Origin of the sequence: Fuerstiella sp., from assembly GCA_022447225.1 — a bacterium.
In the GTDB taxonomy this organism is placed as follows: Bacteria; Planctomycetota; Planctomycetia; order Planctomycetales; family Planctomycetaceae; genus S139-18.
The window spans coordinates 173015-230685 of record JAKVAZ010000011.1 but is presented as its reverse complement, the minus strand read 5'-3'; the positions used below and the strand labels follow the sequence as shown (position 1 = coordinate 230685).

Annotated in this window: 43 protein-coding genes (2 of these 43 running past the window's edge); 24 read left to right on the top strand and 19 right to left on the bottom strand. The window is 53.2% G+C overall.

Annotated features, from left to right (window positions below; all coding sequences use genetic code 11):
• Nucleotides 1-1095, bottom strand: the 5' portion of a protein-coding gene (locus MK110_14060) for a sulfatase-like hydrolase/transferase (protein ID MCH2212425.1). The gene continues 336 nt to the left of window position 1, outside the view; only the first 1095 of its 1431 coding nucleotides appear in the window; the start codon lies at nucleotides 1093-1095; the stop codon falls past the left edge of the window.
• 219 nt (nucleotides 1096-1314) lie between these two features.
• On the opposite strand from MK110_14060, the gene MK110_14055 reads away from it, so the two are divergent.
• From MK110_14055 to MK110_14030, 6 genes are all read left to right on the top strand, one after another.
• Complete coding sequence (locus tag MK110_14055) at nucleotides 1315-2964, top strand: hypothetical protein (protein ID MCH2212424.1); 1650 nt, start codon at nucleotides 1315-1317, stop codon at nucleotides 2962-2964.
• Nucleotides 2965-3511: 547 nt separating this feature from the next.
• Entirely contained in the window at nucleotides 3512-4795 is a 1284-nt protein-coding gene (locus MK110_14050) for a Gfo/Idh/MocA family oxidoreductase (GenBank protein MCH2212423.1), read from the top strand.
• 124 nt (nucleotides 4796-4919) lie between these two features.
• Complete coding sequence (locus tag MK110_14045; protein MCH2212422.1) at nucleotides 4920-6812, top strand: HEAT repeat domain-containing protein; 1893 nt, start codon at nucleotides 4920-4922, stop codon at nucleotides 6810-6812.
• Nucleotides 6813-6978: 166 nt separating this feature from the next.
• Entirely contained in the window at nucleotides 6979-10083 is a 3105-nt protein-coding gene (locus MK110_14040; GenBank protein MCH2212421.1) for a PSD1 and planctomycete cytochrome C domain-containing protein, read from the top strand.
• A 155-nt stretch (nucleotides 10084-10238) separates the two neighbouring features.
• A complete protein-coding gene (locus MK110_14035) occupies nucleotides 10239-11705 on the top strand; it encodes a DUF1501 domain-containing protein (protein ID MCH2212420.1) in 1467 nt (488 codons plus the stop codon).
• Nucleotides 11706-11865: 160 nt separating this feature from the next.
• The gene (locus MK110_14030) at nucleotides 11866-12417 is read left to right on the top strand and encodes a DsbA family protein (GenBank protein ID MCH2212419.1); all 552 of its coding nucleotides are present in this window, start codon (nucleotides 11866-11868) and stop codon (nucleotides 12415-12417) included.
• A gap of 298 nt (nucleotides 12418-12715) precedes the next feature.
• Here MK110_14030 and MK110_14025 read toward each other — a convergent pair whose 3' ends face one another.
• Both MK110_14025 and MK110_14020 read right to left on the bottom strand, forming a co-directional pair.
• Nucleotides 12716-13471 (bottom strand): DUF1805 domain-containing protein, encoded by a 756-nt coding sequence (locus MK110_14025; protein MCH2212418.1) that lies wholly within the window; start codon nucleotides 13469-13471, stop codon nucleotides 12716-12718.
• A 280-nt stretch (nucleotides 13472-13751) separates the two neighbouring features.
• Nucleotides 13752-15005: an FAD-dependent oxidoreductase gene (locus tag MK110_14020; GenBank protein MCH2212417.1), complete on the bottom strand. Its 1254-nt coding sequence runs from the start codon at nucleotides 15003-15005 to the stop codon at nucleotides 13752-13754.
• 327 nt (nucleotides 15006-15332) lie between these two features.
• Here MK110_14020 and MK110_14015 point away from each other — a divergent pair, with 327 nt between their 5' ends.
• The 6 genes from MK110_14015 to msrA all read left to right on the top strand — a co-directional run bounded on the left by MK110_14015 (nucleotide 15333) and on the right by msrA (nucleotide 23628).
• Nucleotides 15333-15605: a WXG100 family type VII secretion target gene (locus MK110_14015; GenBank protein MCH2212416.1), complete on the top strand. Its 273-nt coding sequence runs from the start codon at nucleotides 15333-15335 to the stop codon at nucleotides 15603-15605.
• Nucleotides 15606-15663: 58 nt separating this feature from the next.
• A complete protein-coding gene (locus tag MK110_14010) occupies nucleotides 15664-16314 on the top strand; it encodes a hypothetical protein (protein MCH2212415.1) in 651 nt (216 codons plus the stop codon).
• A complete protein-coding gene (locus tag MK110_14005; protein MCH2212414.1) occupies nucleotides 16314-16562 on the top strand; it encodes a hypothetical protein in 249 nt (82 codons plus the stop codon). The genes MK110_14010 and MK110_14005 overlap by 1 nt, the downstream gene beginning before the upstream one ends.
• 221 nt (nucleotides 16563-16783) lie before the next feature.
• Nucleotides 16784-20773 carry a hypothetical protein gene (locus tag MK110_14000; GenBank protein MCH2212413.1) on the top strand — a complete coding sequence of 1330 codons (3990 nt, stop codon included), beginning with the start codon at nucleotides 16784-16786 and terminating at the stop codon, nucleotides 20771-20773.
• A 361-nt stretch (nucleotides 20774-21134) separates the two neighbouring features.
• Nucleotides 21135-22817, top strand: coding sequence for a Na/Pi cotransporter family protein (locus MK110_13995; protein ID MCH2212412.1), 1683 nt, complete (start codon nucleotides 21135-21137; stop codon nucleotides 22815-22817).
• A gap of 220 nt (nucleotides 22818-23037) precedes the next feature.
• A complete protein-coding gene (gene msrA / locus MK110_13990) occupies nucleotides 23038-23628 on the top strand; it encodes a peptide-methionine (S)-S-oxide reductase MsrA (GenBank protein ID MCH2212411.1) in 591 nt (196 codons plus the stop codon).
• A gap of 245 nt (nucleotides 23629-23873) precedes the next feature.
• Here the strand turns inward: msrA and MK110_13985 are convergent, their stop codons facing one another.
• From MK110_13985 to MK110_13965, 5 genes are all read right to left on the bottom strand, one after another.
• Nucleotides 23874-27254 carry a hypothetical protein gene (locus tag MK110_13985; protein MCH2212410.1) on the bottom strand — a complete coding sequence of 1127 codons (3381 nt, stop codon included), beginning with the start codon at nucleotides 27252-27254 and terminating at the stop codon, nucleotides 23874-23876.
• A gap of 61 nt (nucleotides 27255-27315) precedes the next feature.
• Nucleotides 27316-28608 carry a phospholipid carrier-dependent glycosyltransferase gene (locus tag MK110_13980; protein MCH2212409.1) on the bottom strand — a complete coding sequence of 431 codons (1293 nt, stop codon included), beginning with the start codon at nucleotides 28606-28608 and terminating at the stop codon, nucleotides 27316-27318.
• Between the two features lie 93 nt (nucleotides 28609-28701).
• The gene (gene hpt, locus MK110_13975) at nucleotides 28702-29250 is read right to left on the bottom strand and encodes a hypoxanthine phosphoribosyltransferase (GenBank protein ID MCH2212408.1); all 549 of its coding nucleotides are present in this window, start codon (nucleotides 29248-29250) and stop codon (nucleotides 28702-28704) included.
• A gap of 449 nt (nucleotides 29251-29699) precedes the next feature.
• A complete protein-coding gene (gene thiL, locus MK110_13970; GenBank protein MCH2212407.1) occupies nucleotides 29700-30623 on the bottom strand; it encodes a thiamine-phosphate kinase in 924 nt (307 codons plus the stop codon).
• An 18-nt stretch (nucleotides 30624-30641) separates the two neighbouring features.
• Nucleotides 30642-32702: a PTS sugar transporter subunit IIA gene (locus MK110_13965; protein ID MCH2212406.1), complete on the bottom strand. Its 2061-nt coding sequence runs from the start codon at nucleotides 32700-32702 to the stop codon at nucleotides 30642-30644.
• 392 nt (nucleotides 32703-33094) lie between these two features.
• Between MK110_13965 and MK110_13960 the strand changes: the two genes are divergently transcribed.
• Nucleotides 33095-34384 (top strand): hypothetical protein, encoded by a 1290-nt coding sequence (locus tag MK110_13960; GenBank protein MCH2212405.1) that lies wholly within the window; start codon nucleotides 33095-33097, stop codon nucleotides 34382-34384.
• Here the strand turns inward: MK110_13960 and MK110_13955 are convergent.
• Nucleotides 34366-35601 carry a putative lipid II flippase FtsW gene (locus MK110_13955; protein ID MCH2212404.1) on the bottom strand — a complete coding sequence of 412 codons (1236 nt, stop codon included), beginning with the start codon at nucleotides 35599-35601 and terminating at the stop codon, nucleotides 34366-34368. The two genes, MK110_13960 and MK110_13955, sit on opposite strands and share 19 nt — an antisense overlap.
• 207 nt (nucleotides 35602-35808) lie before the next feature.
• Here MK110_13955 and MK110_13950 point away from each other — a divergent pair, with 207 nt between their 5' ends.
• On the top strand, nucleotides 35809-36594 hold the full coding sequence (locus MK110_13950; GenBank protein MCH2212403.1) for a hypothetical protein: 786 nt from the start codon (nucleotides 35809-35811) through the stop codon (nucleotides 36592-36594).
• Between the two features lie 116 nt (nucleotides 36595-36710).
• Here the strand turns inward: MK110_13950 and MK110_13945 are convergent, their stop codons facing one another.
• Together MK110_13945 and mog are read right to left on the bottom strand one after the other, a co-directional pair.
• Nucleotides 36711-36908, bottom strand: coding sequence for a CPXCG motif-containing cysteine-rich protein (locus tag MK110_13945; GenBank protein ID MCH2212402.1), 198 nt, complete (start codon nucleotides 36906-36908; stop codon nucleotides 36711-36713).
• A gap of 135 nt (nucleotides 36909-37043) precedes the next feature.
• On the bottom strand, nucleotides 37044-37577 hold the full coding sequence (gene mog / locus MK110_13940; GenBank protein ID MCH2212401.1) for a molybdopterin adenylyltransferase: 534 nt from the start codon (nucleotides 37575-37577) through the stop codon (nucleotides 37044-37046).
• Here mog and MK110_13935 point away from each other — a divergent pair.
• Nucleotides 37576-37734 carry a hypothetical protein gene (locus MK110_13935; GenBank protein MCH2212400.1) on the top strand — a complete coding sequence of 53 codons (159 nt, stop codon included), beginning with the start codon at nucleotides 37576-37578 and terminating at the stop codon, nucleotides 37732-37734. The genes mog and MK110_13935 overlap by 2 nt on opposite strands.
• Nucleotides 37735-38083: 349 nt before the next feature.
• On the opposite strand, the gene MK110_13930 is transcribed toward MK110_13935, so the two are convergent.
• From MK110_13930 to MK110_13915, 4 genes are all read right to left on the bottom strand, one after another.
• Nucleotides 38084-38473 carry a cupin domain-containing protein gene (locus tag MK110_13930; GenBank protein ID MCH2212399.1) on the bottom strand — a complete coding sequence of 130 codons (390 nt, stop codon included), beginning with the start codon at nucleotides 38471-38473 and terminating at the stop codon, nucleotides 38084-38086.
• Between the two features lie 32 nt (nucleotides 38474-38505).
• Nucleotides 38506-40197 carry a dihydroxy-acid dehydratase gene (locus MK110_13925; protein ID MCH2212398.1) on the bottom strand — a complete coding sequence of 564 codons (1692 nt, stop codon included), beginning with the start codon at nucleotides 40195-40197 and terminating at the stop codon, nucleotides 38506-38508.
• 2 nt (nucleotides 40198-40199) lie between these two features.
• Nucleotides 40200-40856, bottom strand: coding sequence for a DUF1080 domain-containing protein (locus MK110_13920; protein MCH2212397.1), 657 nt, complete (start codon nucleotides 40854-40856; stop codon nucleotides 40200-40202).
• 143 nt (nucleotides 40857-40999) lie between these two features.
• Nucleotides 41000-41182 (bottom strand): hypothetical protein, encoded by a 183-nt coding sequence (locus MK110_13915; protein MCH2212396.1) that lies wholly within the window; start codon nucleotides 41180-41182, stop codon nucleotides 41000-41002.
• Between the two features lie 418 nt (nucleotides 41183-41600).
• Here MK110_13915 and MK110_13910 point away from each other — a divergent pair, with 418 nt between their 5' ends.
• A complete protein-coding gene (locus MK110_13910; GenBank protein ID MCH2212395.1) occupies nucleotides 41601-43685 on the top strand; it encodes a M3 family metallopeptidase in 2085 nt (694 codons plus the stop codon).
• Nucleotides 43686-43746: 61 nt separating this feature from the next.
• Here MK110_13910 and MK110_13905 read toward each other — a convergent pair whose 3' ends face one another.
• Nucleotides 43747-44790, bottom strand: a complete 1044-nt coding sequence (locus tag MK110_13905) for a hypothetical protein (protein MCH2212394.1) — start codon at nucleotides 44788-44790, stop codon at nucleotides 43747-43749.
• Between the two features lie 331 nt (nucleotides 44791-45121).
• Between MK110_13905 and MK110_13900 the strand changes: the two genes are divergently transcribed.
• The 7 genes from MK110_13900 to MK110_13870 all read left to right on the top strand — a co-directional run bounded on the left by MK110_13900 (nucleotide 45122) and on the right by MK110_13870 (nucleotide 54784).
• Nucleotides 45122-45943, top strand: coding sequence for an ABC transporter permease (locus MK110_13900; GenBank protein ID MCH2212393.1), 822 nt, complete (start codon nucleotides 45122-45124; stop codon nucleotides 45941-45943).
• Nucleotides 45940-46764 carry an ATP-binding cassette domain-containing protein gene (locus MK110_13895; GenBank protein ID MCH2212392.1) on the top strand — a complete coding sequence of 275 codons (825 nt, stop codon included), beginning with the start codon at nucleotides 45940-45942 and terminating at the stop codon, nucleotides 46762-46764. The genes MK110_13900 and MK110_13895 overlap by 4 nt, the downstream gene beginning before the upstream one ends.
• 23 nt (nucleotides 46765-46787) lie before the next feature.
• A complete protein-coding gene (locus tag MK110_13890; GenBank protein MCH2212391.1) occupies nucleotides 46788-47906 on the top strand; it encodes an MlaD family protein in 1119 nt (372 codons plus the stop codon).
• A gap of 98 nt (nucleotides 47907-48004) precedes the next feature.
• The gene (locus tag MK110_13885; GenBank protein MCH2212390.1) at nucleotides 48005-49609 is read left to right on the top strand and encodes a HAMP domain-containing histidine kinase; all 1605 of its coding nucleotides are present in this window, start codon (nucleotides 48005-48007) and stop codon (nucleotides 49607-49609) included.
• Between the two features lie 392 nt (nucleotides 49610-50001).
• Nucleotides 50002-50190, top strand: coding sequence for a hypothetical protein (locus MK110_13880; protein ID MCH2212389.1), 189 nt, complete (start codon nucleotides 50002-50004; stop codon nucleotides 50188-50190).
• Nucleotides 50191-51599: 1409 nt separating this feature from the next.
• The gene (locus MK110_13875; protein MCH2212388.1) at nucleotides 51600-52118 is read left to right on the top strand and encodes a HEAT repeat domain-containing protein; all 519 of its coding nucleotides are present in this window, start codon (nucleotides 51600-51602) and stop codon (nucleotides 52116-52118) included.
• A 422-nt stretch (nucleotides 52119-52540) separates the two neighbouring features.
• Complete coding sequence (locus tag MK110_13870; protein MCH2212387.1) at nucleotides 52541-54784, top strand: glycosyltransferase family 39 protein; 2244 nt, start codon at nucleotides 52541-52543, stop codon at nucleotides 54782-54784.
• Between the two features lie 29 nt (nucleotides 54785-54813).
• On the opposite strand, the gene MK110_13865 is transcribed toward MK110_13870, so the two are convergent.
• On the bottom strand, nucleotides 54814-55830 hold the full coding sequence (locus MK110_13865; protein MCH2212386.1) for a glycosyltransferase family 2 protein: 1017 nt from the start codon (nucleotides 55828-55830) through the stop codon (nucleotides 54814-54816).
• A 218-nt stretch (nucleotides 55831-56048) separates the two neighbouring features.
• A complete protein-coding gene (locus MK110_13860) occupies nucleotides 56049-56852 on the bottom strand; it encodes a fumarylacetoacetate hydrolase family protein (protein ID MCH2212385.1) in 804 nt (267 codons plus the stop codon).
• 355 nt (nucleotides 56853-57207) lie between these two features.
• Between MK110_13860 and MK110_13855 the strand changes: the two genes are divergently transcribed.
• A complete protein-coding gene (locus MK110_13855; protein ID MCH2212384.1) occupies nucleotides 57208-57399 on the top strand; it encodes a hypothetical protein in 192 nt (63 codons plus the stop codon).
• 145 nt (nucleotides 57400-57544) lie between these two features.
• Here the strand turns inward: MK110_13855 and MK110_13850 are convergent, their stop codons facing one another.
• Nucleotides 57545-57671, bottom strand: partial view of a hypothetical protein gene (locus MK110_13850; protein MCH2212383.1) — the end only. Its footprint extends 1808 nt past the window's final position; 127 of the gene's 1935 nt are visible here — the last part of the coding sequence; its start codon lies off the right edge, out of view; it ends in the stop codon at nucleotides 57545-57547.

Genomic DNA, 57671 nt, shown 5'->3' with positions numbered 1-57671 from the left:
GCCCCCCGCAAGTTCCAGAGAGGTCGCCATCACACTTTGCAGATAAATTCGGTGTCCGTTTCTGGCACCCTGTGGTACTCCCGGACCACAGATCACAAACGGAACACGCACGCTGTGATCGTACATATTCTGCTTTCCCAGCAGACCGTGCTGCCCGCAGGCCAGACCGTGATCCGCCGTAAAGAAAATCCAGGTATTATCGGCCTGCCCGGTTTCCTCAAGGGCAGTGAGAATTCGCCCGATCTGATGATCCATGTGTGTGATAATGGCATAGTATTCCTGACGATGGACCTTTACGGCATGTTTCGTTCTGGGAAACGGGGCCAGCTGTTCGTCCCGAATCCGATTGCTGCCAATGTCCCACGGATACTCCGTCAAAAAGTTCGCCGGCAGCTGCAACTGCTCTGCCGGATAGCGGTCAACAAACTCCTGAGGCGACTGACGCGGATCGTGGGGTGCATTGAAGGCCAGATACATAAAAAACGGACGCTCGTCGTCGGCAGCCATCTTCAGATAATCAACGCCGTCGTCGGCCAGCACTTCACTCCAGTGTTTTCCACCATCCCAGTATCCCCCACGGCTGCGATCCCAAGGCAACCAGTTCCTGTCATCCTCAGACGAAGGTCTGTTGTATCCGGATTCGGTTTGTTGAGGCATTCCTTTGCGTACATGCCGGACCACATCAAACAGCTGAGTCACCGGAGCCTTCACGTGCCACTTGCCGGAAAAGAACGTCTGGTATCCCCGACTCGACATCAGCTGAGGCCACAGTCTGTGTTGTGACACCCAGGTCGTGTTCAGATCGGACTCTGCCCGACGGGCATTCCACAGATTAAGGCCCGTGACCATCATGGTGCGGCTGGCCACACAAACCGCTCCATGCCAGCCTCCCTGATTGAAGGCATGAGTGAACGTGGTCCCCTGAGCCACCAGTCGGTCGATATTGGGAGTCTGAATCTCGGAGTTGCCTGTGGCGCGTACCGTGTCAAATGCCTGATCATCCGCAAACAGAAACAGAACATTTGGCCGGTCAGCGGAGGCCTGTCTGCTGAACAGCAAACACACAGAAATCAATCCGATCAGAACACAGCGCATGGTTCAATCCTCAGCAAAACAGGACTTCAGATCACATCAGGCACGATTGTCATACTCATTCTGACTGGTGTGTCATAGGAGGTCGAACCAGAATGCGCTTTACAGAAATCCAGTTACGGAGACTGTTTTTTATTCGATGCCACGGGCATGACTCCGTTCGGCCTGATACTGTGATGAACCTGTCTGCCTATGCAAATGCCCGGAAACGAGGAAACAACAATGCGTCGTCTGACGATTCGACGAGAAAAACTCCATATTCTGAACACTTCGCAAAGCACCCGAACGCTGGTCCTGGTTGCAATATTCATGAGCCTGGGACTGCATGCAGCAGCCGACGATCGCCACGATTCGTCCACCGGCGGTACGGAAGTATTGTTCGCGGACTGGCACCATGTGGAAACCGGTCGTCTCGAACCAACGTACGACCCCGCCCGACTCTCCGACGCCGGAAGAGCCGAGTTACAGAAGATGGAAGACGACTGGAACATCATAGCGGATCTGTCGGGGCATGGTTTGAAGCGTGTCAAATTGCCATACGGAGTGAGCATCACCGTGGAGAAGGCCCGCAAGAGCGCGCCGTGGCTGAACGCCGATCAGCCGTGGGAACGCAGAGTCGGAGGTTATGCCACAGTCATCCATGAGGACGGAAAATATCGGGTTTGGTACAGCGCAACTCTTACCGAAGCAGCAAGACAGCATCTGAAGAGCAGCGGCCAGGAGGACGACCCTCCTGAGTCGTTTTTGGCTTACATCGAAAGCACTGACGGCGTGCAATGGACAAAGCCGGATCTGGATGTCTACCGCATCGATGACAAGCCAACCAATCTGGTGACTCGACATGCCCGTGAGACTTCGGTGTTCCGTGACCCCTCTGCGGGAGAACAGGAACGCTACAAGTGCTTCAAGTTTGGCAAATTACCAAACAGCGAAGATAAACCGGCTCGTTATTCCTACGGCCTCTACGGTTCAGTCTCACCGGATGGCTACCACTGGACACCGCTGCCGGACCCGCTGCTGACGTATTTCCACGACACACAAAACGTTGGCGCCTGGGACCCGGTCCTTAAGAAATACGTCGGTTACTTCCGGGGGCATCTTGCCGGTCGAGCGATTGGGCGCAGCGAAACGGACGATTTTCGTAACTGGCCACCCTCACGTGTGTTTCTGGCTCCGGGACCTGAGGACTCTCCCTTCGACGATTACTACACCAACGGATTCACCTGGCATCCCGATACCCCTTCGCTCCGTTTTCTCTTTCCGGCGATCTATCACCACGACACTGACCAGCTTGACATCCGTCTGGCGGTGAGTCGCGACAATTACTCCTGGAACTGGGTCTCTCATGAACCGATTATCGACATCGGAAAACCGGGCGAATGGGACAGCGGCAGTATTTACGCCGGACCGAACCTTGTCCGACTGCCGGATGGCCAACTCGTATTGCCGATTTCCGGATCAAAGAATACTCACAATGAAGGATTCAGTGTTTACGAAAACCCACCGGAACACGGATTTCAGACCGCGTGGGCCATGTGGGACGACGATCGCCTTGCGGGAATTGAAGCGCCGGAACGGGGGGAATTCTGGTCGTCGCTGGAAAACGATTTCAATGGTCAGCAGATCATCATCAATGCCCGCACCAGTCGGGCGGGCCGCATCGAAGTTGCCCTGCATGAACCATACGGCCGCAGGTCCACACGGGCGGTACCGGGATACTCATTCGACGATTGCATCCCATTCACAGGTGACCAGACTAATGGACGCCTGAAATGGAAAAACAAGGACGACCTGACCGAACTGCGCGGGAAAACAGTGTTCCTCCATTTCCGACTCAGCAGCGCCAAAATCTTTGGTTTTCAAGTTGAATAACAATGGATTTTCGAGAGCCTCTGGACCTCATGACAGTTCGTCGTGCGTCATGGGGTATGCCGCGTAGGATTGACAGGTTTCGCCGACAGCCAGCCGGAAACACTTTATATTGAAAACAAACTCCGGCAGGGTTCTGTGGCGATAGACTTTGCCGGGCACGAACAAAACCCCCGGGACGGCCACCGTGTTCACAGTCGCAACAGGCCACTGCAGCCGCAACCGGCCAGCAGCGGCTGCAGGTCTCAGCAATATCTGAGTTATTTCTGACAGGTTTGGGTTGTCAGCGTACGACAGGGACACAAACAAATATTGGCAAAACCCATCACCGAATGCCGGACAACCACGGGCTGCGGCAACGTCTTTTGTGATCATCGATCCGCAACAGAATTCTGCTGTGCGAAGTGTGCCCGGTCGATTAAAGTGCGTGTACTTGTCGCAGCCCGGTCCCCTCCTTGACAGACATCAATCGAATTCCGGCCGGTGAGTCCGGTACCGAAACACTGAATTCTCAATCATTTGCAGTAATTAATACCGAAGGAAGCCGTCCATGTCGAAACAGACCACACAGGTTCCTCGCCGTCATTTTCTGCAATCCGCAGCAACCGCGACCGGGGCCGCCGTAGCCCCCATGATTATCCCTGGTTCAGCGTTGGGACGAAACGGCGCCGTCGCTCCCAGTGAACGTATCGTGGTCGGCGGCATCGGTATCGGTCGCCGGGGCGGTTATGACCTGGGCTGTTTTCTTCAGGAAAACGATGTCCAGTTTACAGCGGTTGCCGACATCAAGCAGAAACGCCGGGGGGAAGTGAAAAAGATCGTTGATGACCACTACGGGAATCAGAACTGCGATACTTATCGTGACTTTCGTGACATCCTCGACCGCAGTGATATTGACGCAGTGCTGATTGCCACCGGCCCCAACTGGCATGCCACAGCTGCTATGACCGCTGCCAAAGCCGGGAAGGATATGTATTGCGAAAAGCCGGTCACGAAGAACATCAGCCAGAGTTTGATTCTGGCTGATACGATGCGACGCACGGGGCGAGTGTTTCAGGCGGGAACTCAGCGACGAAATCTTCCTCACTTTGCTTTTGCCTGTGAGCTGGCTCGCACAGGAAAACTGGGCAAACTCAAAAAAGTCTACGCCCACCCGGCCGGGATGCAGGCCATGATGAGCGGCTGGCTGGTCCCCGAAACGGAACCGGATAAAGAAGTCGTGGACTGGGACATGTACCTCGGGCCAGCCGCATGGCGACCATTCAACTCCGCGCACCTGGACGGATTCAATTTCGAAAAGGGCGGGGGGCTGGTCGGCGGCGGTGTGCTCGAATGGGGTTCGCACTGTGTGGATCTTTGCCAGTGGGCCGTCGACGACTGCCTGCCACCGGTGGTCTATGATGCACCAAAAAACGGCGAACTGGTCGCTCGATATGAAAACGGCACTGAACTGATTTTTCGGGAGACCGGCTGGATTCCTCTGGGTTCCTGCCCGGTTCGGTTCGAAGGAGAAACCGGCTGGGTCGAAGCGGGTGACAGCGGCAAAATGGTTCTGAGTTCTCCGGAATTGCTGGCAGGTCGACGTGTGGACGAAATCGGTGGTTATCCGGCAACATTCCATGTCCGGGATTTTCTGGACTGTGTGAAAACCCGAGGCCTCACCAAAGGCAATGCCCTGGCGGCGTGCAACGCACATATCGCCTGTCACGCCGCAAATATCGCACTGCATCTGGATCGCCAGGTGAAGTACGACAACGTGGCACACGAGTTCATCGATGACGTGCAGGCCAATCGTCTGAGATCAGAAGCACTTCGGGAACCATGGCGGCTGTAAGATCTGCACAGGACAGGGAGGCATCTGCCGGCTGTGACGTTCGACCACACACGTCGCACAGGCTAGCCGGTCATCGAAAACAACCTGATACATTTTCCAGACGCATACGGATACGGACACCTCAATGAATACAAGTCTCACCTGTACTCACTTCACCGCAGGTATCACGGTTCTGACTTCGATGTACATCGTCACTGTTTTACCGGCACAAGCCGTTGACAGTCCCGAATCATCCCGTGAGTACAAACTGCTGACCGTCCTCAGATCTGATGCTCCCGGTGCAGAAAAGGCGATCGCCTGCAAGAATCTGGCCATCTACGGATCCAGTGAAGCCGTCCCGGAACTGGCCAAACTGCTGGACAGCCCGAAGTTCTCTTCCTGGGCCAGAATTGCTCTGGAAGCGATTCCGGGGCAGGCGGCTGATGAAGCGCTGCGGACTGCAGCGGACTCACTGGAAGGACGGTTGCTGATCGGCACGATTAATTCGATTGGTGTTCGTCGAGATGCAGGCGCTGTTGAATCTCTTACAGTAAAGCTGCAGGATTCAAATGAAGACGTCGCTTCTGCCGCAGCCGTTGCTCTGGGACATATTGGAACTCCGGCAGCCACAGAGTCACTTCGTTCTTCGCTGGCATCAGCATCCGATACCGTCCGATCGGCAATTGCTGAAGGCTGTGTTCTGTGTGCCGAGCGACTTCACGCTGAAGGCAATTCCATCGCGGCCACAGAGATTTACGATGAGGTGCGCAGCGCCGACGTTCCCCTTCAAAGAATCATTGAAGCGACCCGCGGTGCCATTCTGGCTCGTGCTCAGGACGGTATTCCTCTGTTGCTGGAAATCCTGCGATCATCAGACGAGAAGCTGTTCCAGCTGGCTCTCGGTACGGCCCGTGAATTTCCTGGCGACCAGCTCGACAGAACCCTGGCAGCTGAGATCCGGCAGGCAACACCCAAACGAACAGCGCTGATCATTCAGGCGATGGCCGACCGTCCCGACACACTGGTTTTGGATGCAGTTCTGACATCCGCCCAACAGGGCCCAAAACTGGTTCGGCTTTCGGCGCTCGATGCTCTGGAACGAGTTGGAAACGATTCCTGCCTGTCACCCTTACTGGAAATTGCCGTTGAGAATGATGCCGACCTGTCACAGGCCGCCAGGGATACGATTGCAGTTCTTCCAGGTCAAAACATCGACGCACAGATCGTGAAACGTCTGCAACAATCGGGACGCGACAGTGACCCGCTGATGCTGGAGCTGGTCGGACGCAGACGTGTCGATGCAGTCCCGGACGTTTTGACAGCCCTGCAACATACTGATGAAACTGTCCGTCATGCGGCCCTGATCGCTCTGGGTGAAACCGTGACACTCAATCAACTCTCTGTGCTGATCTCTCAGGTTGTCGCACCAACACACCCCGAAGATCTCACCGTGGCTGAGCGGGCGCTCAGAGCAGCCTGCGTCCGCATGCCGGACCGTGACACATGTGCCACTCAACTTAAGAATGCCGTATCCGGATCATCGCCAGGCACAAAAACAACACTTCTTGAAATCGTCAGTGAAGTCGGCGGAAGCAGGGCACTTGAAACACTTGCACAAGCCGCAAAAAGTCGGGATCCGGAACAGCAGGACACCGCAAGTCGTTTGCTTGGTAAGTGGAATAACCTCACCGCAGCACCCATCCTGCTTGATCTGGCACAGACATCCCCGCAAAACAAATACAGAATCCGCGGGTTACGAGGTTATCTGGGACTGGCGAGAAAATTTGCGAGAGGACAAGAGCGTGCTGAAATGTGCCGTCAGGCCATCGATACGGCCATTCGGACCGAGGAACAAACGCTGGCCCTGGATGTTCTCGTACTCCGTCCGGACATCGAGGGACTCAAAGTCACGGTGAACGCACAAAAGCTTCCTGAATTGCAGGAAACGGCTGCGGAAGCGACCCTGGCCATTGCGGAAAGACTTCGAAGTAAAGGAGTCGATATCAGTCAAATCATCACACTTGAAGAAACGAAATAAACCAGGCACATAACCAGGTCAGGAGTCTTTTCCGGCAGTTGATCAGATGGACCGACTGTAGCCAGTCCATCAGGAGTCGGTTTGCACACCTTTTTGCCATGGTCGATAAATGACTCCTTTTTTCCTTCGGATAGCGTGGTCATCACGCGTGTTGAGCACAGTTAAGATGATTCGAAAAAACTTAATTTTAATTTGTCTGCTGATATTATCGCCTGCAGGAACATCGGCTGAAGTCACCCACTCCGGTGTGGACTTCAGTCGCGATATCCTGCCACTGCTGTCCGACAACTGTTTCAAGTGTCATGGTCCGGATGAAGCCAATCGACAGGCCGAATTACGGCTGGACAAACACGAATCGGCAGTGACTGCGTTGGCGTCCGGTTTGACTGCAGTTGTGCCTGGAAACAGCGGGGACAGTGAGTTGTTCGTGCGTGTCTCCTCCGATGACCCTGATCTGAAGATGCCACCTCCGGATTCAGGAAAGAAGCTGAGCGAAACACAGATTGGCCTGATCAAAGAATGGATTGATGGCGGAGCCGAATGGTCGGGGCACTGGGCCTTTCAGACACCAAAGAAACCGAACATCATGCCGGTGACGGAAAACCGGCAAACAAACAACGCCATCGACAACTTTATCCATGCCAAACTGAAGACAATCGGTCTGGCGTCCGAACATCGGGCTTCGAAGGAAACACTGATCCGTCGAGTAACCCTGGACCTGACGGGGCTGCCTGCCACGATTCAGGATGTCGATCAGTTTCTCGCTGATGAATCCGACAAGGCGTTTGAACGTGTTGTGGATCGTTTACTGGATTCCGAACAATACGGGGAACACATGGCGCGTATCTGGCTGGATGCCGCTCGATACGGAGACACTCACGGTCTGCATTTCGACAACGAACGATCGATCTGGCCGTATCGCGACTGGGTGATCCGATCCTTCAACGATAATCAGCCGTTTGATCAGTTTACGATCGAACAAATCGCCGGAGATCTGCTACCCGGCCCCACAGTGAGTCAACGAGTTGCAACAGGATTCAATCGATGTAACGTGACAACCAGCGAAGGTGGTTCCATCGATGATGAATACTACGTGCGCTACGCAGTCGATCGTGTTGAAACCACATCCACGGTCTGGCTGGGTCTGACAGCCGGCTGCGCCGCGTGTCATGATCATAAGTTTGATCCGATCACGCAGAAAGAATTCTATCAGCTGTTCTCCTACTTCTTCAGCCTCACCGAAAGAGCCATGGACGGGAACGCTCTGCTGCCGCCCCCGATTGTCAAAGTTCCAACGGCGAAGCAGCAGAAGCACCAAAAGCAGTACCGTGAAGAACTGGCTGCTGCCGGCAGTCAAATCGACACTCTGTTGGCCAAAATCAACTACGCCGATCCGAAGCCGACGGAACCTTTGGGTGCCCTGACCGAAGAAGAGTTCGTCTGGGTCGATGACGAAATACCAGCCGGGGCAAAACCGGCTGGTGACACTCCGTGGCAGTTCGTGGAAGCTCCTGATCATCCGGTACACAGCGGCAAAAAATCTGCGGTGCGTACCGGTCGAAGCAATGAAATCACCCAGCACCTGTTCACCGACCCGACCGAAAAACTGAAACTTCCGGGGCAGACAAAACTGTTTGCCTGGGCGTACCTGGATCCTGAAAATCCACCGCTGACGCTGCAGTTGCAGTTCAATGACGGCACGTGGGAACATCGTGCCACCTGGGGAGCGGACAAAGCACACGGGGCCGGGAAAAATGATGCCTCAAACCGGCACATGGGCGAACTGCCGGAAACCGGAAAATGGGTACGCCTGGAAGTCTCTGCCGAAGCCGTGGGCCTGGTGTTCGGGTCCGAACTCAATGGCTGGGCCTTTACACAGGTCGGAGGCACCGTTCACTGGGACACCGCCGGAATCGTACACCCGTCGCTTTCTGCGGAACAAAAGCGTTCTCTGTATGCCTGGGAACAGTTTCGCACAAAGACAAATCACACCAGGCTTCCGGATGAAATCCAGCAGGTTCTGGATATTGACAATGCCGAACGAACGCCCGAACAAACCGAACAACTGACTCACTATTATCTCAAATACGTAAATCCGGATTCACGGATACAGCTGGACGCACCACTGAAACGACAGACAAACCTCGAAACCAAACTGGATGACCTGGAAAACGCGATTCCCGCCACACTGGTGATGGAAGACCGTTTGGAACCGCGGCAGGCTCATGTGCTGGAACGAGGACAATACACCGAAAAGCGCCAACCGGTGTCATCGACGGTCCCCGTATGGCTGGCTCCTCCTGTTGAAAATGCCCCCTCCAATCGGCTTGGGCTGGCGCAATGGCTGGTTCAGCCACAGCATCCGCTTACATCGCGTGTGACAGTGAACCGATTCTGGCAGCAGTTCTTTGGTACCGGCCTGGTAAAAACATCTGAAGACTTTGGAGTTCAGGGTGAACATCCGTCTCATCCAAAACTGCTGGACTGGCTGGCCGTGGACTTCATTGAATCCGGCTGGGACGTAAAACGAATGCTGAAGCAGATCGTGATGTCGGCGACCTATCAACAGGCCTCACATGTGTCACCCGAAAAACTGGCGGCAGATCCCAAAAATCGTTTCCTGGCACGCGGCCCCAGATTTCGACTGGATGCCGAAGTGATTCGCGACCAGGCGCTGGCCGTGAGTGGATTGCTGACTGAGACGATTGGTGGGCGAAGTGTTAAGCCGTACCAGCCGGCCGGGCTGTGGAAACCCGTCGGTTTTGGCGGCAGCAACACCGCCACCTTCGTTCAGGACAAAGGTGAAAAGCTCTTCCGTCGCAGCATGTACACCTTCTGGAAACGAACGGTTCCTCCCCCGTCAATGGCCACATTTGACGCTCCCGATCGTGAAACGTGTCAGGTTCGCCGGGCACGCACTAATACTCCACTGCAGGCCCTGGTACTCATGAACGACGTGCAGTACGTCGAGGCGGCTCGTAAATTCGCCGAACGTGTGATGACCGAAAGTGATTCCAGCGTCGACGAGCGTGCGGTATTCGCTTTCCGTTCGGTATTGAACCGACGTCCGAATGTTGCGGAACAGGGATCACTGACACGTCTGTTCCACCAGAGTCTGACTCAGTTCAGAAATGACTCCAAAGCAGCTGAAAAGCTGTTGTCGGCCGGCGAGTCACCTCGCAACGAACAGCTCGATCCTGATGAACTGGCTGCCTGGTCCATGGTGACTCACCTGCTGCTGAATTTGAGTGAAACAGTGACAAAGGAATAGCAGAAGAAATGAATCACTCATGACTGCGAACAAAACCCGATCAGCCTGAATGTCCTGATCGTTGTCCAGTTCCGGTTCCAAATGTTTCAGAAAGACCAAACGTCACCACCAGTCCTGTTGTTTGTGTTTTCGTGTGGTCGGAAAAAGGTTCACCCATGCATCCCATCCGAGAAACAGAGCTCCTCGAAACCCGGCGACACTTCTTTGGCCGAACGTCAACCGGAATCGGTTCCGCAGCTCTGGGTTCGCTGGTCAATCCTCAGCTATTCGCAGACAACACTGCGGCTTCCGCAGATCCAGCCGGTGGACTTCCGGGTCTGCCGCACTCTGCTGCGAGGGCAAAACGTGTGATCTATCTGTTCATGTCCGGTGCGCCGTCTCAGCTGGACATGTGGGACTACAAGCCCATGATGAATGACTGGTTCGACAGAGACTTGCCAGACTCAGTGCGCAACGGCCAGCGTATCACCACAATGACTTCGGGGCAAAAACGTTTTCCGATTGCGCCATCGACCTTTCGTTTTCGACAGCACGGCGACTGTGGAATGCAGGTCAGTGAACTCTTACCGTATACCGGGAAAATGGTGGACGATCTGGCAGTGATTAAGACGATTCACACGGAAGCGATCAATCACGATCCGGCAATCACCTACATTCAAACCGGCAGTCAGTTGCCTGGTCGTCCGAGTACCGGTGCGTGGTTTTCCTATGGTCTGGGCAGCCTGAACCAAAACCTGCCGGCGTTTATGGTACTGCACTCCACAGTCAACGGCAGTTTCGGGGGACAGGCTCTGTATTCGCGGCTGTGGGGATCCGGTTTTCTGTCCACCCGACACCAGGGAGTCAGCCTGCGGTCAACCGGTGATCCGGTCCTGTATCTGTCTAACCCCGATGGTATGTCCGAGTCCATGCGACGGCGTATGCTGGATGAACTCATGCTGCTGAATAGCCAGAGATTCGATGAAGTCGGAGATCCCGAAATTCAGTCTCGTATTACTCAGTATGAAATGGCCTATCGTATGCAGACATCGGTTCCGGAATTGACCGACATTTCCGGTGAATCCAGGCAGACACTGGAACTGTACGGTCCGGACGTCTCCACGCCCGGGACGTTCGCAGCAAATTGCCTGCTGGCACGCCGTATGGCCGAACGTGGCGTTCGGTTCACCCAGATTTTTATCCGCAAGTGGGATCAGCACAGCAATCTTCCCAAAGACATCCGGCGTCAGTGTCGCATCATCGATCAGCCATGTTATGCCCTCGTCCAGGACCTCAAACAGCGCGGCCTGCTGGAAGACACACTGGTGATCTGGGGTGGAGAATTCGGACGTACAATTTATTGCCAGGGTAGTTTGTCCAGGAAAAAATATGGGCGCGACCATCACCCTCGATGCTACACCAAATGGATGGCCGGAGCGGGAATCAAAGGCGGGACCGAATACGGCAAGACGGACGACTTCAGCTACAACATCGTGGAAAACCCCGTACACATCCATGACCTGAATGCGACAATTCTGCAGCAGCTGGGAATCGATCACGAACGTCTGACCTATCGGCACCAGGGACGCGACTTCCGCCTGACCGATGTACACGGAAGTGTCGTCAAAGGGATTTTGGCGTAGTCAGCACCGGTGACGCCGAAAGTGAGGCCGGCCTGTAGTCTGGTCGTCCGTCCACGTAAGACAATCATTCCACATGTCAGATGCAAAGAAACACGGTATGAATCGATTCGTTCTGGAAGTCTTTTCTGACTACATATGACCCTGGTGCTATCTCAGTACCGTGCGTATTGAACGCCTGCGAACGGAGTGGGACATCGATATTCGCTTCGTCCATTTTCCACTGCACCCGAAAACACCAACGGAAGGAATGACACTGGAACAGTTGTTCGCCGGTCGTGGCATCGATATTTCGGCAGCGCAGGTCCGCATGAAACAACTGATGGAAATCGAAGGTCTGCCATACGGGGACCGCAGGATGACTTATAACAGCCGTCTTGCCCAGGAATTCGCCGCATTTATGGTCACACAGCCGGACGGAGAGCAGATCCACAACCGACTTTTCCAAGCGTACTTCGCAGACGGAATCAACATCGCCCTGATTGAAAATCTCATTGAAATCGCAAGCGGCATGGGAGTGCAGGAATCCGTCTGCCGTGACGAATTGAGCACCGGACATTATCGATCAGCCGTTGACCAGGACTGGGAACGGTCACGGAAGCTTGGTGTGACATCGGTCCCCACGTTTGTTGCCGGACAACACGCCGCAGCCGGTGCTCAACCTTATGATGTGCTTGAGCAGTTACTGGAACATTCCGGAGCCGTACGCAGATAAACGAGCCGTGATTCTTCGTCCCCGGTTATTAACGTTTCCCATATAAAACACGAACCGGCTTCAGCGTGAATCATGTCAGAGGCACGAGATCTGTCCTTTTTTGCGTAGCAACGGTGAAGCCGTCCGATTCGAGGTGTCTCCTACACCTAAAATCTCGGACTATGAACGGTCAAAAACACATAGTGACGACTCGGGACGGACAGTCACCGGGCGGCATTTCAACGTGAGGTAAGAGTCAGATCTGTTGATCAACCGAGACCCCTCGCCTGTCGCATCATCTCCGATTCATCTGTGCAGACTACACTTTGTGGAACACTTCGACGATATGTTCGTCCGGATCAAAGAACCAGACCTGAATGCAGCCATCCGGACGGGGCACCGGGCCACCCTGGATTGTGACACCATGTTCTTTAAGACGATCGGCGGCAGCGTGTGCATCATCGACCTCAAAAGCAAAGTGATGAACCCGGCCAGGAAGGGTTTCCCCGTGCATGTTTGGATATCCCGGATCAGCACATTCGGGATGATCGAGGATCAGATGAACCTGAGTTCCCCCGGCGTTCAGCCACATTCCGTCGAATGAAAAGTCCGGACGCTCCACAACCTGCATCCCAAGGACGTCGGTATAAAATCTGCGACTGCGTTCCAGGTCTTCCACGATAATCGTAACGTGGTCAAGAAATTTGACGTGCACCGGTGAACCAGCAACATCCGGCTTCTTCGGATAAACCGACAGCATGATTTCAGTGGCTTCCCGACCCGTCATTCCCACTTCAATACCAAATGACCTCGCCCTGGGACTGGCATCAACGATCTTTGCATCCAGGAGATCTTCCGGTTCAACCAGTGGATTTGCAGGCGTTCCCCGAGCAATCGCAATTGCCTGGTCGAACGTCGCAGCCGATTCCATATCGTAGACACCACAACCAACAATTCCGGCTCGGGTCAGAATTGAACAATACTGACTTTTCTCCCAGCGGTTGCTGGTACCGATCGCAGATCCGCCTTCGAACTGCATTCGACGGCTCGTTATTCGCGGGAATGAATCATTCATCATTACGTTCCTGGCCCGAATTCTGGATCCTGCCAACTGATATTGTCAGTTTACTGACGAATCCCCCTGAAGCTTCAAAACATCGCTGGGAATCTGACTGCCGGATGCCCAAGGTATACCATAGGTGAATTCGTACCGGAATAGTGCGCACGGCGCGCCGAAGGATCCTTATCTGCCGTACGCCAAACAAACAAAACATGTAAACGGAATTGCAAATTCCCTACTGCGTTTCTATTGCCCTTAACAGACACAGGGAACGTCTGTAGTCAGTCCTAGCGGTTCAGCGGCGGCCAATTCTGTAAGGTTCCGGACTGATATGTGGTGGTTGTCCCGTGATCAGTTCCGTCATGAGTTTGCCGGTCGCGGCCCCCATACTCAGGCCCAGCATATTGTGGCCCGCAGCAACCCAGACATTGTTGAAACGCGGTGTACGATCGATGTAAGGCAACCCGTCCCAGGTCATCGGGCGCCAGCCAAACCATTCTTCGTTCACTGGTTCCGCCAGTGGCTCCACCAGATACTGCGCCGCACCGTCGCGCAGATACTGCAGTCGTCCCGGACTGAGTTCGGAGTTGTAACCTGCGAACTCCATCGTACTGCCAATCCGGTAGCCGGTGTCAAATGGCGTGATCCCCACGTGCGCCTCCTGCAGCAGCAACGGATAACGCGGACAGACCTGGGGACGTGCCATGGTAATCGAATACCCCTTGCCAGGCTGGATAGGAATCCGACAACCCAGAACCCTGTTCAGCATAGGAGTCAGCGGCCCTGTCGCCACAACAAATTCATTCGCGGCAATCGCACCTGACTGTGTTTGAACGTGAGTAATGTTTTGACCGGACCCGACAAATTCTTTCATTTCCGTCTGGCCGATGATCTCCACACCCGCATTCAGAAGGATGCGTTTCAGTTCTGACATCATTCTGTCCGGTCGCAAGTGGGCGTCATTGGGATAGTGCCACGCGCCTGCTATTCCCGGCTTCAGTGCGGGTTCGAGCCTTGTAAGATCGGCGCCTTCAACCGGTTCTGCGGGAACCCCAAATTCTTTCGTCAACAACCGGTTTGTTTCACCGTAATTCTCGAATCCCAAATGATCCCGAAAAACAAACAGCAGTCCGTCGGTCTTCCATTCAACATTCAATTTCTCATCTTCGATGATTCCCTGATACAGACGCCGCGAGGATTCCAGGATCGCATGACGTCCTCGTCCGGCACTGACCATGTCACGACGATTACACCGACTCGCAAACTTAAACATCCACGCCCACATGGATGGCGACAATCGAGGCCGTATTCTTAACGCAGCATTCCGGCTGATCATCCCTTTCAGACCACGTCGAATCTGCCCTGGTGCCGTCAGTGGCAAAATGTGACTTGGGGAGACATAACCACAATTGCCGTGAGAACAACCGGCACCAAATTCATTGCGATCGACGATTGTCACGCGCCGTCCCGTCTTTCGCAGGTACCACGCACAGAACCCACCGATCACCCCACCACCGATCACCACCGTATGTCTCTCAGAAGAACTCATAACCACATCACAACCTGAAACGGACCAAAACACGTAAAACACGATCATCTGTGGCTGCAAGTTTACCGGCTATCCGTCGGCATGGAATCCACATCTGCACCGGCGGCGATATCTCACAGTGATCGACGGATACGCTGTTCGCTGGCGGAAGTTCGCGAAAGCATGGTAACGGTTACACGGCTGTGATCGGATCCCGGTTGAAGGTTTCACGACTTCAAAAGGGGCAGGAGATGGTAAATTGTGGGTTTTTCGCGTACGAACGGGCCTGAATTCCGTTTGTATCCGGTAGTCCCGACATACCTGTCTAATTCAACCAAGGATACCCTGATGACTCAGGCGATTGTTGATCCCGCAGAATTGCGCCGGTTTGCTCAGGCTTTGAGACATTTTAACGAAGAGCTCAATAACCGGTCTGCCGCAATCGGTGGTCAATTGAATACGTTGTCTCAGACGTGGCGAGATCAGGAACACCTCAAATTCACCGAAGATTTCCGACAGAGCATGAAAGCCGTAGGACGTTTCGTAGAAATGAATGAAGCCTACATTCCTTTTCTGGTCCGCAAGGCTCAGCTCATTGAAGAATATCTGCAGCAGCAATAGCACCCCATGGTGATGATTATTCGCCTGCACTCAACTCATTTGCTCTCGCCCGAAGCCCATGCCTCAATCTGCTAATGTCAAATCAATTGATGCAGTCCGCCGGTTTGCCGCGGCTGTGGTGCAGTTTCGAGAAGAAGCGCAACTCTGCGTGACACGACTGGAATCGGAAATACGCGGCGTCATTGACTGGCTGGAACATAATCGACCCGGATTCTGGAAACGAGAGTCTGAATTGTGTGATCGCAGACACGCCGAAGCCCGGGTGATGCTGCATCAGTGCCGTATGCGGCGTACAGGAGATTTTCGTCCGACCTGCTTTCAGGAACAGAAGCATCTGCAGAAGTGCAAACAGCAGTTACTGTTCGCGCAACAGCAACTGGGAGTGGTCAAACGCTGGACAATCAGCGCTCGCCAGGAAGCCGACGAATATCACGGTCGTTCGGTCCGGTTGATTCAAACATTGGAACGTGATGTCCCGCGACTCATCATACTACTGCAAAACGCGGTCGAACATCTGGACGACTACCGTGACGTCAGACTGCCCGACTGGTCTCCTTCGAAACTCGACTTCGGAGATCCGTCAAAATATTCCAAACCGCCTGCCGGCAACGGTGATTCGTCAGTTGAACCGGAAACAACGGACGCTCACTCACGGTTCGCCGACAAAGACCCGTCACCAGCAACTGATGATTTATCGAAGGATGCGTGATGAGAAAAGCAGACTTTATATCCCCGGCGGCCCGACTGGCAGATGCTCTCACCCGACTGGAACATACCTGGCAGCAGACCAAAGAACACTGGTCAGATCCAGTCAGTCAAACCGTGGAAGAAGATTATCTGATTCCAATTCACAATCAGGTTTCTCTGATGCTGGATGCCGTCCATAAAATGTCGGAAGTAACAGGTCGGGCAGAACGAGACTGTTCCCATAGGCGCGAGTCCGACACATCTTTGTGAATGACAGGCTGCGGACACGGCTCGTGGATTATCATTGATGCCTAAGAAAAACAGAGATTGATCGATGCAGGGTGACCACGACTCCACTGTTGCTGCAAAACATTTGCAGCGACTGGTGATGGACAGATCCTGACATTTGTTCGGACGTTCGACCGGGATATGTCTTCAGATGACAAACAAAACTGCATCATTTTCCGCAGGATCCGGCGGCGGGATGTGCCATGAAACTAAATGAGAACATGATGCAGCGGCAGCTTGAGATTCTGACTCGGGCTGTCTCTGTCTGTGAAACGGCACGGACAGATCTGGCAGAACTCCAGACACAACTCTCAGGATTTGAGGGAATCAGAAAACAACGTCTGCACGAAATCCGGCAGCAGGAGACAGCCCAGCTGCGCCAGGAAACTCGTAATCTGCAGATATGGGCTGAACAACAGCGCAAAACACTGCAGCTTGACCGGCATAGTCAGGCCGAATCCTTTCGTGCACAGCAGACACAAACTTCCGAAATTCAAATCAGCGAAATCACAGAACAGTTGCTGCGCCTTGCCGAACAGGAACAGAATGAGTTGTGGGTTCTGCAGTCAGTACTGGACGATGTCACTGATAGTCCGATCGACCGACTGGAACGCGATAAAGACACTTTCCACAGCCGGAAACGTGCCATGGAGCAACGTTTCGATGTGCTGGAAAAACAAATCAATCGGACACATCAGTTTTTAGCCGAGTGCCGTACATCAGTACAGATTGAGACACCTTCGCCGGAATCCTTCAGCACAGATGATGCCAGCCTGTCGGATGTCATTCGTAAGTCCGGAGACGAACTGCTGGCGGAGGCCGGTCGACTGGAATCGAAACCACTGCCACGGTGGATTTGCGGCAAACATCTATGGTTCCTGTCACTGGTGCCGGCTCTGCTTGTCTTTGTTCCGGTTCTGCTGATCAAGGTACAACCCGGCAGCCTGCTCAACCCTGATTTGGCGTCTCCGGACTGGCAATGGATGCTGATTGCGGGACTGTGCGGTTGCGCAGCTGCATCCTTCGTTTCTGTGACCTGCCTGACAATCGTTCAGAATCAACTTCGCGCCGGTTTCGGACGCATGCTGCAAAACTTCAGTAATGCCCGAAGTCTCAGGGGGCAGTGGAAACAGCGTTCACAGCAACGGCTGCTCCGGATGGAAGACGTTGCCGACAAATGGACAAAGAACATTGCTCAACAGCGCAAACAAAAGACCGCTGTCATCCGGCAGCGAACGGCTACTCAGCGAACCATTCTGGAAGAAAAGATTGAACGGATTCGGAATGATCTTCAGTTAGCAACTGAAGATCATTCCGAACGACTTCAACAACACACGATCGCAGAACTACAGCGTATCGATGAACAACAAAGCAGCAAACAGCAGCGAATCGCTCAGCAGACCTCATTACGTATCACAGAACGGCAGACCGTCTGCAACAGTGAATTGGATGGAGAGACTCAGAAAACACGGGCCACGGCCGATCGACTGACTGAACAGTGGAATCAACAGCTGTCGACTGTCCGTCAGCTAACCCAGGAATCCATGCAGACCGGCCTGCGCGGTCACCGCTGGCCGTCGCTGCACGACACCGAATGGAACGCACCGGAGCAAATGCCATCGGCAATGTCACCCGGCGATCTGCTGGTCACTCTTCCAAAGGCACCGGAATCTGCTGCACAGCCATCGACAACGAATCTGTGTATGGAGATGCCGGCAATTCTGACGTTCCCCGACGACTCCTCAATTCTGGTGAAACATGATTCAGCCGGTCGTGAAGCTGCTCTGAGTTTCCTGAGAACTCAAATTCTGCGACTGCTCACACTGATACCACCCGGTCGTATTCGCCTGACTCTGATCGATCCGGTGGGCCTGGGTCAGAGTTTCTCCGCGATGATGCATCTGACCGACTACGATGATCTACTGATTCACAGCCGGATTCGGACTGACGAGTCACAAATTCGAAGTCAGCTGCGTAAAACAACAGAACACATGGAGAACGTCTTCCAGACCTATCTTCGAAGTGAGTTCTCAACGATCGAAGAATACAACAAATCTGCTGATGAGGTGGCGGAACCGTATCACTTCGTTGTTGTGGCCGACTTTCCGCAGGCATTTTCCGAGGAATCTGTCCGTCACCTTTCCTCCATTCTGACCAGTGGGCCCAGCTGCGGTGTATACACCATGATTGCCTGGAATCCATCGCTCGCCGGTCCGACGGGAATCGATATGGAGGACATGCTGGGGAACCTAGCAGCTTTCCGCGTACGGAATCAAACGGTAGTTCCGACAAGGGAGCTTCCGGAATCACTTCTGTTTGAACCCGTTCCGGAACCGACTGCCACGGACTTCGTCAACATCGTAAAGGCAGTCGGAGAAAAGTCGAAAAACGCACGCCGTGTTGAAGTGAGTTTCCGCCGCATTGCCCCGCGTCAGGATGCCATCTGGAAGCAGAGCACCGCCGAAAGTATTGACCTGCCCATCGGACGAGCCGGTGCAGCGCGCCTGCAATACATGAGACTGGGGAGAGGAACATCACAACATGTCCTGGTGGCCGGTAAGACCGGATCCGGGAAATCAACATTTCTGCATATCGTAATCACAAACCTGGCGCTGCATTACAGTCCGGCGGAGATCCGATTTTATCTTATCGACTTCAAGAAGGGCGTCGAGTTTCGCACCTATGCTGCTAACCGACTGCCGCATGCCCGCGTAGTGGCGATTGAGAGCGACCGGGAATTCGGATTGAGTGTTCTGGAACGACTCGACGTGATCCTGCAGGAACGAGGAGACTTGTTTCGATCACGCGGAATTCAGGATCTGCCGTCGTTTCGAAAGGAGTATCCGGGGGAAACGATGCCACGCCTGCTGCTGTTGATTGACGAATTTCAGGAGTTCTTCGTTGCAGAAGATCGCATCGCGTCCAGAGCATCTCTGCTGCTGGATCGACTTATTCGTCAGGGGCGTGCATTTGGAATCCATGTCATGCTGGGTTCACAGACGCTGGGTGGAGCCTACTCGCTCGCCCGCAGTACCATGGGTCAGGTGGCGGTCCGCGTCGCTTTACAGTGCAGTGACAGTGACGCACATTTGATTCTCAGCGATGAAAATGCGGCTGCTCGATTGCTGACGCGACCTGGTGAAGCAATCTACAACGATGCCAACGGACTTAAAGAGGGTAATCATCCGTTTCAAATTGCCTGGCTGGAAGAAGAAATTCGCGAGGACATGATCCGACAGCTCAACAATCGCTCGGACCTGCCTGACGGTGAATCGTCAATGATTGTCTTTGACGGTAATGTCACTCCTACGGTGGAACAGTGTGGCCCGCTGCAGGCGACATTCAGTACCGTGTCGGATGCAACTCGTCAGAGTATTGACACGAGGCCGCTCTGGCTGGGCGAACCGGTCGCGATCAGTGCACCAACACATATCGAACTACGCAGATCAGCCGGACAAAATCTGCTGCTCGTCGGCCAGGATGAACTCCTCATCGACCGTATACTGGGATTAATCGCATTAAGTGCCTGTGCCGAAGCAGACACCAAAGCAAACGTCACTGTACTGCACAGCAGTCGACATGAAGAATCGACAGAGCGGTTCAAACAGCTGGCAGCTTCCGGTGCTGCTCCGGGAATCAAACTGCATACCGCAGATGCGTGTGTCGATGTGATTCAGGCGAGCGTCAGGGAACTGCAACGCCGTGAACAACTGGCTGACCATGCACAGACAGCCGATGTTCTGCTGATCATCCGGGACATCGGGCAGTTCCGTGAATTGAAGCGAGAAGACGATAACTTCGGTCTGGGGAATTTTGGGGAACCGAAAACAGAAACACCGTCGTCAATGTTCACTGACCTGATTCGTCGCGGTCCACTGGTCGGAATTCATGTGGTGGTGTGGGCCGACACGTTCAATAATGCGATGCGATGGCTGACAAGTTCTCTGCTGAGGGAATTTGAAAACAGGATCATCCTGCGAATGAACCAGACAGATTCAGCCAGTCTTGTCGATTCACCTGTCGCGGCCAGTCTGGGTCCAGGCCGGGCATTGTTGTATCAGGACCAGACAGGCACGGTGGAGAAATTCCGACCATTTGCATGGCCGACCGAATCGTGGCTGACGCAGGTCGTCAACCGGCGTTCCCGCGATTGCGGATCAGGAATGGATATCGAATCGCTGAAAATCGAGTAATGATTCCCGGTGTGATCCGAATGCTTATCCCGTTCGAAAGATCTTCACACTCAGTGCATACCATCGCGAACGGCGTGTTCGCGGCAGGGCATGAACCTGCCACATCTTCGACCAGCATAGACAACACCATCGCTCATTTTCCGAACACAGTATTGCTAAACCCAGGTCGCGTCAGACGCTGAAAAGCTCCGGCGGGTTGCGCGGACAGGTGCCCTAAATTCATTCGACATCTGAATCCTCCCATCTTTCCAGAGTGTGAGCAGCCCGGATTGCAACTCAGCCCATCTCCCGACACAATCCCCGCCTTAACATATCCTAACATTTTCTTAACACATTTCGGAGGTGCACCGTCGTCAATTCCATGGACATCACGCACCTGTTCCAGTTGACCTGTGAACTGGTCGGCGGGCTGGGACTGTTTCTGCTTGGCATGAAAAACATGTCCGATGGGATGCAGGCTGTGGCAGGTGCCAGCCTGCGACGCATGATCAGTGCCGTAACGAACAACCGTATTATGGCCACGATTGTGGGCGTGATTGTGACATGTGTGGTTCAGTCCAGTTCGATCACAACCGTGATGGTGGTCGGGTTCGTCAACAGTGGACTGATGCAGCTGACCCAGGCCGTGGGGGTCATCATGGGTGCCAATATCGGAACCACGATCACCGGGTGGATTCTTGTCCTGAAAATCGGCAAATACGGTTTGCCGATTCTTGGTGCTTCAGCCTTCGTAAATCTGTTTGCAAAAAGTGATCGCTGGCGCTACTGGGCAATGGCCCTGATGGGCGTGGGAATGGTGTTCTTTGGCCTGGAACTCATGAAGGAGGCCTGCACAATTATCAGGGACACCCCGGACTTCAAGAGCTGGTTCCAGAGGTTTCAGGCCGACAGTTACTTCGGAGTCCTGCAGTGTGCCTTTGCCGGATGTGTGCTCACAACGCTGGTGCAATCTTCCTCTGCCACACTTGCGATTACCATCTCACTGGCAACACAGGGAGTCATCTCTTACGAAACAGCGGCTGCACTGGTGCTAGGTGAGAACATCGGTACAACAATTACGGCCCTGCTGGCGTCACTCGGCGCAACGACAAATGCACGTCGTGCGGCCTACTTTCACGTAATTTTTAACCTGATCGGCGTCCTGTGGATCACATTCATCTTCCAGTGGTACATTCAATTGATTCAGACAATGATCGATGTTGATGTGAACGAACTGATTCTCAAAGACGGCGATGCCACTTACCCGAATCGTACAGCCGCGATTGCTGCAACTCACACCGTATTTAATGTCGCAAATACAATCCTGTTCCTGCCGATTGCTCCGATGCTGGTGAAACTGCTGACCTGGATTGTTCCGGCAAAAGAATTCAAGGAAAAACCACGCCTCACAGATCTCGATATTCGTATGCTGGAAACTCCACTGCTGGCGATTGAGCAATCGCGACGTGAGATTGAGAAGATGGGAACCGGATGCAGCCGCATGCTCGAATGGCTGCACGAACTGCGGCAGCAAAATAATCCGGACAAGGCCATGGCGGATCGACTCCGTCACCGGGAACAGGTACTCGATTCAATTCAGGATGAAGTGACCGAATTCGTCACCAACCTGCTGTCGGCCAATATTCCACATACTGTCGCTGACGAAGCTCGTGGCCAGCTACGAATGGCCGATGAATATGAGTCGATCAGTGACTACATTGTGGATCTGGACAAGTTTGATCGAAAGCTGCGTCAAAACGGGCATCGATTCAGCGAAAAACAGCGTCGTGAGCTTAATCAACTCAATGTGCAACTGTCCGACTACGTGGGTGCGGTCAATGAAGCAATGGTTCAGGAAAACCGCAATGTCCTGACAAAAACAGAGAATATGGCCAAACGGATTGGATCCGAAGTCAAACAGCTCCGACGAGGTCACCTGGATGAGCTGTCAGCGGGCACAACAGCCCCGGTTGTCAGCGTTGCGTTTCTGGCGGCACTGAACGCATACTCAAGAGTTGTCGACCATTCCTGGAATATTGCCGAAATTGTGTCCGGGGAGAAATGATCAAACGCTTCTCGGTCAGTGAACCTGGTGGGAACAGACTCCTCTTTGTTTGTGACTTCCACAAAAGGCGTGTCTTAGCGCGACACCGATCGTCGTGTATGCTGAACCGTCGTCAAACAAGGTGCCGGCAATCGAGCTGCATCAGTAACATGTTCCCGACGGATCGAAATCTGCAGGACCCTTCGGCCCTGGTTACCAACTATCAGTTTAGGACGTCTCCATGGCTACTGAAGAAAAATCAAACAAACAGGTCGCAATACTGGGCGGTGGCTGTTTTTGGTGTACCGAAGCCGTTTTTCTGAGAGTGCGCGGAGTCACCAGCGTGACGTCGGGTTACACCGGCGGAACAGTTCCCAATCCCACTTATGAACAGATTTGCAGAGGTGACACCGGACACGCAGAAGTGATTCGAATCGAATTCAGTCCGGATGTTATTTCATTTGAACAGGTCCTGGACATTTTTTTTCACACACACGATCCCACGACACTGAACCGCCAGGGAGCAGACAGCGGCACACAGTACCGATCAGCAGTCTTCTTCAACAGCAGCCAACAGAAGGCGGTCGCAGCCGACATCATCAAAACGCTTGATGATTCGGGAGTATTCCGTGACCCGATTGTCACGACGCTGGAAGAACTGAAAAAATTCTATCCCGCAGAAGACTATCACCAAAATTACTACAACCTGAATCCTAATCAGGGATACTGTCGAGTCGTCATCGATCCAAAAATGGCTAAGTTCCGGAAGCGCTACAGCAAATTGCTTAAACCCGCAGAAACAGAGCCAAACAAGCCACAGGCCCCACAGTAAAGCATGTCGCAGGCTTCATTCGCTTCGTCCTGGTTTTTCATCAGATGAGTTCACACCGGTCAGGTTCATTGCTGGCAGGACAACGGCAGACAACACCATCACCGGTGCCGACAGCGCAACTTCTCCGATATACCGGATCAACACGGAAAGGCCCGGACCGGGCACATGCCAGGCGCTGAAGATCAGTCTTTTGATCCGAAGCGGGTCTTTGCATCCGTCCTGAATCGTGAATTTTTCGGGGATCGTTATCTCCGAAACGGAAACGGGCCGAATGTCATGGGAGAGCCGGCAAACGGTAAGACCCTCGGTACATTCAGCCTGGGCGCATTACCCGGGACCGGGTTGAATGCATTAAGAAACTGTCTGACCGAATCGTCCAGCTGTGCTGTCGGGTCCAATGTTGCCCACGGACGTTCCGTAGTACCCCGCACAGTCACTTTCGCCCATTGCGTCGCGACATTACCCACCAGATTACTAAACAGATTTCCCAGCGGCAGCGATGATCGCCGCAGCCTGGCGGGACGCGAATAAAAGTCGAGCCACACGTCACCTTCAAATCCGACACTGCCGCGCCCACGCAGCGCTATCGATTCACCAACCAGATCGATGCGTTTGAATTGAAACTGTTTTTCGGCAACATCGAATGACAGCATCGCATAGTCGAATGCGGTGGGACTGCCTGGTGTGAAGCTGGTAAACGCCTGCAGCAACTTGAGAATCACAGGCAGGTCGTACAGCGCAGCAGGACTGATTTCCAGCTGACCGCTGCCCTTCATGTCTTCAGCGGAGTCACCGTCGCCCTTCAAAGCCAGCCATGCCGCCACTTTACCCTGTAGCTGACCGGCCCGATCCAGATGTTCACCGGCAAAATCCTGCAAAGATGCATCCTGGACCTCAGCCAACAGTACATAACCGCTGCCGGGCCGATTGTCGACGAGAGCATCGACGAACAGTGTTCCACCGTAGGCCTGTGCGGTTATCCGTTCCTCTCGGTCTGCCTGAAGCGGCTGACCTGACTGAAGGACATCCTCGTTGCCAAGCACGAGTCTGGCATCTGCAATGGAATAAGGACCGCGAATTCGTGTCAGTGGCATGTCAAGTACACGGGTTGTTTCCATGCGAATCGTGCCCTGATTTTTCAGGTGCATTCCGTCCCATGTTCCTGATGCTGTCAGACTTCCTGACACTTCGGTCAGATCGAGACCGGCATTCAAGGCGCAGTCGTGGAGGTCCAGATTCATATTCCATGCAGCCGTGACTCCGCTGTCCGGTTCCCGGCTGCCCCGGAAGTCCAGTTCGGAGTCAATGATTGAAACCCGTCCCTTCCGATGAAGGCGGGCCAGGATCTCTTCCCACGAGTCCGGCAGTGCCGACCGTAACTTATCATCCGGTGATAACTGACTGGCAGTCAGGTGATCCAGGTGGACCTGCCAGTTTCCAACTATGTCAGTCTTTGCCCATCCGGTCGCGACAATCGGAGCGTCGTCGTGACTTGCTTTGAACGAATGGATGTCGCAGTAACAGACACCACTGAATCGAGGATCATTCGGATCGAAACTGACAATGGCCTCTTCCACATCCATATCATACGGAAATGGGCCGGGGCGAATTCGCCCGTTGTAGATTCGGATAGGAGAATCTGCCGGGAAATGGACAACCGGCCGCTGTCCCGGTGCAGCGGTCCAGTGGATCATTGCAGTCAGATCGCACAGTCCGGAAGGATCCAGCATCTGCCAGAGCTGCTGCTGAGAATCCGGCAGAGCATTATAAAGGTCCGAATCCAGAGACAGCAGTTCTGCTCCCACTGTCAGCTCAAGGACTCCGGGCGCAGGAAGACCACTGAACTGTCCGAATCCCACAATCTTTGTGTTGTCGTGGCGTCCCTGAAGTTCGTCGAAGTCCCATTGTGCGTTTCGGGAATCGAATCTGACCTGCCCGTGCAGATCTTCAATCTGAAACGGAAACGCTGCGAACCGGGCAGAGGCGTCGTCGACACGACCATCTATTCTCATTCGAGTTTTTCTGCCGAGTCCCTCCGGTCTGTCAAAATACAGCCGAGCTGTCGCCTTCCCGGTGAGATTCAGTGCTTCGAGCACCTTTCCTGCGTTGGGTTGCAGCGCCGCACGAAATCGTCCGTCCAGAGGGAAATCAACCACATCCAGCTCAAAATGAGATTTCACGGCAGGTCCCGGATTCTCCCACCAGCCAGTCGCCTTCCACGGATGTCCACCGGCAATTCCGGTGGCCTCCGACACACCAATCACAATTTTCCCGTTCGTACGGGCCGGAGGCACCTGAAAAAGTTTTGCCTGAATGTCAGTGAGCGGATATTGGAAGCGATAATGCAGTAACCGGCCCTGAGTGACCCTGGCTTCCAGATCCCTGAACATCCATTTGCCGTCACGTCCCTGTGCCAGCTGACCGTTTCCGGAGATCAGAAAATCCGGCTGAAAATGGTTGAACAGTCTGTGCAGCATCGGGGGACACAAATTTTTTAGTTGTGGACTTACGTGAAAATCGGCCACCTCAAATGAACCCGTCGGCGGTGCAGCTCCAGGCTCCGTACTCAGTCTAAACCGGCCGCTCAACCGGGCATTCTCACAACGTGAATGTGGAACTCGCAAAATTACCTGCTGGTTGTTTGCGAAAAATTCCGCCCGCATCTCCGTCAGTCGAACAGGCAGTCCGGGAACCGATACCTGCCCGTCCCGAACATCCACCAGCAGGTTAAACACAGGTACCTGATCTGCGGGTTGCTGCCCAATGTCGAATTCAACATCCATGCTCCCCTGGAATTGCACAGCGTTCGTAGCATCGCGTCCATTCAGCAGAGCGGAATTCCGGTCCTCAGCAGCACCTGACAGATGAGGCAACAGGTCATGGAACTGACGATCCACCCGTTGAAATTCGCTGCGCAGCCGAGGACTTGTGTTTTGTACCAGATCAAATAATTTCTGATCGACAGAAACGTCGTCCAGTTGTCCACCGATCGACCATGCTCCGGTGGTAAGATTGCAGGTCCCGGAAAGCTTAAGTTCCAGTGCTTCAGCCAGTTCCACGGTCCCCGCCAAATCCAAACTGGTCGCTGACGCAGGGACAGCCTGAAGATGAGAGCTTGCTAACAACAAACGAGCGGAGGGGATGTGGTTACCATGCTTCAGATCCAGCTGGACACGTAACTGACGAACGTCAATCTGTGGCAGCGAGCTGCCACCTGGCGATGGTGGATTGAATTCATATTCCTGCCAGTTCCAGCGCCCATCTTCGTGGCGAACCATCAGCACGTCCGCTCCATCGATCTTTACAGACCTCACCTGGACTCGCTGATGATCGAGCAACGTCCGGGAATCAATCCCGACGGAAATATTTCCGGCGCGCAGCAGAGTCTGATCAGTTTCCCGATCACGCAACTCGATATCGCTGAGCATCAAGCGATGAACGCCGTCCAGACGAACAGCTCCCAGAATCAGTCGCAGTCCGGGAGCCAGTTCACTGAATCGAGCCTGCAACTGCAGTTCAATCAGATCATGGCGCTGATTCCAATAATGGATGCCCGCTCCGCCAACGACAACCGTCGCTCCCAGACCGATCAGCAACATCCATCTGATTACGGGTTGAAACTTCATGCATCCATGCGGAAGTCAGATCGTGGTTACCTGAATCGAGAGTCCTCCGCCAGGAAAAAAATCATCCGTGTTTCCTACGGGGCAACCACTGACACATTCCAGTTGCAACCAAAATCGCCAGAGGAAATTCAGCTGGCAAACGATATCGCAGAGAACCAACGAAGACCATATGAACCACCATAAACAACACGAACGGTCCCAGAACCAGCAGTAATCCGGTCGGATTCAGCTGCCGAGCACGCAACCCGGCCACACATAATGCCACAACTATCAGCCAAAACAGGCTGCACGCAACCCATACCACCCATCCTGCCGAAACTGAATTCGGCACGGGTTGCAGATACCTCACCAGCTTTCGTCCGGCCAAAGTTAGGGTTCGCCCAGGATTTTCCCTCATGAACTGCTGGGCAAGCTGTTGGTAGTGAGCATTCATTTGATATTCGGACATGGTGGCCATCACATTGTCACGATCGAAAAACTGCATATTGCTGCTCCCGTCAGCAGCTGGATTCAGGCCGTCGTACAGGGAGGGACCACTCCACAGTGAGGTCAGCACCCAATGTCCTGTCACGTTGTAATTGCGAACGACCCACGGCAACATCACGGCTGCAAAAGCAATGACCATCAACACCGGCAGAATCAGTTTTTCCGGCCATCGATGCCTGGTTAACAGGACAACGGCCATCATGGCAACCGGCAACCACAGAATAAATCCCGGTCGCACCAGCACGGCCACGGCGATCAGTGCACCAGTCAACGCCGAACGAATCAGCAGAGGGAGCCTGAAAGCCGAATCCTCGTTCGATTGTCCTAGCGAACAGCCAATCTGGCTCGCCAGGCACCACAGTCCTGCAAGCATCCAGAATGTAAACCAGTTCTCAGACAGGATCAGAACACTGTTACCGATCTGCAGCGGATGAACGGCCATTAACAGAGCAGCCCAGAAACCAACTCGTCTGGTGACAAGCTGACAACCCAGACAATACGTTAACCAGCAGCATCCGGCACCCACACCAGCCAGAATAATCCGAGCAGCAAAAACACTTTCGCCGAAACAGTGAATAACTGCTCCAAGAAGCAGGGGAAAACCCGGGACCCGCAGGACCCGCCGTGCCGGCTGATGAATGGAGTAATCTTCGCCTGACGCAACAGCCCGCCCCAGATGCCAGTACCCGTTGGCATCGCCTTCCACAAAAAACATCCGGCCTGCTTCCCGAACTGATAATTCGGTCCACGATGCCGCACCTATTCGCAGGATAAGTGCCACGAACAACACAGCCGGCACTGCGGACCGCCACCGCTGTTGCGAACCGCAATCTTCCGCGGGTGAGCGTGGTTTATGTTTGTCCGACATTCCTGATTCAATCATTGTGCAGCTGTTTCGAACTGAGACAGCCAATCATCCACTGGCTGCGACTTACAAATTTCGCACAGACGGTTTGCCTCATTACGATGACACGTCATGTTCAGCTGCTGTACGCAGGTCTTCCTCGTCCGGAACACCAATGAACGGCAGGTTGCGGAATTCATCGTTGTAGTCCAGTCCGTAACCTACGACAAATTCATCGGGAATCTGAAAACAATAATAATCCGGCTTCAAATCAACGATGGTTCGATCAGTTTTCCAAAGCAGTACAGCGGAACGAATGCTCACAGGTTGAAAGGCTTCGACGGCTTCATACAACCCGACCATCGTATTGCCGGTGTCAAAAACATCGTCCAGAATCACAACGTCCCGACCGTTAAGATCAGGCACCAGCTCACTGTTAATTGTCAGCTGGCCGGACTCTGTTCGTGTGCCACCGTAACTGGAGGCCTGAATCAGAGCCACCCGCAGGGGAATGCTGGTGGCTCGAATCAGATCCGCAAGCAGCACAATACTCCCGGTGAGTACTCCCAGAACAGTCAGGGGACGGTCTGCATACCGGTCACTGATCCGCCTGCCCAATTCACTGACACGTTCCTGAATTTCCAATTCGGGGATAAGAACCTGCATCGTGCTCCGACTGTTCAATGGACTTCAGTGATGTACATCTGTGGCTGAGCTTTAGACGGCAACCATTGCCGAACGTTTGCAGTATCCGGCGAGACGTCCGTCGATACAACCCGACTCCTGACAGGCCATTTGAGTATTCATTCATCGATGTTGCCCAACAGATGCTTAATCAAACGGTACCCGTTCCGAAGCTGCAGAAGCTTTGCCGTATCCCGGATGACGATGGGTTGTCTTTTCGCCGGGACCTGACGGCATTGCTGCTTCCAACTCGGATCACCGGTGGCATGACTCGTTCCATCAGTCACCATCATTTCGATGACACAACAAAACAACATTTTGACCAAGCTCGGTGGAGCAGTCACAAAGAGCAAGCTGAAACCACTAAGGCCGATACTGACATGACAACGCGATTCAGCCTGATACCGCCCCCGTGACGATCTTCAGAACATTCAGCCGTGCTGCCAGCCGATTTCATGAAGATCGCTGAGGTTCCCGTCGGAATCGACCGCGCGGCACCCGGAATCTTCTGTAATCGTTCCAACAACCGTCAACGTTGAATCTGACTCTGACTGTACCAGCGCAGCTGCAGCATCGACCAAGCCTGCAGGCATCGCCATCAGCAACTCAAAATCCTCACCGTCAGACAGCGCGGCCCGGAGCCGATCCTCCCGAGACAACCCTGACGCAACATCCTCGTGAACAGGAACGGAATCAAGATAGAGCAGCGCACCGGTGTCCCCGGCCTTCAGCAGTCGATGCAGGTCAATTGCCAGGCCGTCACTGATATCGATCATGGCATGCACTGTGCTGTTACGGGTCAGCAACCTTGCAACATCAAGCCGTGGTTCAAACGCGAGATGACGTTGCGATGCAAGACTCCCACCGAGTGCACCGGTGACCACCAGCGAATCACCGGGCTCAGCACCCGTCCGCAAAATCGCTCGATTATCAAACGGCGTACCTGTCATCGAAACACTGATGGCAAAAGGTCCTGTCCATGAATTTGTATCGCCACCGGCCACGGTGAAATCAAAACGTTCTGACAGACTCTGAATCCCACGGTACAGCCCGTTCAAAAATCGGTTTGACTGAGTCAGTCCAGGAACCGCAATCGAGATAAACGCAGCTGTTGGACAACACCCCATCGCCGCCAGGTCGCTCAGATTCACGGCAATTGCTTTACGGCCGATCAGTTCAGGACGTGTACCGGCAACATCGAAATGAACACCATCCAGTAACATGTCTGAAACGACAACGGTCTGACTCCCATCCGGATTCGTCAGAATAGCCCCGTCGTCACCGATTCCTGTGGCAACCGGATCATTCACAGGAAAGCGGCGTCTCAACTGTTCGACAAATTCAGTTTCCCGCATCCCCCCCCCCTGATCCTGTTACACCCAGTGCCCGTCTTCAGCATTCGGTTCTTCATCAGCATCCAGAAATGCCAGATGATCGGCGTCGAAAAACCGCGCCATAATGGCTCTCACCGGAACCAGAAGAGCAATAAACACGGGAAAAATAATTCGGTGAATCTCAGATTCGCTCAGATTGAGAAAACACAAAACAGCAAGACACACCAATTGCACCAGTGTAAACAGATGAATGGTAAGAATCGGAACTCGTCGAGTGTAATGGTTGACCGGATACATAGCCGAATCCATGACCCACAGTGTGAGTCGTTCAACAAACTGAATGCCTCTCAATGAGGTGAATCCCATGAACAGAAAAATCCCGTAAAGCGCCGCCATCGGGACGTACTCGAGCAGAGGCAGGGCAAGCAGAGTCAGTCCTATCAGCAAATGGATCGCGATTCCCGTAACGCGGTTTTCCCGTACATGAACGATCTGTTCCTGACTGGCCCCGCTGGCTGTTGTCACTTCTTCGACATCAGACAGAGCACGTACATGAGCCAGTGAACGTACCGCGGCAGCTACCATCCACGGCCAGCCAAAACACGAACACCCGCCGATCATGATTCCAATCACTGCCAGATCCAGGTGGTATGACTCACCTTTTTCCAGCTTGTTCTGAGGACTGTTCACAAGACGCACAGTGATATTCTGCGAAAGAAACACCAGCACGGTAGCCAGAAGTGCCGGCAGGGCTGCTCCAAATTTTGCCCAGACGGGTACGCTGCCCAGATCGACAAACAGGCCGTTCCGGGCGCTGTCACCGTCAGACGACACACTCAAAGTGTCCAGAGTCTCAACAGAACCGATCCACCAACCGATTCCAATCATACACCCCAGGGCAATCGATGGACCAAAGTCTGCCAGAGCCTCACGCATCCATGGAAACAGATAGTGACTGCGGCGGAACCCGGCCAGTGACATCGCGATGTAGAACGTCCCCAGGGCCAGTACCAAAGCCAGCAGAGCTTTTTCCATCGATGCTCCGGGATTGGAATTCGCCTCAGCAAATGTGTCAACCAAAGCATCAATCGCTTTGTAGATGAATATCAGCGACATGAGTGCTGAAAAAATTTCATCCGTAAACCGGGTGAAGTATCTCATTAAATTGCTGGCGTTCGAAACTGCAAGCAGCACCGTAAACAAAGCAGTCCAGAGTCCGACCCATCCGTAGATTCCAAGAAAATGTTCTCCGAGTTGCATGTCCTGGCACAACTGATACAGGATGAGTGTAAAAACCAGCAAAGGACCGATTCCACCGACAATCGTCAGTGGCTGCCCGGCCAGCAACGAGTAGATCAGACCACACACAGCTGTGGAAATAAGCATCTCAGGAGCGCCAATCAGTCCCCCGGTTTCTCGCCCCATAAAACCGCCAAACGTCACTGCCGGAGCAAGGCAGGCAAAGAACATGAACACGATCGAGGCAACACAACGGGGATTGAATCCTGACCTGAGATCGTCGGCATAGTGAGGCAGACGTCGTTTGACATCAGCTACGAGACCGGCAAACGGCCCCCAGCCGGATCGCAGCCCTTCAACAACCTCTCGCGGTTTGGGAGGAACTGCCAGTGCTGTCCGCTGTACATGACGCTCTACGGCATCCGCTACAGCCTGCTGACTGGAAGCATAAATCGCTTCGAAATGGAACACATTATCCGACATCAATCGAGCGATCCCCGACAACGTGTCCAGGTGCTGAGCAGCCTGATGGTTCGCCCCCAGCATTAGAAACACGTATCTCGTCCCGATGCGATCCGGCGCTCCTAAATTGGCAGGATGACGCAGCCGGATGAAAACCAGCTGAGGCTCTGCAATGCAGTCGTCATAAAAATGAGGCACCGCGCAGGCCTGTCCGATCACAGTCGAGACGGCTTCCTCACGCTGTTTTGCACCATTAGCTACGAATTCCTGGATGTTTTCCGGCAGTCGCCCCGACTGAACCAGAAACCGGACACCGGCATCAATAATCTCCGGCATCGTACGTGCATCAAGATTTAGCAGACAGCAGCCTTCAGAGACTGCCTGATGGAGAGCCCTCACGTTCCGTTCTCCCTTCACATTCCGTTCTTCTTCCCAATCGACTTCAGCACCAATATACAAAGAAAATAACAGATCGAAGGCCGTCGCACAGCCTCCCGGCGGACTGACCGATTCCCGACAGTTTTAGTCAGCAGACGAAACCGTCAGACGGTCGTAACACCAATCGGTCTTTAACAGAGAAATAACCGTTTTTTAAACAGGACAACAGCAGACGATCTCCACGATACGACACCTGCGGCCCGCTGGCCGAATCTCACCCGTCCGGTGAATCAAAGTCGGACAGATGCAGACAGAATCCTGCAACAGCCTGGCCTTCTCTCACTGTCTGCCTCACAATAATCAGTTGTTCTCCCACTCAACTCTCCCCACTCACATTTCACGAACTGCCTGCCATGAAATTGCTGTTGGTAATTTTCGGCGTCACTGTCATTTTCACAGGAGAAACCATCACCGCCGGCGAACCTGTCATGATGACAGCAGATGATGGTTTCCGCTGGCTCAAGGGCAATATGCATACGCATTCGCTGTGGAGTGACGGTAATGACTATCCGGAAATGATTGCGAAGTGGTATCTGGAGCATGAATACCAGTTCCTCGTCTTCACCGACCACAACACGCTGCTGAACAAAGAACGCTGGATCAATTCAGTCGACAACAAGGGCGGCGCTACGGCGCTCGGGAAACTGCAGGCTGCCGGATTACCTGATTCGTGGATTGAAATACGGGACGGCGACGACGGGGCGGCAGAGATCCGACTCAAAACATTCGATGAAGTCTTCAACCTGCTCGCCGTACCTCAAAAATTTCTGCTGATTCAGGGTGAAGAAGTTTCCGATCGATTTGACCGTCTCCCGGTACACTTGTGCGTGACAAATACATCGACACTGCTCACTCCACTCGGTGGCGACTCGATCACCCAGGTTATGCAACGAAATGTTGATGCAGCCCTTTCACACCGAGCCCGGACCGGAGAATCCGCACTCATCCATCTGAATCATCCAAACTTCAACTATGCCATCACTGCCGAACAACTGATGCAGGTTGTCGGTGAGAAATTCTTCGAGGTCTACAACGGACACCCCGCAGTGAAAAATGAAGGAGACGAGCAACATGCATCGACCGATCGCATGTGGGACATAATTAACACATGGCGACTCTCCCGGCTGGATCTGCCGGTGATGTACGGTCTTGCGACCGATGACTGTCACAGCTATCACAGCAGCACTTCCATTAAGGATTCTCAGCCCGGACGCGGATGGGTCATGGTGCTCAGTCAGACATTGACACCGGACGCCCTGGTACAGTCACTTGAAGCAGGACTGTTCTATTCCTCGTCAGGCGTCACGCTGGAATCGGTCACAAAAGATGAAGACAAATTGAGCGTTGTCATTAATGCTGAGCCTGACGTAACGTACACAACTGATTTCATCGGTACGCGACACGGTTTTGATGACACATCAAAACCTGTGTCTGATGATCCCGAGAACGCCGACAAAATGACTCGAACGTACAGCAGTGACGTCGGCAAAGTTCTCAAATCGGTTACCGGATCCACGGCGGCCTACGAGTTTTCCGGCGACGAAATCTATGTCCGGGCACTGGTCACATCGTCTCGAGAACATCCGAACCCCGCAGAACCGGGAGAAATGGAACGTGCCTGGGTTCAGCCGATGCAGCCGTGATTGTTTCGGGATATTTCCCGGGACTTAACCACTTCTGCTGCAGAAACCGGGCCACGTACATTTCCGAAGTGCTCGACATCCCGAGTCATCGCCACAACGATTCCCACTCCCACTACGTTCACAAGGAGATTGGTACCGCCGTAACTGATGAATGGATGCGGCAATCCTTTGGGAGGAATCATGGCAGTCACAACGGCAACGTTGGCAAGTGCCTGAAGAACGAGCTGAATGACAAGTGTGTTCCCCAGGATCCATGCGAAGGAGTCTCGCCGCAAATGACGCAGTGAAGCCTGACCTGTGATCAGGACTCCTGTCCAGATGATGATCAAAGTCAGCGTCCCGGCGAGCCCCAGTTCTTCTCCGATAACCGCAAATACAAAATCAGTGTTCGCTTCAGGAAGATAGCTCAGTTTTTGCCAGCCACTTCCGACTCCGGTTCCATCCAGACCACCTGCTCCGATTGACAGTATCGACTGACGAATCTGCCACGGGGCCTGAGACAGATCTTTCCACGCAGCAATGAAACCGGTAATCCTCTGCATCTGGTAAGACCTGAGAATCAGGAGTGACGCACCGGCAGGAATCACAACGGCCAGTGACAGGGCAAAATATTTCAATGGCCAGCCTCCGATGAACAGCGCTATCAGGAAGCCGGCCGCCAGAAAGACCGTGGCCCCCAGATCAGGTTCACGAGCGACCAGCGGAAGGACCAGGGCAAGCGGCAGGATCATTTTCGGGATTGTTCGTAAACAGAATCCCCTGGAACGCAGTTCCGTCAACAGTGTTGCCGCCACCACGGGAAGGATCAGCCGCCCCAGCTCTGATGGCTGAAACGAGAGGTCGGCAAATCTCAGCCAACGCTGTGAGCCGTTGACACGAGATCCGATTCCAGGGACAAGAACCAGACACAGCAGGATCACAAGTCCGATCAGGCCCGGACGCGCCAACTGCTGCAGCATGTCCGAACTGATGCGGGAAGCAACAAGGCCGCAACATGCCGCCAGCGTCAGGTAGACTAGATGTCTTGACAGGAACGCCGTTTCCGACTCGCTGGGCATTGATGTCAGGCTGGCACTATGGACCATCTGAATACCAACACCGATGAGCACACAAACCAGACCAACAAACAGATGCCGCATGTCGCGCTGTTCCCGCAACACCGTTTCACTGCAGGTTCGTAACCGGTCCGAAAGAGGATGTTCAATGGGTGTGGGCACGATGATACCGGACAACACAAACAAAACTGGCACTGGCAGACATGAACAGGCTCTGACCTGTTGCACACAAACGGGCTCTATCGTCTAATCGGTTATCCGGAAAGAGACATGAACACGGAATGCGGTCATAAGACGTATGCCGAAAGTACCGTCAGGCACCCGGGAACCGCTCTGAATTTCAGACTGTGATTTGTAAAGGAATTCCTCATGCGCCAAGTTGTCTGTCTGTCACTGCTGACCGGTTTGTGGGGTCTGGGTACGCTACCGAACTGTTGCGCGGAACAATGGACAACGATTCGGGGACGCATTGTTTTCTCCGAAGACAGTCCGGAACCACCACTGCTGGACGTTACTCGTGATGAAGACTATTGCGGGCCCTTTGAGCTTAAAAACGAAGCTCTTATGGTGAACCCGGAGAATCGCGGCGTCAGAAACGTGGCCATTTTTCTGAGAAACCGGAAGCCTGTCCCCGTTCATCCGTCCTATGCCGATACCGCAAACAACCCCGTGGCCCTGGACAACAGCAAATGTCGATTTGTCCCTCGAATGCAGAAACTGCGCACGGGCCAGACATGGCAGGCAGGCAGTACAGACACCATTTCACATAATGTCGCAGTTTTCGCACAGCGCAACGACCCGTTCAGTCAAATCATTCCCCGCGGCAAGCCAATTGAGAAAGTCTTTGCAAAACCGGAGTCACGACCCGTTAAGGTCGCCTGCTCCATTCATGCCTGGATGCGAGCTTATATCATCATTACCGATCATCCCTACGCCGCAGTAACGGACATCAACGGAGAATTTGAAATCGCTCATGTTCCGCAGGGGATGCGAACATTCCGGTTCTGGCATGAACGTCCGGGTTACGTCAAAGCGGTGACACACAATGGTTCAAAGCAGAAATTTAAATCCGGCAACTGGGAGTTAACTGTCACCGGAAAAATCCTGAACCTGGGAGAACTGGAAGTCGATGCGGCAATGTTCGCGGAAAACTAACCGCAGTTGCGAGATGACACGCTTCCAACTCCTCTCACTATGCACCCAAGAAAGTATGCCATTGACGTCCCCAGGCTCAGAATCGTCTGTCGCCTCTCAGAACACTCCTCGCCCGGTCAGAACCGGTCCTGTTCAGATGACGCTGAAACATTTGCATCACCATCGTCACTAAGGTGAACGATGATGACACAGGCATGACAGCAAACGGGACAATCTTCGATGTACTCCTGAGTCGACCCCTCAGTGGGATCAATCGGAATCACAATCTCTTCGCCACAGGCATCGCAGATATAACTGGCTTCATTGTCCATCATCACGACTCACCGCTCGACGAACTGACTCAAGACAGGTGTTACAGAGCGGCTTATGAAGCAAACACTCAATTTTGTCATCAGGAACAATCGCACCGGCAATTCAGATCACCACACAGAAAGAATGTCATCAGAAATTTACTTCTTTTTCGGCCGAAACGCGACAATTCGGTCGGAGTTGGTTTCGATGAACGGACCGCCAAGCAGGTCAATGCAGTACGGAATCGCCGGAAACACCGCATCAAGACACTCGCCAATGGCTTTGGGCTGCCCTGGCAGATTAACAATAAGTGATCCTCCAAGAATACCGGCAGTCTGCCGCGACAGAATAGCCGTGGCAACTTTCTCCAGCGACACTTTTCGCATCAGCTCTCCAAAGCCCGGCATCATCCTGTCGCACACTGCTTCCGTAGATTCAGGCGTGACATCTCGCGGAGCAGGCCCCGTACCACCGGTGGTGATAATCAGACAGCATCCGTCAGCAGCCAATTCGCTGAGCGTTGCCTCAATGCGTGTTCGTTCGTCGGAAATCACACGAGGCACCGGCTCCCAGACACTCGACAGCACCTCCGTCAGGTACGTACGAATGGCCGGACCACCCCGGTCTTCGTACTCCCCTCGACTGGCCCGGTCAGAAACTGTAACGATACCGATGCGTGCATGACTGGACATGAGCAGGAAAACAAAGCAGGAGAGAACGAACCGTCCGGATATTGCCGAAGCAACAGGGCGTTCCCATGATATTCTGATTGCACGTCGCCAGGCAATCGACACGGGACAACTGCTCACAAGTCGATCGAGTTTGGCTCTGACTCTTCTTAAGAAATAAGGAAACATCAGGCAGGATGCACGCAGTACGGACAACTGGGTCCTTGATTTCCAAAAAACCGTACGTCTGCGTGACGTACCGGAATTCGATTTCACCGATACGAAGCCGGAACTGTCGAAACAACGTTCGTCACCACCCAAACTCGATCCCGGTGAACAGTCTGAAGAACGTCGCCATCGTGAGGATTGTACTGCGTAGTTCAGCAGGTCAGAGAAACATACTCTCCGGAACCTGATCACACGGCCGTCTGTCATGTACTGTCATCAGACGGAAGCAGCCGACAGAACCCGCACATGAACGATGGAAGCCACTGTTATTCAACAGAAACCATTTATAACAGCACACCTGTTCACTGCTGTTCGCTGTCGGTTTCCTCAACGAAGTAAGTGTCTCTGCCCGGACGGCAGCCGGGAACATGGATGTCCAGCATGACCAGCGGATCATCCCCGGTCACAAAAGCATGTCGGGTCCCCGGCGGCAGTCGCAAAAAATCGCCGGGTTTCACGGGCTGGGATGATCCGTCAAGAACCGCTGTGGCACTTCCCGAAAGGACGAAATAAAATTCTTCTGCAATGCTGTGATAACTTGTGGACGTATGTTGATTTGACTCCACGTAAACCCGATACACCGTAGCGGCAGCTTCTTCCTGTTCTGTTAGAAGTGCCTCTATCTGATACGGACCGAACTGCTGCACGTTTGTTGACAAGCCGCTGGAACGATGGATCACGGTTCGTTTCATGTGCGTTTTCGTCCGATGAAACAGGTTCTCTGTCAACGACGGCGACACCCAGGCGCACTGTTGCTGACGCAGCCGTCGTGAGCCTGAGATACAGTGGCCGAAAAATCTGCGAGATAACCTCGAAATGGTTCGCGGGGTTTCCAGGCAGGCAGGGCAGAGCGACGAGCTTCAAGCACATCATTATCGACCAGCACATCCACTGTCCCGTTCAGCAGGTCGTAGCGGATTCTGTCGCCGTTCTCGACACAGCCAATCGGTCCCCCGACAGCAGCCTCCGGAGAACAATGAATCCCTATCGCACCGTGAGACACACCGGACACCCGGGTATCAGTAATGATAGCCACCCTGCCATCAAGCTCGGGAACCGTCAGCGCATTGCTGGCCACCAGAACTTCAGGCATTCCGCTGGCTACCGGTCCCCAGTACCGCAGTACTACGACCGTTCCGGGTTTGATATCACCACGTTCCACAGCCTTCACAATATCTCGAGGATCTTCGAAACACGCCGCGGTTCCTTCAAAAACCGGCTGGTCCATGTTGTTCACTTTGAAAACCATACCGTGGGGTGCCAGGTTACCAAAGCAGACCTGCATGTCGGCATAGGCCTTGAAACAGTTCTCCCGGGAAACAATCAGGTCCTGATCGGAATCCGGTGAAGCAACCTCTGCAAGATCTTCCTCAAGTGTCCTGCCGGTCACGGTTAGGCAGGATCCGTCCAGCAGGTCAGAATCGAGAAGATGTTTGAGCAGCACGGGGGTCCCGCCGATTTTATGAAGATCATACATCGTGCCGCTGCTGCGAGGCGCAAAGCTGCATAACACAGGTGTGTCGCGGAGCAGTGGCTGCAAATCCCGTAAGGTAAAGTCAACGTCGGCTTCCCTTGCGAGCGCCAACAGATGAAGAATTCCGTTCGTAGACCCCCCTGCGGCTGCGATGGAAACGGCTGCATTGCGAAACGAGGCACTGGTCAGAATATCACGAGGACGAATGTTTTGTTTCAGCAATTGAAGCATCGCCGCCCCCACACGGCGACATTCAGTTCGTTTACCTTGGTCCACCGCCGGAATCGAACTACTGGATGGCAGCATCAGTCCGATGGCCTCCATCGCGATGCCCCAGGTATTGAAGGAAGCCGCGATACCACAGCCCCCCGGGCCCGGGCAGGCCGCTTTCAGAATCGCATCGGCATCCTTTTCGTCCATGGCTCCAACAGCCACAGCGGACTGCGAGTCATAAACGTCCAGAATGGAGATGTCCTGTCCGTTATGGCAACCCGGCAGAATACTTCCACCACTGACAATCAATCCCGGATAGTTGGTACGAGCAAGGGCCATAGCAAAGCCAGGACCGTTTTTATCACAGCAATGCAGGCCGATGAGACCGTCGTAGCAGTGTGCGGTGAGTACACATTCCGCACTGTTGGCTATCAGGTTCCGGGAGGGCAGGCTGGCATTGCCACCTTCGTGCCCCTGCGAAATATTATCACTGACGCCCGGTGTTCCGAACGGGAAAGCCAGCATACCGGCCTGTTTACAGCCCGCCTGAATCTCGCCGGCCAGTTCGTAGGCGTGAACGTTACAGGTATTCCCTTCGAGTAACGGCACCCCGATACCGATTTGTGGCTTGTCGAAATCAGCTTCCGACATCCCCAGCGCGTAATAAAAAGCGGTGACGCCTTTTTGCCATCCGCGTGTCAGCCGGACGCTGTTCCAGTTGGGTGCCATTGTCACAGTTTTCGCATTCGAATGTTTCGGTACCAAGCCTCGCCTGGCGGTCCACCATGAATTTGTAACGCAATGTCGCCGACCAGCGAAATGTCTTTATCGCGTTCGACGTAGTCAACCGTCTGAAAATCGTTGATCCAAAGTCTGACTCGCGGCCCACGACAGACAATTCGATATTCGTTCCAGTCATTCAGCTTCAAAACTTTGGAAAGTTTGTCCGGATCCGGCCCGGCAAGCACTCTGCGACGACGACTTTCGTCGTACAGACATCCCCAGTAGGTCTGCCCAAGGTCGGCCTGATAACCAACCATTTCATGATGGTCAGGAATACGTCTGCTGCGAACCTGAATTCCCGCGTTGGTTGACTCTCCGATCAACCTGAACTGCAATCTGAGCTCAAAATCAGAACAGGAATCTTCATACCGCAGGAAAAAATTGTGGGGAATGTTCCGCCTGAGCGTCCCACCAACAATGGCTCCATCTTCAATTCGGAACACGTCCTGGTCACCCTCCCAGTGCTCGAACGTTTCACCATCGAAAATTCTTACAAAACCATCTGCTTCGTCAGCATCTCCAGCCGGCTGAAATGCCTGGCAGAATCCCGCCAGTAACATCAACGAGACCGGCAGAACAAAGACTCGCCGTGTAAATCCCCGCATCTCCCCACCCCCCCCTGTCCTACATACGTTCATTACGTGCAACGTACCCTTTGGTCAGCATTTGAGGTTAGACCGAAGAAATCCTGCGCAGGAAGAACCAGCCAAACTGCCGGTTTGCAACAAGTCACAAGCGCTCACAAAAATCACACAAGCACAGGCTCATGCAACTGGCTGACGCTGACGGTCAACGTCTCAACACGACCGTCCGGACCTTCAATCTCAAGAACCGCCTGCTGCTGTACATCATCGATGCGATGCACCGTCACGGTATGGCCGTCAATCTCAATTGACTCACCCAACTTAAGATCGATGTGATGATCGTTCATCTGCCAGCACCATTGACTTAAAAAAACATTCGCAGGGAGCCGAAACCGGCTCTCCATAACCTGCGAAAGGTTGGTGAATTGCGGCACAATCCCTTGGCCGCAACAAAGACGATCCAGACCGACTCTGTCGCGCCACAGACTCAGGTTATAGCCTCCCAAGTACGACTCGACAATCGCGAATCACACCGATGATCGAACTTCGGATGACCTTTTAATGATTCGATTTTTTGTATGGAATTACCCTTGCATGTTTTTTTTTAAATCTTAGTAGCGATTTGTTGTAATGACGGTTCCCCGTGCCGCAATCGATCCACCAACCTATGAGCCTCACGACGGTACAACATTATAATTTCGTAATCGCCCGTAATAACCCGCGGCATTTCAATCGTACTTATGAATTTAATTCAATGGTTTAACTATGGCGTTAGAACATTCAGACAATCCAATCCTGCGGACATCAGGAATTCCGAGCTACGATGCAATTCAGCCAGGTCATGTGGAGTCGGGAATCACAGAAATGCTCAGGCGGGCGGAACAACTACTCACTTCGCTGGAAAAGCAACCTGCCAGGGGGTGGGACAGCCTGATGAATCCGCTGGAAAAAATTGACCTGCTTTACGAATATGGCTGGAATGCTGTTGGACACCTGTTGAGTGTGGTCAACAGTGATGAACTTCGGCAGGCACACGAAACTGTTTTACCGGCGGTAGTCGAGTTTGGCCTGCGAATCGCGCAAAGTCAGCCGCTCTATCAGCAAATGTGCTGTCTTCGTGATGGCGACACCTGGAACGAACTCTCGGCATGTCGGCAACGGATTATCACGCTGGCCATTCAAAATGCAGAACTCTCGGGGATCGGACTGGATCCCCGAGACAAAAATGAATTCAACAGGAGCCAGAAACGACTCTCTCAACTGGGGTCTGATTTCGCTAATCATGTTCTCGATTCCATCAAAGCCTTCCACCGGGATCTCACTGAATCCGAAGATGCAGAGGGACTTCCGGACAGCTTCCGCAGAATGGCAGCCGCTGCCTGGTCTCAGGCAGCGGAAAACAAAGGACAGGAAGCGACACCTGAGTCTGGACCATGGCGCATCACGCTTGATGCACCTTCATTCGGACCTTTTATGGAACACTGCCGCAACCGGGACCTCCGCGAGATCGTCTATCGTGCCTGGATCAGCCGGGCGTCAGACGGAGAATTAAATAATGAACCGTTAATCGCCGAGATCCTGAAGCTGAGGAATCTCCAGGCGAAACTTCTGGGATTCAACAACTACGCAGAGCTCAGTCTGTCACGAAAGATGGCCGGAACAGTCGATCGTGTTGATGCCATGTTCCAACAGCTCCTGACAAAGTCACTCGAAAAAGGGCAGCAGGAACTGGACGAAATAACAAGATACGCAAACGGTCACGGCCATGAAGGTCCACTGGCGCACTGGGACCTGCCTTTTTGGGCCGAACGCCTGCGTGAAGAACGCTTTGCTTTCACCGACGAAGAACTGCGACCATATTTTTCACTGGATCGAGTGCTCAGCGGACTCTTTGATTTATGCGAACGACTGTTCGGAATCTCCGTCGTCAGAACAGACAAAAAAGCGCCGCGGTGGCACGATGACGTCCGCTACTATGAAATCAGGAATGAAAAGAGTGAATACATCGCTGCGTTCTATCTGGATCCCTACTCGCGTCCTGAAAACAAGCGAGGCGGAGCATGGATGAATGACTGCATCACACGATCGGTAACTCCGTCACAAGCGCGGCTTCCAATCGCCCATCTGATCTGTAACGGCACACCGCCGGTAGGCAACGTGCCGTCACTCATGACCTTTCGAGAAGTCGAAACGCTGTTCCATGAATTCGGGCACGGCCTTCAGCACATGTTGACTGTGATTGATGACCGTGACGCAGCAGGAATCAGTGGAGTGGAGTGGGATGCCGTGGAATTACCCAGTCAGTTCATGGAAAACTGGTGTTATCATCGACCAACGTTGCTGGGTATGGCTGTACATCATGAATCAGGTGAGACGCTGCCGGAAGAACTCTTTGAAAGAATCTGTGCGGCACGGACTTACCGTGCCGCCACCGCGATGCTGCGTCAGCTACTGTTTGGCATGACAGACATTGAACTTCATTCCTCATTTGATCCGGACGGCAGTGAAACTGCATTTGATGTATTTCAAAAGATCTCGGAGGCAACGTCATCAATGCCGGTATTGCCGGAGAATCGATTCCTTTGTTCGTTCCAGCATATTTTTTCCGGTGGATATTCAGCCGGATACTACAGCTACAAGTGGGCTGAAGTGCTCAGTGCTGACGCATTCGGAGCCTTTGAGGATGCCGGGCTGGACGACGAAACTGCCGTCGCGGAAACCGGCAGACGATTCCGTGACACAGTTCTGGCACAGGGGGGCAGTCGTCACCCCATGGACATCTTTAGGGAGTTCCGCGGACGTGAACCCACTGTCGACGCACTCCTTCGTCACTGCGGGCTGACGAAGTGAAGTTAACTGGTTAACTTGAGACGTTGCACATCCATGATTCCCGGTGGCAGCACCGATGCACTCACTCCGCAGCGCTCAGTTCATCAAACTTCTTCTTCAGATCCACAGACTTCTGAACAGTTTCGTCAAACTTCTTCTTCGACTCATCTGCAGCAGTCTTGGCCTCAGCAGAGGCTTTCGATGCCGCTTCGCTCGCAGTCTTCTTTTCTGCGACAACAGCCCCCAGTTTCTCGGCCAATTCCCTGGCTGCCGCCGCAGATTTCGCGGCAGCCGCAGCTGATTCCTGTGCAGCCGTTTTGAGCTCTTCTGAAGCAGATGTGTCGTCGTTGAGTTTTTCCACAGCAGTGTTGGTCTGTAAAACAGTAGATTCTGCGTTTGCACTCAACTCATTTGCCTTTGCAACATCTTCCTCGGCCGCTTTCAGAGCCGAAGAAGCCTCCTCCGCTGCCGTCGCCGCTGCTGTGGAATCGGCCAGAGTTTCCTGCATCTTCTCAGCCAGGTCCGTAACCTCTCTGGCGGCGTCTTCGTAGGCGCGGCGAGAGGAGATCAGTGCACGTTCTTTTTCTTTCTTGAAGTCCGGAATGATCTGCAGCCCCTGCAGAGCCTCCTTCAATGGCTCTTCACCTTCCATGGTGACACCGGTTTGCCACACAAACAGTTTTTTGAGATTGGTAAGTCCTTTAACGTGTTCCAATCCGGCATCCGTAATTTTGGTACCGTAAACATTAAGGTATTCCAGATTCTCCAGTCCGGCGACATGAGCCAGTCCGTCATCGGTAATTTCGGTTTTTTCGAGATGGAGTCTCGTCAGCCCCTTCAAACCTGACAGTTTTTGAATACCTGCATCTGTGATTTTAGTTCCTCGCAGATTAATGGAGTAAACATTACCTGCGTCTTTGAACACATCGAGCGTTTCATCATTAATTTCCTTGTCGGACAGGTGAAAGGCGATGGTCAGACGGGCATCGTTCTTTGCCAGTTGCATAGCCTGCCCACCAGCCCCCTGAACGGCTTCCATTAGTGCCTTGTCCGCATCAGTCGGATCATCAGCTAAAACCGGGGCAGCCAGCAGTAATGTACAAAAAGTAATGGTATACAATTTCATAGCGTTGATTCCTGGTATACACAAAGCACAACTGTATGCGGAGTGAACATGTTTCAATCGAGGCTGGCCGCAAAATCTTCACTGACAACAGCCTGCAGAATACGCCGGATTCGACCCAGGTTCAATCGTGATCGCTGGATGCCGTGTGACAAAACGAGTCAACAGCAAAACAGCTGAAACGGCTCCAGCATCCGAACTTATGATTGATCTCGATCTGATTCACAGAATTCGTATAAAATTCCTCAGGGTCACGGCTGTCGCAGCCCAGTGAATCCCGGAAGGCGTTTTACCAAGGTAAGATTTTTCAGTCGCCAGGCCACGGATGGCTCCAATGCAGGCTGCCGCCGTTCAACTCAGTTCAGGCATCGGACGCATTGTCACCAGTCTCCTCCAGGAAACTGGCGCACTTGCGATTTTCTCGGTGTCGATATTGAGACGTCTCTTTGGCAGTCTGCCGAGACGCCAGATCCTGTTCCCCGTTTTGTATGAAATTGGGGTTCGCAGCGTTCCCGTCGTCCTGGTAACCGGATCATTCATTGGAATGGTACTGGCCGTCCAGGCGTACACCCAGTTCAAATTACTGCACATGGAATCCAGACTGGGCGCGATCATCACGATGACGCTCGTGTCTGAGCTGGGACCGGTCCTGGCTGCTACCATGCTGGCCGGTCGGGTCGGTTCCGCAATGGCGGCAGAACTGGGTACAATGCGTGTCACCGAGCAAATCAGCGCCATCTCAGCGTTGGGAGCAGATCCACTGCGGTATCTGGTTGTTCCCCGATTCATAGCCTGTGTCCTACTGATCCCTCTGCTGGCAGCTTTTGGTGACGCCATCGGAATGTTCTCGGGCTGGGCATTCAGCACCCGGATGCTGGGAGTCAACAGCTATCAGTACTGGTCTTATGCAATTGACTTCGTAACAGCCTGGGACATCATGGCCGGACTGGTCAAAAGCATTTTTTTTGGCTGCAGTATTGCGATCATTGCATGCCACCGCGGTTTTCACTGTGGATCAGGAGCGGAAGGTGTCGGCCGCGCAGCTACGGAATCGTTTGTACTGTCTTTTATCGCCATTCTGGGACTGGATTTCCTTCTCACCGTTCTGCTGAATACCTCCTACTATTTAATCTGGCCTCAGGCGGTGTCTCTGTGAACAACAAAGCACCTCTGCCTGCCATTCGCCTGGAAAACGTTTCCTGTTGGTTCGAATCCCAAGAAGTATTGCGCAATCTGTGCATCTCGGTTCATCGTGGAGAATCACTGGCCATCATCGGCGAAAGTGGCTGTGGTAAAAGCGTGACAATGAAAGTCATGATGCAGCTGCTTACATCGAATTCCGGCAGAGTGCTCTGGTTCGAACGTGACGTTAACCACCTTTCGTCGAGAGACCGACAGGCAACGCGACTGCAGTTCGGCTATCTTTTCCAGGGCGCCGCACTGTTCGACAGTCTAAACATCTTCGAAAACGTGGCATTCGGGTTACGTGAAAACACATCCCTGACTGACGACGAAATTCAGGATACAGTTCTCCAACGTCTTGATGACGTGGGATTGAACCGTGACGTAACAAAAAAACGGCCGGCTGAATTATCAGGTGGAATGCAGAAGCGTGTTGGTCTGGCCCGTGCACTGGCACTTGATCCGCAGGTCATGTTCTATGACGAACCAACAACCGGACTGGATCCACTGACCAGCCGACGTATTGATGACCTGATTGATTCGGTCAGGGAACATCACAGCATGAGCAGCGTCGTGGTCACTCACGATATGAGAACCGTTGAGCGAGTCGCCGATCGTGTGATTATGCTGGCCCCGTGCCACCGTCTACAAACTGCCGAATCACAAATTCTGTTTGAGGGATCAGTAGAGGAATTGTTTCGAACCACAGATCCAAACATCTCTGAATTTGTTCACGGCAGTGCACTGGAACAGTCCGCAGGAACACCGGTCAGCCACGAATCTGCCGCGGCCTGACACAGAGCAGGATATCATGAAAGATGAATGATTCCCGGCGAGAATTTCATGTAGGACTGATGGTCATTGTGGCCGTAGCGGTCATCGTCATTATGGTATTTCGTTTTGGTGACATTGGACAATCGTTCAAACCGGGCATGAATGTCGGAATCATATTGCCGTCGGCTTCCGGAGTCCTTCCTCAAACTCCGGTTCTGTTTCGCGGCGTAACGATCGGCCGGGTACAGATAATCGAACTAATGCCGGACGGAAACGGAGTGCACCTGAACACAAAAATTGATTCCGGATATTCGTTCCCGACCGATTCCACAGCAACGGTCACTCGTTCTCTACTGGGCGACGCGGTCATTGATATCGAACCCGGGTCCGGCAACCGGTCCGTGCGAGCAGGAGATCAAATCTCAGGGAAAAGTCCGCCGGATGCAACTGCCGTGATTGCCGGGCTCGAACAGCGAGTCTCTGCGACACTTTCCTCGTTTGAACACACTGGTGAACAGTGGAGCCGCCTTGCCGAAAACCTGAATCGGATGCTGGAGTCGGCCGGTCCTGACGGGGTCAACCCGGTGGAGCAGACCACCCTGGCACTTCATCAGTTCACACGAACAATGAGTGCTGCTGAAGAAACCCTGACGGCAGCGGGCTCGCTGCTGAACGACCCGAACTACCGAAGACAACTCAAAAGAACGATGCAGGCACTGCCACAGATCCTCCATGAGACACAATCAACACTGTATTCTGTTCAAACCGTCATCAAACGTATGGATTCAGCTGTTGCAACAGTCAACAACACGGTTGAACCGCTCGCTCGTCAAAGCGATCAACTGGTATCCGATCTTGCCTCATCGATACACAATGTGCAGAAAATGACGTCAGATCTTGCCGCTGTTTCGCGTTCGATGAACGTAAAAAACGGAAGTTTAAACAAACTTCTGACAGATCCGTCTATGTATCAGAACCTGGATCGCACGGCGAATTCACTCGATCTGCTGCTGCAGAATCTGAAACCGGTCATCTCAGACCTGCAGGTCTTCAGTGACAAGATCGCTCGACACCCCGAATTGCTGGGAGTTCGCGGTATTGTTCGTGGAAGCGACGGAGCCAAGAACGACTCTGTCCGACCGGCTGGATTCGAACGACGGTGACCGGCTGCCGGAAATTTGGGGCTGGTCGAACCGGTCCGAATTGTATATGACCTGCAGCCAGTGCCAGACTGGCCCGCGCGTGAGGCATGGAGGTCAACGTGTTTTTTCTGAGGAATATCCATCGGCGACTGATTACAGGGTTTTCTTTGGCGTTATCGCTGTCGATTGCTCTGGCAAGTGTTGGCGCCATTGGTCTGATCTGGCATCAGCAGAAAATCGACGAACTGGAATACGTCCTTGAAAAAGGCCCGGACCGAAATGAATTGGTCCGATCTTTTTTTGAAATCGACTCCAGTGCAAATATCCAGATCGACTCACCCGATCCGGATGGTGTCTTCAGCCTGCAGTTGCGGTTTGACAAGGCTGTGCAGAACAGTCGGAATGCACTGGACAGGTTTCGAGTCCGCGTCGAAGACATGAAGCTCAGACCGACTGACGAATCCCGTATGCTGATCAGACAACGGCCCATCTTCCTCAAACACCTGAACAAAATCGGAGGACACCTTCTGCGACTGTATCATATGGGGCGCGGGCTGACAGACGTTACAAACGCTGGTAAAGAAGTACAGGCCGGTCAACTTCATCAATTCCGTAAGCAGGTAAGGACTGTTGTAGACACACTCCACGGTAAGGTGCGAAATTTGCCTGCATATCAGGATCCAAAGTACCTCACCCGGTCTCTGGAAAAAGAGAAAAAATTGTCGAGGCGACTGCTGATTGCCCTGGGTGCCATCGCTGCCGGAACCATGATCTCAATTATCGTTATGTGGTATTGTGGATTTCGGTGGGTCTCTAATCCACTCCAGGAAATTACCAGTGGAGCATCCCGGATCGCGGAAGGAGATCCAAATTTCAGGATCCCACCCGTGTCACGCTGGAAGGACGAATTTTCTTTGCTGCGAACCAATGTCAACCTGATGGCGGATCGGTTTCAGGATGCAGAACGCGACCTGAATCGCAAAGTTCGGGAACGTAGTCAGCAACTGCTCCGCTCAGAACGATTGGCGGGCCTTGGCTTTCTGGCCGCCGGCGTCGCTCATGAAATCAACAATCCTCTGTCGATCATTCGGGTGGCGGCGGACACTCTGGATTACAGATTACATGAAAGCCTGCCGGAAACGGATCCCGATCGGGACGAGATCCTGCAACGACTCAGCATGATTCGCAATGAGTCCGCGCGGTGCGGAGACATAACAGCCCGTATTCTGGATTTTTCACGAGGAGATCAACCTACTGCCCGCGTCGACAATATTACCGGCGTTGTGCAAACAGTGCTGGCGATGGTACGCCCGATGCCCACCTATCGTGATCGAGAAATCACCTTCGAACGAACGAAACCGCTTTTAGTGATGATGAACGCAGCACAGATCAAACAGGTGCTGCTGAATCTGATCTTCAACGCTCTGCAGGCAACTAAACCTGGCGGACGGGTTGATATCCGACTGGTTGAACAGTGCGACTGGGTTGTGATTGAAATCGAGGACGATGGCTGTGGGATGTCAGAGGAAACGATGGCTCAACTGTTCGAACCGTTTTATTCGACAAAGCCGACCGGAACGGGAACCGGACTGGGCATGTGTATTACTCATCGAATTATTGAAGATCATCAGGGAACGATTGAGCCGTTGAGTCCCGGAGATGGACAGGGCAGCCTGTTTCGCGTCAGACTCCCCCTCCGACAGACAAATCGTGATGTCGCCTGACGTGCCATCTGTCAACATCCGTTCGTCGCGGCCCCGAACCCTCGATTCCCACTGGCATCGACTGGATTGAGTTCACTATACTTCCGATAGTCGTCGAACACCTTCATACACACCGATCGTGTATTGTCATCCCCTCACAAACAGCTGGCACCTAAATTTTCTGTGCGTTGACCACTAATGTTCGTCCTTATACCTGACCTGGCTGGATGGCATTAAAAATCATCGCAACGTTCGTGACTGAGCAGCTCTACAGGATCGTGGTGTCCTCCGAACAGGATTGACCAGTCTGGTCAGGTATTGATATGTGACCGACCAATTCGACTGTCGGCAGCCAGGATGCGACAGCTATTCTGTTTTGGTGGCCGGCCGGTATGTGAACTGGAGATTTCCTCGTGACACAGAATTTGATTTATGCTTCGTTAGCTGTTGCGGGCTGCATGATTTTTGCATCAATTGCCGACATGGCTCTGGGATTCCCGTTCGGTCAGCAGATGGTGCCGGACATCATCTTTATCATAGCCGGTGCAGCAGTTATCTGGATGGGGCTGGACTGCCTGAAGAGCCGTCGCAAAAGAAAGTAGGGTATTGCTCGGCAGTATTCTGACGGGTATCACCCTTCTGTGTTTTGCGAAATGGCACATCCGAACTCAACCCGATATGCCGCAAGGCTGCGGAATCTTTTCGAAGGCCTCATTTTAAGAGTCTTCAGCATCGGTTCCGGTGATTGAGTCGCTACCGCTCCTGAATCCGGACGGGGATCAGCTCGCGTTTTAGCGGATCGAAAGAAAACACAGACCGTTGGTCCGGGAGTATTAACTTACACATGTGATCTGACGCAGAAACAGCGAGATTGCCATGCTTGCTCCCCGGGTAAGCTCTCCCCCCTGATACTCCCTGCAAAGCAAACATAGGCGTTACATACAGCCCAGATCAACGAAATGAATAAAACTTTTCGATTCGGATCTGCTTCGTAAAACCATCAATCGTCCCCCCGACGTATTGTATTCTGTCAAACACCTTAAACCGGTTGCTGTGGGAATCCGCGCGATTCGTTCGCTACAGTATTGACAATCGTATTCCGTAAGAAACTCAGCCACAGACTACCCCATTTGACCGGATGACAACGTCTGTAGGGGATCTGTCGCCGGAAGATTGCCAACAATCTGACCAAACTACCGGATTGGCACAAAACAACTCAAAGCGGGGACGAGTAATCGCCGGACAAACGAGTTGAGATGTTCAAGCGGCGAATAGAGCGGGACGATATTTCGTCCAGTCCCTCGAATTGCAACTGCACGTCACCCGGAGCGGGTTGACGTACCTGAAACAGAAAAGTTTACCTCGGCTGTTTCACGTGGTTCCGATTCTTCCTCATCTGAGTATCAATGCGACCCATCACAGGTCTGAATTTCGTAGCAGGTCGAGGGAATGACCAGCTGACTTCTCAGATGGTCTCACGATGAATCGGAAACGACTGCAACGGAAGGTCGACGGAACGATGTCCCATGAAAGGAGACACACAATGAATTGGATCAGGATGTTCAGTGCTGCAATCGCACTGTTCGGGCTGACCGCATCCGTTGATGCCGGTCTGTTCGGACTCAGTGGTTGCGACAAAGGCTGTGGCTGTGCGGAAGACTGCCAGCCGGAATGCTGCAAACCGACGATTTCTCGCCCATGCAGCAGTAATGTATACACTTATCAGCGTAAGTGTTCGGACATTAAGCCACCATGCTGCGATAGTAACTGTGCACCCGCTGACTGCTGTGCACCCGCTGACTGCTGTGCACCCGCTGACTGCTGTGCACCCGCTGAATGCAGTGCTCCCGCTGAATGCAGTGCTCCCGCTGAATGCTGTGCTCCCGCTGAATGCAGTGCACCCGCTGAATGCAGTGCACCCGCTGAATGCAGTGCACCCGCTGACTGCTGTGGCGAAGGTTGCTGCAGCCAAGATGACTGCTGCGATATCGCCAAACTGATCCATGCGTCAATGACTGCCTGCTACGCCAAAGACCGACGTAGTGCGCTGCACGACCTGGGTGATATATATGACTGCGCCTGCCACCCGGAAATCATGAAGGCATTCATCTACGGATTAAACGACACAGATGAAAAAGTGCGTGAAAAGGCTGCCGACGAAATCGGCGACCAGCTTCGTGATAACCATTGCTGCTGCTGCCCGGAAGTAATTTCTGCTCTGACATGTGCACTCGGCGACTGCGACCGTGGTGTGCGACGTCAGGCTGAAGAAGCTCTGGAAGAGTGCGGATACGAAATCGTGGACGGATGTTGTGACAATGAATGTGGTGACAGTGGATGCTGCGACTCCTGCGGTGCTGGTTCAGCTCCGGCAGAGCACAGCACGCCTGCTGAAGCTGAAGCTGAAGCCGTCCCGGCACCGGCTCCACCGGAAGAACCACAGGCGTACTATCCTTCACGTCTTCGCAACATTTCTTACAGAGTAAAAAATAGCAGTGGGCTGGCCGACCTGTTCGGACTGTCTCGCTAATTCGGCCTGACTGCGGGATCGACCGGATTTATGTCCGCGGTCTCGTTGAAAAACTCAGAATGCAAACGGCTTCCGAGCATACCTCGGAAGCCGTTTTCTGTTGACCGTCTTGCAATGAAGCATAGGACCGTCCAGTGAGGATAAACTATCCGACAGATCTTCATCTACATTGCCGCTGACACGAATGACACAAACTGACAAAGGCGCCGTAAATGTGAAAACACACAAAACAGAACCGGAAAACATTTTTCCGTAATCTGGTCCAAACCAAACGTACCACACCGGGATAGAAGTAAAACCGCCACCACACGTGAAAGCGTTTGTCGCATACAGCGCACACTTGCAGCAAAATCGTCTGTGGTCCATCCTGTGACACTGTTTCCGTCCGGTTGCAATGAGTGTAAACATAGAGAGTCATCGTGGTGTCCGTCGAATCCCGCAGCCCAATCCGTCAGCTGATCTGTTCAATCTGGGTCATTGGATTTTTGTTTGTTTTCTTTACTCAGGATCTGGAAAACAACGCGATCTCACGCAGCGATATTTGGAACGAAATCGGAAACGGCGCTATTGTCGTTGTGCCGTCTCTGCTCAACCCCTTTGACGTCAGCCATGTCTCAGCCAGGGGTGTCGATTCCGGGTGGCATCTGATCACTCAACGCCTGCAATTTTTTCGGATTGCGATTATCGTATTCCTTGCCGCGATGGCTACCGGAATGGCGGTCACTCGTACGCTGCTGAGTTCCGCTTCATTGACACGTTCTGAGAAATTTGTCATTCAGGCCGGAGTGGGCCTCTCAGCTCAAAGTCTGTGGACCCTGCTCATTGGTACTCAGGGATGGTTGTCATCAGGTACTCTGATGGTTCCTGCTGTTGTTTCCATTTTCTTACTTGCGGTCGGTTCAATACGACGACGCATGCAGGGAACAAATCTTAGACAGGAAGCATCGGTACGCCCCACATTCGAACCTGCTCCCAGATGGGCTTGGGGCGCTGCGGGGCTGGTGACTCTGCCATTCCTGATCCTGGTACTGTTAAACAGTTTTACTCCGCCATGGGAGTTTGATTCGCGTGAATACCATCTGCAGGGTCCTAAAGAATGGTTTCAGAACGGATGCATGACGTTCCTGGAACATAACGTTTACACGAACTTTCCCTTTCTCAGTGAAATGCTGACTCTGGACGCCATGGTTCTGACCGGCAACTGGGACGATGGCGCAATTTCTGCAAAAGTCGTCCTGGCAGGTTTTCAGCTGTTGACGACGATTTGTGTTTTTGCCACCGGACAGCGATGGTTTGGTGTTACTGCGGGCCTGGTCGCTGCAATTGTCTACATTTCCGTCCCCTGGACGCTGCGTATCTCGGTCGTCGCATATGCAGAGGGGGCCGCTACCTGTTTTATGATGTTGACGGTAATGTGTGGACTGATCACGTGTTCCGAATCCGCCCCGTCAGTACGGCGGAGAATGACCCTGATCACCGGTCTTCTGGCTGGAAGCGCCATGGCTGCTAAGTATCCAGGAATCGTTTCCGTGGTGATTCCGGTGGGTCTGATACTTTTCTGGTCAGCGCGAAGACAGCAGCGTCTGTTCTTGCCAACAGTATTACTGTTCTGCACCGGGGTCGTGCTGACCGCAGGCCCCTGGCTGATTCGCAATGCAGTGAACACGGGAAATCCCGTCTATCCACTGTTGTACAGTGTGTTTGGATCCGAAGACTGGTCACCCCGGATGGATGTAAAGTGGAAAAACGCTCACTCTGCCTCCGAACACCTGCCGGCAAACATCCCGGGTTACCTGTGGAGCGTTGTAGCGTTAAACGACTGGACCAGTGCACTTTTATTCGGCCTTGCGGTTCCAACGATTCTGACACTGCAGAAACATCAACCGTCGCGATGGATGTGGTTGATGGTGGTTTGGATGCTGGTCACGTGGTGGGCACTGACTCACCGAATCGATCGGTTCTGGATTCCCGTAATTCCGGTCATAGCAGTTCTGGCCGGTGCTTCATGGACAATGTTTTCAAACATGTCCTGGCGGGGTTTGCTGATACTTTGTTTAACCGGCTGTAGTCTGTTCAACCTGCAAATCTGGCGAACCGGACTGCCGGGCCGGCAGGTTGGACTACTGGACCTTCCAGCGGCACGCCAGCTACCAATTCGTCCGGACATTCAACTGCTGAACTCACAATTGTCCCCCGAGGAACGCATCCTGATGATCGGGGAAGCTGAAGTCTTCGATCTTCAGATCCCCGTATTTTACAATACGGTGTTTGATGAATCACTCTTCGAACTGTGGACAGCCGATAAATCGGACGACCGTTACTGGTCGAGAGAACGAAGAATGCTGTCCGCAGCTGAAGTACGTCAGGTATTTCGGGAAAGAGGAATAACACATGTCTATGTAAACTGGGCGGAGATCCTGCGCTACCGCAGGTATGGCAACTACGGATACACCGAATATGTGACTCCGGCGCGTCTGAAAACACTGGAAGAGTGTGGTGTGCTCAGCAGCCCGATTGACCTCGCCCACAGACTGTGGGACAGGATGCAGAAACAGGATCAAGACAATATTTCTGACTGGCCTGGCTCAGAAGATCTGATGTCCTCCGACCTGTCGGAAGCACCCAAATACTGGACACCGATTCGCCTTTACAAAGTGACACAGTGACAATTTGGATCGCTGGTGACGAACTGAAACTAACTCGACAATTCACCGTTGTTGGTTGTCCCCGAATCGTCAACCGCGTCGCTATTCTCACCATGACCTGCACGGCATCGCTCTGCCACACTGTAAGAATCGTGACTACTGCCGTTGTAAGCCACAATGAGTTCGGCCAGGAATCCAAGCGACAATGCCTGTCCCCCCAACAGAGTAGCGGCAACGCTGTACGCAAGAAGTGGCCGACTGCCTATCGTCTCAACCGGCAGAAAACCCGCAACATTCATCAAAAACCACAGGGCGCCCAGCCACGTCAGTCCCAGGGCTCCGATTCCGAAAAAAAAGATACCAACCGCTCCCAGGGCATGCTGAGGACGACGGCCAAAGCTGATCAGAAACGTCACCGTGAGCAGATCCAGCAAACCGCGTAGAAAACGTCGCACGCCATATTTGGAGTAACCGTGCTGCCGAGCTCGATGATGCACCGGTAATTCTGCAACTCGAAATCCACGTGCAAATGCCAAAACCGGAATAAATCGGTGGAGTTCTCCGTAGATCTTGAGTTCAGCTGCTACGTCTTCCCGAAACATCTTTAGACCACAATTGTGGTCGTGAAGCTGCAGCCCGGTCAGACGACTCACCATCCAGTTGAACACACGACTGGGATAAACTTTGTGCCAAGGATCCAGACGACGCTGTTTCCAGCCATTGACAACGTCAAATCCGTCATTCAATTTTTCGAGAAACGCAGACATTTCGGCAGGATCGTCCTGCAAATCAGCATCCATCATCAGAATTAAATCACCCTCAGCAGCACGCATTCCGGCCGTCAAAGCAGCCGCTTTTCCAAAATTCCGCCGGAGGCGAATGCCCGAAATCCTTTGATCAGATGCAGCAAGACGGGTGATAACACTCCAGGACCTGTCAGTGGAACCGTCGTCAATAAAAATAACTTCGAAGCTGTCGACAGCTTCACCGGCGGCAGCACGAATTTCTTCCCACAGCTGGTCGAGGCTGTGTTCCTCATTGAGGACGGGCACAATCACTGACAGCATGTTCGACCTCCTGGACTTGTGTTATCACTGTAAGCCCTCTGGCCGCAACACCGATGAAAGGCTCCCGTTCGGGGAATCGACGTATTCCACCGGTTAATGCAAAAGCATCGACTGGTATCAGTCATGCCGTCACCTGCCCCTCAAAGCATGACACGAACCGGAAACAACGGTGGCGAAGTCCTCAACAGCATTGAACGGACCGACAAGAGACAAGATCTCTAGACGCGCTCCTCCACGACAGGATTCGTCAACCGACCGATCTTTTCAATTTCAATCGTGACAGAATCACCATCCTTAAGCAGTACCGGCGGATTGCGAGCCATTCCCACTCCATGTGGAGTACCCGTCAGAATAACGGTCCCTGGTGACAAAACAGTGCTGCCACTCAGAAATTCGATAAGCGTGGGAATATCAAAGATCATGTCGTCCGTATTCCAGTCCTGCATTACCTCACCATTCAGGATCGTCCGGATGCTGAGCGTGTTAGGATCGGGGATTTCGTCGGCTGTCACAAGACACGGTCCCAGCGGGCAAAACGTGGCAAACGTTTTGCCGCGACACCACTGACCTCCACCGTATTCCTTCTGCCAGTCACGAGCACTGACGTCATTCGCGCAGGTATATCCCAGTACATGTTCAAGAGCATCTGCTTTGGAAACATTGTGACATGTTTTTCCGATGACCACAGCAAGCTCGCATTCGTAGTCGACCCGCTCACTCTTCAATCGCCGAGGCAGCACAATCGGATCTTCAGGATTCTGCACAGCTGAGCTGTTCTTCATGAACAGTACCGGATATTCCGGAATTGGAGACTTGCCTTCTTCAGCGTGCCGGCGATAGTTCAACCCGATACACAGGATGTCGACCGGGTGGACGGGTGCCTGAAGCTTGCCGGAAACACTCTGTCCGGTGTCTTTCAATTCCCCGTAAAGATCACCCTCAAGACGAGTGACCGATCCATCATCGTGCTGCTGTCCCAGCACCACCGTGCCGTCCTGTTGTAGATATCGAACAATCTTCATAAGACCTGCCTGATTACTGTGGTGTCCAATCCGGTAAGTAACACCGGATCGATACATCGGACCATCAAAAGTTTCAGCAGACAGGATAGCAAAAGAAAAAGTCTTGTGCTCCTGAACAGGAAGACAAGACCTCAGGAGAGGCACAGATCCAGTCCTTTATCAGATGGTTGGAGACAAACGGGACAGTCAGCCTCCTTTCAGTGCCAACGCTGGTCACAACGAACGCCCATCCGGCCAGTCTGCTGGGTGGAGGTGAATTCGCTGTATCAACGATCATCGGACCGGAAGGCGGACGAAGTGCCACCAATGCCAAATTTTCAAGTAACTCATCCTCACAATCATGATCTGTGGCTGCATGCCTCGAACTGAGGGGAACCCCGGTCAAGCCGTTGACCAGACAACGCCTTACGGATGGGGTGATACTTACGTAATTCCCTACGGACTCAATCTGTTTAGCCCTCCGGTCAGCCGTACGAGCTTCCGGTCGGGATCATCCGCGGACTTCGGACGCTTTGTGGTTCGAGACTGTTCGGTGGAAACAGCGTAACGAGAGGAGGCCCTGTATTCTAAACGGCCTGAGTGAAGTACGAACCACATAGTGGTCGGCCACTCCCTAAAGGCACCTCAAGTAACGTCATCGAATTTATGAAACAATGCCGATTCACGTCCGTCAGGTGGCGTACCGGTCTCTCTTATTGAAAGGAACGTCCCCCCCGTGACTCACGGAGTGTCTGCAGCGTCTGGTGATATTCATTATCCAGTTGCTGACGAGCCGCACGATACTCATCCAGTGGCGTCGCGAAAGAACCCGGTTCCCGG

What these genes read in the sequence shown, in the direction of transcription:
- MK110_14055 (MCH2212424.1), top strand. Translation starts at nt 1,315, where the DNA reads ATGCGTCGTCTGACGATTCGACGAGAAAAACTCCATATTCTGAACACT.
- MK110_14050 (MCH2212423.1), top strand. Translation starts at nt 3,512, where the DNA reads ATGTCGAAACAGACCACACAGGTTCCTCGCCGTCATTTTCTGCAATCC.
- MK110_14045 (MCH2212422.1), top strand. Translation starts at nt 4,920, where the DNA reads ATGAATACAAGTCTCACCTGTACTCACTTCACCGCAGGTATCACGGTT.
- MK110_14040 (MCH2212421.1), top strand. Translation starts at nt 6,979, where the DNA reads ATGATTCGAAAAAACTTAATTTTAATTTGTCTGCTGATATTATCGCCT.
- MK110_14035 (MCH2212420.1), top strand. Translation starts at nt 10,239, where the DNA reads ATGCATCCCATCCGAGAAACAGAGCTCCTCGAAACCCGGCGACACTTC.
- MK110_14025 (MCH2212418.1), bottom strand. Translation starts at nt 13,471, where the DNA reads ATGAATGATTCATTCCCGCGAATAACGAGCCGTCGAATGCAGTTCGAA.
- MK110_14020 (MCH2212417.1), bottom strand. Translation starts at nt 15,005, where the DNA reads ATGAGTTCTTCTGAGAGACATACGGTGGTGATCGGTGGTGGGGTGATC.
- MK110_14015 (MCH2212416.1), top strand. Translation starts at nt 15,333, where the DNA reads ATGACTCAGGCGATTGTTGATCCCGCAGAATTGCGCCGGTTTGCTCAG.
- MK110_14010 (MCH2212415.1), top strand. Translation starts at nt 15,664, where the DNA reads ATGCCTCAATCTGCTAATGTCAAATCAATTGATGCAGTCCGCCGGTTT.
- MK110_14005 (MCH2212414.1), top strand. Translation starts at nt 16,314, where the DNA reads ATGAGAAAAGCAGACTTTATATCCCCGGCGGCCCGACTGGCAGATGCT.
- MK110_14000 (MCH2212413.1), top strand. Translation starts at nt 16,784, where the DNA reads ATGAAACTAAATGAGAACATGATGCAGCGGCAGCTTGAGATTCTGACT.
- MK110_13995 (MCH2212412.1), top strand. Translation starts at nt 21,135, where the DNA reads ATGGACATCACGCACCTGTTCCAGTTGACCTGTGAACTGGTCGGCGGG.
- msrA (MCH2212411.1), top strand. Translation starts at nt 23,038, where the DNA reads ATGGCTACTGAAGAAAAATCAAACAAACAGGTCGCAATACTGGGCGGT.
- MK110_13985 (MCH2212410.1), bottom strand. Translation starts at nt 27,254, where the DNA reads ATGAAGTTTCAACCCGTAATCAGATGGATGTTGCTGATCGGTCTGGGA.
- MK110_13980 (MCH2212409.1), bottom strand. Translation starts at nt 28,608, where the DNA reads ATGTCGGACAAACATAAACCACGCTCACCCGCGGAAGATTGCGGTTCG.
- hpt (MCH2212408.1), bottom strand. Translation starts at nt 29,250, where the DNA reads ATGCAGGTTCTTATCCCCGAATTGGAAATTCAGGAACGTGTCAGTGAA.
- thiL (MCH2212407.1), bottom strand. Translation starts at nt 30,623, where the DNA reads ATGCGGGAAACTGAATTTGTCGAACAGTTGAGACGCCGCTTTCCTGTG.
- MK110_13960 (MCH2212405.1), top strand. Translation starts at nt 33,095, where the DNA reads ATGAAATTGCTGTTGGTAATTTTCGGCGTCACTGTCATTTTCACAGGA.
- MK110_13950 (MCH2212403.1), top strand. Translation starts at nt 35,809, where the DNA reads ATGCGCCAAGTTGTCTGTCTGTCACTGCTGACCGGTTTGTGGGGTCTG.
- MK110_13945 (MCH2212402.1), bottom strand. Translation starts at nt 36,908, where the DNA reads ATGATGGACAATGAAGCCAGTTATATCTGCGATGCCTGTGGCGAAGAG.
- MK110_13935 (MCH2212400.1), top strand. Translation starts at nt 37,576, where the DNA reads ATGAGCAGGAAAACAAAGCAGGAGAGAACGAACCGTCCGGATATTGCC.
- mog (MCH2212401.1), bottom strand. Translation starts at nt 37,577, where the DNA reads ATGTCCAGTCATGCACGCATCGGTATCGTTACAGTTTCTGACCGGGCC.
- MK110_13930 (MCH2212399.1), bottom strand. Translation starts at nt 38,473, where the DNA reads ATGAAACGAACCGTGATCCATCGTTCCAGCGGCTTGTCAACAAACGTG.
- MK110_13925 (MCH2212398.1), bottom strand. Translation starts at nt 40,197, where the DNA reads ATGGCACCCAACTGGAACAGCGTCCGGCTGACACGCGGATGGCAAAAA.
- MK110_13920 (MCH2212397.1), bottom strand. Translation starts at nt 40,856, where the DNA reads ATGCGGGGATTTACACGGCGAGTCTTTGTTCTGCCGGTCTCGTTGATG.
- MK110_13915 (MCH2212396.1), bottom strand. Translation starts at nt 41,182, where the DNA reads ATGAACGATCATCACATCGATCTTAAGTTGGGTGAGTCAATTGAGATT.
- MK110_13910 (MCH2212395.1), top strand. Translation starts at nt 41,601, where the DNA reads ATGGCGTTAGAACATTCAGACAATCCAATCCTGCGGACATCAGGAATT.
- MK110_13905 (MCH2212394.1), bottom strand. Translation starts at nt 44,790, where the DNA reads ATGAAATTGTATACCATTACTTTTTGTACATTACTGCTGGCTGCCCCG.
- MK110_13900 (MCH2212393.1), top strand. Translation starts at nt 45,122, where the DNA reads ATGCAGGCTGCCGCCGTTCAACTCAGTTCAGGCATCGGACGCATTGTC.
- MK110_13890 (MCH2212391.1), top strand. Translation starts at nt 46,788, where the DNA reads ATGAATGATTCCCGGCGAGAATTTCATGTAGGACTGATGGTCATTGTG.
- MK110_13875 (MCH2212388.1), top strand. Translation starts at nt 51,600, where the DNA reads ATGACTGCCTGCTACGCCAAAGACCGACGTAGTGCGCTGCACGACCTG.
- MK110_13865 (MCH2212386.1), bottom strand. Translation starts at nt 55,830, where the DNA reads ATGCTGTCAGTGATTGTGCCCGTCCTCAATGAGGAACACAGCCTCGAC.
- MK110_13860 (MCH2212385.1), bottom strand. Translation starts at nt 56,852, where the DNA reads ATGAAGATTGTTCGATATCTACAACAGGACGGCACGGTGGTGCTGGGA.
- MK110_13855 (MCH2212384.1), top strand. Translation starts at nt 57,208, where the DNA reads ATGCCTCGAACTGAGGGGAACCCCGGTCAAGCCGTTGACCAGACAACG.